This window comes from Comamonas granuli NBRC 101663, from assembly GCF_000739995.1.
In the GTDB taxonomy this organism is placed as follows: Bacteria; Pseudomonadota; Gammaproteobacteria; order Burkholderiales; family Burkholderiaceae_C; genus Simplicispira; species Simplicispira granuli.
On sequence record NZ_BBJX01000004.1, the window covers coordinates 392,457 to 446,102 of the forward strand.

At 68.6% G+C, this 53,646-nt stretch carries 55 protein-coding genes (2 of these 55 running past the window's edge); 29 read left to right on the forward strand and 26 right to left on the reverse strand.

Going from position 1 to position 53,646, the window contains the following annotated elements:
- Positions 1 to 302, reverse strand: partial view of a DEAD/DEAH box helicase gene (locus CGR01S_RS05165; RefSeq protein ID WP_042423184.1) — the 5' end (the start) only. 1,360 nt of this gene lie to the left of the window's left edge; 302 of the gene's 1,662 nt are visible here — the first part of the coding sequence; its start codon is at positions 300 to 302; its stop codon lies off the left edge, out of view.
- 245 nt (positions 303 to 547) lie between these two features.
- On the opposite strand from CGR01S_RS05165, the gene ettA reads away from it, so the two are divergent.
- A complete protein-coding gene (gene ettA / locus CGR01S_RS05170; protein WP_042423187.1) occupies positions 548 to 2,209 on the forward strand; it encodes an energy-dependent translational throttle protein EttA in 1,662 nt (553 codons plus the stop codon).
- A 44-nt stretch (positions 2,210 to 2,253) separates the two neighbouring features.
- Entirely contained in the window at positions 2,254 to 4,605 is a 2,352-nt protein-coding gene (locus CGR01S_RS05175; RefSeq protein ID WP_042423189.1) for a DUF1631 family protein, read from the forward strand.
- Positions 4,606 to 4,614: 9 nt separating this feature from the next.
- On the opposite strand, the gene CGR01S_RS05180 is transcribed toward CGR01S_RS05175, so the two are convergent.
- The 4 genes from CGR01S_RS05180 to CGR01S_RS05195 form a co-directional block, all read right to left on the reverse strand.
- Positions 4,615 to 5,628, reverse strand: a complete 1,014-nt coding sequence (locus CGR01S_RS05180; RefSeq protein WP_042423193.1) for a P1 family peptidase — start codon at positions 5,626 to 5,628, stop codon at positions 4,615 to 4,617.
- Positions 5,625 to 6,152 (reverse strand): DUF411 domain-containing protein, encoded by a 528-nt coding sequence (locus CGR01S_RS05185; protein ID WP_042423196.1) that lies wholly within the window; start codon positions 6,150 to 6,152, stop codon positions 5,625 to 5,627. Before CGR01S_RS05185 ends, CGR01S_RS05180 begins: the two co-directional genes overlap by 4 nt.
- Positions 6,153 to 6,266: 114 nt before the next feature.
- On the reverse strand, positions 6,267 to 6,884 hold the full coding sequence (locus tag CGR01S_RS05190; RefSeq protein ID WP_042423508.1) for a YitT family protein: 618 nt from the start codon (positions 6,882 to 6,884) through the stop codon (positions 6,267 to 6,269).
- A 47-nt stretch (positions 6,885 to 6,931) separates the two neighbouring features.
- Positions 6,932 to 7,552 carry a hypothetical protein gene (locus CGR01S_RS05195; protein ID WP_042423199.1) on the reverse strand — a complete coding sequence of 207 codons (621 nt, stop codon included), beginning with the start codon at positions 7,550 to 7,552 and terminating at the stop codon, positions 6,932 to 6,934.
- Positions 7,553 to 7,628: 76 nt separating this feature from the next.
- Between CGR01S_RS05195 and CGR01S_RS05200 the strand changes: the two genes are divergently transcribed.
- The 7 genes from CGR01S_RS05200 (at position 7,629) to CGR01S_RS05230 (ending at position 14,277) form a co-directional block, all read left to right on the forward strand.
- Positions 7,629 to 8,087: a MerR family transcriptional regulator gene (locus CGR01S_RS05200; protein WP_042423202.1), complete on the forward strand. Its 459-nt coding sequence runs from the start codon at positions 7,629 to 7,631 to the stop codon at positions 8,085 to 8,087.
- Positions 8,088 to 8,180: 93 nt separating this feature from the next.
- Positions 8,181 to 8,981, forward strand: coding sequence for an MlaE family ABC transporter permease (locus tag CGR01S_RS05205; protein ID WP_042423510.1), 801 nt, complete (start codon positions 8,181 to 8,183; stop codon positions 8,979 to 8,981).
- A gap of 5 nt (positions 8,982 to 8,986) precedes the next feature.
- Positions 8,987 to 9,970 carry an MlaD family protein gene (locus CGR01S_RS05210; RefSeq protein ID WP_042423204.1) on the forward strand — a complete coding sequence of 328 codons (984 nt, stop codon included), beginning with the start codon at positions 8,987 to 8,989 and terminating at the stop codon, positions 9,968 to 9,970.
- Entirely contained in the window at positions 9,967 to 10,668 is a 702-nt protein-coding gene (locus CGR01S_RS05215) for a hypothetical protein (protein ID WP_245616753.1), read from the forward strand. Before CGR01S_RS05210 ends, CGR01S_RS05215 begins: the two co-directional genes overlap by 4 nt.
- Positions 10,665 to 11,888: a GGDEF domain-containing protein gene (locus CGR01S_RS05220; protein WP_052382501.1), complete on the forward strand. Its 1,224-nt coding sequence runs from the start codon at positions 10,665 to 10,667 to the stop codon at positions 11,886 to 11,888. The genes CGR01S_RS05215 and CGR01S_RS05220 overlap by 4 nt, the downstream gene beginning before the upstream one ends.
- Before the next feature lie 223 nt (positions 11,889 to 12,111).
- Entirely contained in the window at positions 12,112 to 13,023 is a 912-nt protein-coding gene (locus CGR01S_RS05225; protein ID WP_156967499.1) for a hypothetical protein, read from the forward strand.
- Positions 13,024 to 13,047: 24 nt separating this feature from the next.
- Positions 13,048 to 14,277, forward strand: coding sequence for a choice-of-anchor X domain-containing protein (locus CGR01S_RS05230; protein ID WP_156967500.1), 1,230 nt, complete (start codon positions 13,048 to 13,050; stop codon positions 14,275 to 14,277).
- On the opposite strand, the gene gloA is transcribed toward CGR01S_RS05230, so the two are convergent.
- From gloA to CGR01S_RS05245, 4 genes are all read right to left on the reverse strand, one after another.
- The gene (gloA, locus tag CGR01S_RS05235; RefSeq protein ID WP_042423210.1) at positions 14,278 to 14,691 is read right to left on the reverse strand and encodes a lactoylglutathione lyase; all 414 of its coding nucleotides are present in this window, start codon (positions 14,689 to 14,691) and stop codon (positions 14,278 to 14,280) included. It abuts the gene before it with no gap.
- Between the two features lie 356 nt (positions 14,692 to 15,047).
- The gene (locus tag CGR01S_RS16610; RefSeq protein ID WP_156967501.1) at positions 15,048 to 15,302 is read right to left on the reverse strand and encodes a hypothetical protein; all 255 of its coding nucleotides are present in this window, start codon (positions 15,300 to 15,302) and stop codon (positions 15,048 to 15,050) included.
- Positions 15,303 to 15,745: 443 nt separating this feature from the next.
- On the reverse strand, positions 15,746 to 16,330 hold the full coding sequence (locus tag CGR01S_RS16370; protein ID WP_084690563.1) for a VC1465 family Xer recombination activation factor: 585 nt from the start codon (positions 16,328 to 16,330) through the stop codon (positions 15,746 to 15,748).
- Positions 16,331 to 16,475: 145 nt separating this feature from the next.
- A complete protein-coding gene (locus CGR01S_RS05245) occupies positions 16,476 to 16,814 on the reverse strand; it encodes an ArsR/SmtB family transcription factor (protein WP_042423212.1) in 339 nt (112 codons plus the stop codon).
- 145 nt (positions 16,815 to 16,959) lie between these two features.
- Here CGR01S_RS05245 and CGR01S_RS05250 point away from each other — a divergent pair, with 145 nt between their 5' ends.
- The 4 genes from CGR01S_RS05250 (at position 16,960) to CGR01S_RS05265 (ending at position 18,224) form a co-directional block, all read left to right on the forward strand.
- Positions 16,960 to 17,169, forward strand: coding sequence for a YgaP family membrane protein (locus CGR01S_RS05250; protein WP_042423215.1), 210 nt, complete (start codon positions 16,960 to 16,962; stop codon positions 17,167 to 17,169).
- An 18-nt stretch (positions 17,170 to 17,187) separates the two neighbouring features.
- On the forward strand, positions 17,188 to 17,490 hold the full coding sequence (locus tag CGR01S_RS05255; RefSeq protein WP_042423218.1) for a rhodanese-like domain-containing protein: 303 nt from the start codon (positions 17,188 to 17,190) through the stop codon (positions 17,488 to 17,490).
- An 18-nt stretch (positions 17,491 to 17,508) separates the two neighbouring features.
- Positions 17,509 to 17,955: an OsmC family protein gene (locus CGR01S_RS05260; RefSeq protein ID WP_042423221.1), complete on the forward strand. Its 447-nt coding sequence runs from the start codon at positions 17,509 to 17,511 to the stop codon at positions 17,953 to 17,955.
- A 77-nt stretch (positions 17,956 to 18,032) separates the two neighbouring features.
- Positions 18,033 to 18,224, forward strand: coding sequence for a YgaP family membrane protein (locus tag CGR01S_RS05265; RefSeq protein WP_042423224.1), 192 nt, complete (start codon positions 18,033 to 18,035; stop codon positions 18,222 to 18,224).
- A gap of 72 nt (positions 18,225 to 18,296) precedes the next feature.
- Here CGR01S_RS05265 and bioB read toward each other — a convergent pair whose 3' ends face one another.
- From bioB to scpA, 7 genes are all read right to left on the reverse strand, one after another.
- Positions 18,297 to 19,370 carry a biotin synthase BioB gene (bioB, locus tag CGR01S_RS05270; protein ID WP_084690564.1) on the reverse strand — a complete coding sequence of 358 codons (1,074 nt, stop codon included), beginning with the start codon at positions 19,368 to 19,370 and terminating at the stop codon, positions 18,297 to 18,299.
- 400 nt (positions 19,371 to 19,770) lie between these two features.
- Entirely contained in the window at positions 19,771 to 20,232 is a 462-nt protein-coding gene (locus tag CGR01S_RS05275) for a VOC family protein (protein ID WP_042423227.1), read from the reverse strand.
- 57 nt (positions 20,233 to 20,289) lie between these two features.
- A complete protein-coding gene (locus tag CGR01S_RS05280; protein WP_042423230.1) occupies positions 20,290 to 22,338 on the reverse strand; it encodes an acetyl-CoA carboxylase biotin carboxylase subunit in 2,049 nt (682 codons plus the stop codon).
- 40 nt (positions 22,339 to 22,378) lie between these two features.
- On the reverse strand, positions 22,379 to 22,999 hold the full coding sequence (locus tag CGR01S_RS05285; RefSeq protein WP_042423521.1) for a glutathione S-transferase family protein: 621 nt from the start codon (positions 22,997 to 22,999) through the stop codon (positions 22,379 to 22,381).
- A 38-nt stretch (positions 23,000 to 23,037) separates the two neighbouring features.
- Positions 23,038 to 24,570 carry an acyl-CoA carboxylase subunit beta gene (locus CGR01S_RS05290; protein WP_042423233.1) on the reverse strand — a complete coding sequence of 511 codons (1,533 nt, stop codon included), beginning with the start codon at positions 24,568 to 24,570 and terminating at the stop codon, positions 23,038 to 23,040.
- Between the two features lie 55 nt (positions 24,571 to 24,625).
- Positions 24,626 to 25,633 carry a methylmalonyl Co-A mutase-associated GTPase MeaB gene (gene meaB, locus CGR01S_RS05295; RefSeq protein WP_042423236.1) on the reverse strand — a complete coding sequence of 336 codons (1,008 nt, stop codon included), beginning with the start codon at positions 25,631 to 25,633 and terminating at the stop codon, positions 24,626 to 24,628.
- Entirely contained in the window at positions 25,630 to 27,801 is a 2,172-nt protein-coding gene (scpA, locus tag CGR01S_RS05300) for a methylmalonyl-CoA mutase (RefSeq protein WP_042423239.1), read from the reverse strand. The genes meaB and scpA overlap by 4 nt, the downstream gene beginning before the upstream one ends.
- Before the next feature lie 119 nt (positions 27,802 to 27,920).
- Between scpA and CGR01S_RS05305 the strand changes: the two genes are divergently transcribed.
- The 3 genes from CGR01S_RS05305 to CGR01S_RS05315 all read left to right on the forward strand — a co-directional run bounded on the left by CGR01S_RS05305 (position 27,921) and on the right by CGR01S_RS05315 (position 31,310).
- Positions 27,921 to 28,556 (forward strand): GntR family transcriptional regulator, encoded by a 636-nt coding sequence (locus CGR01S_RS05305; protein WP_042423243.1) that lies wholly within the window; start codon positions 27,921 to 27,923, stop codon positions 28,554 to 28,556.
- Positions 28,557 to 28,651: 95 nt separating this feature from the next.
- Positions 28,652 to 30,502: an AMP-dependent synthetase/ligase gene (locus tag CGR01S_RS05310; protein WP_042423523.1), complete on the forward strand. Its 1,851-nt coding sequence runs from the start codon at positions 28,652 to 28,654 to the stop codon at positions 30,500 to 30,502.
- Positions 30,503 to 30,617: 115 nt separating this feature from the next.
- A complete protein-coding gene (locus tag CGR01S_RS05315) occupies positions 30,618 to 31,310 on the forward strand; it encodes a DUF3334 family protein (protein ID WP_042423247.1) in 693 nt (230 codons plus the stop codon).
- 36 nt (positions 31,311 to 31,346) lie between these two features.
- On the opposite strand, the gene CGR01S_RS05320 is transcribed toward CGR01S_RS05315, so the two are convergent.
- Entirely contained in the window at positions 31,347 to 32,459 is a 1,113-nt protein-coding gene (locus CGR01S_RS05320; RefSeq protein ID WP_042423250.1) for a saccharopine dehydrogenase family protein, read from the reverse strand.
- Between the two features lie 139 nt (positions 32,460 to 32,598).
- Between CGR01S_RS05320 and CGR01S_RS05325 the strand changes: the two genes are divergently transcribed.
- On the forward strand, positions 32,599 to 33,048 hold the full coding sequence (locus tag CGR01S_RS05325) for an Lrp/AsnC family transcriptional regulator (protein ID WP_042423253.1): 450 nt from the start codon (positions 32,599 to 32,601) through the stop codon (positions 33,046 to 33,048).
- Between the two features lie 208 nt (positions 33,049 to 33,256).
- Here CGR01S_RS05325 and CGR01S_RS05330 read toward each other — a convergent pair whose 3' ends face one another.
- Together CGR01S_RS05330 and CGR01S_RS05335 are read right to left on the reverse strand one after the other, a co-directional pair.
- Entirely contained in the window at positions 33,257 to 33,850 is a 594-nt protein-coding gene (locus CGR01S_RS05330; protein WP_042423257.1) for a lysophospholipid acyltransferase family protein, read from the reverse strand.
- Between the two features lie 189 nt (positions 33,851 to 34,039).
- The gene (locus CGR01S_RS05335; protein WP_042423261.1) at positions 34,040 to 34,540 is read right to left on the reverse strand and encodes an OmpA family protein; all 501 of its coding nucleotides are present in this window, start codon (positions 34,538 to 34,540) and stop codon (positions 34,040 to 34,042) included.
- Between the two features lie 75 nt (positions 34,541 to 34,615).
- On the opposite strand from CGR01S_RS05335, the gene CGR01S_RS05340 reads away from it, so the two are divergent.
- From CGR01S_RS05340 to CGR01S_RS05355, 4 genes are all read left to right on the forward strand, one after another.
- Complete coding sequence (locus CGR01S_RS05340) at positions 34,616 to 35,218, forward strand: gamma-glutamylcyclotransferase (protein ID WP_042423266.1); 603 nt, start codon at positions 34,616 to 34,618, stop codon at positions 35,216 to 35,218.
- 94 nt (positions 35,219 to 35,312) lie between these two features.
- Entirely contained in the window at positions 35,313 to 35,831 is a 519-nt protein-coding gene (locus tag CGR01S_RS05345) for a superoxide dismutase family protein (RefSeq protein WP_042423270.1), read from the forward strand.
- A gap of 41 nt (positions 35,832 to 35,872) precedes the next feature.
- A complete protein-coding gene (gene pdxH, locus CGR01S_RS05350; RefSeq protein WP_042423274.1) occupies positions 35,873 to 36,520 on the forward strand; it encodes a pyridoxamine 5'-phosphate oxidase in 648 nt (215 codons plus the stop codon).
- A 32-nt stretch (positions 36,521 to 36,552) separates the two neighbouring features.
- Complete coding sequence (locus CGR01S_RS05355) at positions 36,553 to 36,954, forward strand: GFA family protein (protein WP_042423277.1); 402 nt, start codon at positions 36,553 to 36,555, stop codon at positions 36,952 to 36,954.
- Between the two features lie 20 nt (positions 36,955 to 36,974).
- Here the strand turns inward: CGR01S_RS05355 and CGR01S_RS05360 are convergent, their stop codons facing one another.
- Positions 36,975 to 38,009: a patatin-like phospholipase family protein gene (locus CGR01S_RS05360; RefSeq protein ID WP_042423525.1), complete on the reverse strand. Its 1,035-nt coding sequence runs from the start codon at positions 38,007 to 38,009 to the stop codon at positions 36,975 to 36,977.
- A 402-nt stretch (positions 38,010 to 38,411) separates the two neighbouring features.
- Here CGR01S_RS05360 and CGR01S_RS05365 point away from each other — a divergent pair, with 402 nt between their 5' ends.
- From CGR01S_RS05365 to CGR01S_RS05380, 4 genes are all read left to right on the forward strand, one after another.
- Positions 38,412 to 38,651, forward strand: coding sequence for a hypothetical protein (locus CGR01S_RS05365; RefSeq protein WP_439644729.1), 240 nt, complete (start codon positions 38,412 to 38,414; stop codon positions 38,649 to 38,651).
- Positions 38,652 to 38,767: 116 nt separating this feature from the next.
- Positions 38,768 to 39,118: an RNA-binding regulator gene (gene rbp, locus CGR01S_RS05370; RefSeq protein WP_042423283.1), complete on the forward strand. Its 351-nt coding sequence runs from the start codon at positions 38,768 to 38,770 to the stop codon at positions 39,116 to 39,118.
- Between the two features lie 276 nt (positions 39,119 to 39,394).
- Positions 39,395 to 39,769 (forward strand): antitoxin Xre/MbcA/ParS toxin-binding domain-containing protein, encoded by a 375-nt coding sequence (locus CGR01S_RS05375; protein WP_042423286.1) that lies wholly within the window; start codon positions 39,395 to 39,397, stop codon positions 39,767 to 39,769.
- A complete protein-coding gene (locus tag CGR01S_RS05380) occupies positions 39,769 to 40,467 on the forward strand; it encodes an RES family NAD+ phosphorylase (RefSeq protein ID WP_042423289.1) in 699 nt (232 codons plus the stop codon). The genes CGR01S_RS05375 and CGR01S_RS05380 overlap by 1 nt, the downstream gene beginning before the upstream one ends.
- Before the next feature lie 94 nt (positions 40,468 to 40,561).
- Here CGR01S_RS05380 and CGR01S_RS05385 read toward each other — a convergent pair whose 3' ends face one another.
- From CGR01S_RS05385 to chrA, 3 genes are all read right to left on the reverse strand, one after another.
- The gene (locus tag CGR01S_RS05385) at positions 40,562 to 40,837 is read right to left on the reverse strand and encodes a hypothetical protein (protein WP_042423294.1); all 276 of its coding nucleotides are present in this window, start codon (positions 40,835 to 40,837) and stop codon (positions 40,562 to 40,564) included.
- 102 nt (positions 40,838 to 40,939) lie between these two features.
- Positions 40,940 to 42,562 (reverse strand): sensor domain-containing diguanylate cyclase, encoded by a 1,623-nt coding sequence (locus CGR01S_RS05390; RefSeq protein WP_042423296.1) that lies wholly within the window; start codon positions 42,560 to 42,562, stop codon positions 40,940 to 40,942.
- A gap of 432 nt (positions 42,563 to 42,994) precedes the next feature.
- Entirely contained in the window at positions 42,995 to 44,224 is a 1,230-nt protein-coding gene (gene chrA / locus CGR01S_RS05395; RefSeq protein WP_042423299.1) for a chromate efflux transporter, read from the reverse strand.
- Between the two features lie 127 nt (positions 44,225 to 44,351).
- Between chrA and CGR01S_RS05400 the strand changes: the two genes are divergently transcribed.
- The 4 genes from CGR01S_RS05400 to CGR01S_RS05415 all read left to right on the forward strand — a co-directional run bounded on the left by CGR01S_RS05400 (position 44,352) and on the right by CGR01S_RS05415 (position 46,971).
- Positions 44,352 to 44,636, forward strand: coding sequence for a 7(1) septoil knot domain-containing protein (locus tag CGR01S_RS05400; RefSeq protein ID WP_042423302.1), 285 nt, complete (start codon positions 44,352 to 44,354; stop codon positions 44,634 to 44,636).
- A 127-nt stretch (positions 44,637 to 44,763) separates the two neighbouring features.
- The gene (locus CGR01S_RS05405; protein ID WP_042423305.1) at positions 44,764 to 45,360 is read left to right on the forward strand and encodes a chromate transporter; all 597 of its coding nucleotides are present in this window, start codon (positions 44,764 to 44,766) and stop codon (positions 45,358 to 45,360) included.
- Positions 45,357 to 45,950, forward strand: coding sequence for a chromate transporter (locus CGR01S_RS05410; protein ID WP_042423308.1), 594 nt, complete (start codon positions 45,357 to 45,359; stop codon positions 45,948 to 45,950). Before CGR01S_RS05405 ends, CGR01S_RS05410 begins: the two co-directional genes overlap by 4 nt.
- Positions 45,951 to 46,062: 112 nt before the next feature.
- The gene (locus tag CGR01S_RS05415) at positions 46,063 to 46,971 is read left to right on the forward strand and encodes a diguanylate cyclase domain-containing protein (protein WP_042423310.1); all 909 of its coding nucleotides are present in this window, start codon (positions 46,063 to 46,065) and stop codon (positions 46,969 to 46,971) included.
- Here the strand turns inward: CGR01S_RS05415 and CGR01S_RS16125 are convergent.
- From CGR01S_RS16125 to CGR01S_RS05430, 3 genes are all read right to left on the reverse strand, one after another.
- On the reverse strand, positions 46,958 to 51,310 hold the full coding sequence (locus CGR01S_RS16125; RefSeq protein WP_052382502.1) for a PAS domain S-box protein: 4,353 nt from the start codon (positions 51,308 to 51,310) through the stop codon (positions 46,958 to 46,960). The genes CGR01S_RS05415 and CGR01S_RS16125 overlap by 14 nt on opposite strands.
- Before the next feature lie 168 nt (positions 51,311 to 51,478).
- A complete protein-coding gene (locus CGR01S_RS16945) occupies positions 51,479 to 52,726 on the reverse strand; it encodes a Yip1 family protein (RefSeq protein WP_042423313.1) in 1,248 nt (415 codons plus the stop codon).
- 187 nt (positions 52,727 to 52,913) lie between these two features.
- On the reverse strand, positions 52,914 to 53,646 hold the 3' portion of the coding sequence (locus tag CGR01S_RS05430) for an SIR2 family NAD-dependent protein deacylase (protein WP_042423316.1). It continues 17 nt past the right edge of the window; 733 of the gene's 750 nt are visible here — the last part of the coding sequence; its start codon lies beyond the right edge, outside the window; it ends in the stop codon at positions 52,914 to 52,916.

Below are 53,646 nucleotides of genomic sequence, written 5' to 3' on the forward strand. Positions count from 1 at the left end.
CCGTAGGTGCGGATGGATTCCTCGACCTGGGCCGCCAGCTCGCGCGTGGGCGTCAGGACCAGGGCGCGCAGGCCTTTGCCGCCGCGCTTGCTCCGCGGTGCGGGCTGCTGGGCGAGGCGGTGCAGCAGCGGCAACGTGAACGCTGCCGTCTTGCCGGTGCCGGTCTGTGCGCCGGCCAGCAGATCCTGGCCCTGCAGCACGGCGGGGATGGCTTGCGCCTGGATCGGGGTGGGGTTTTCGTAGCCTTGCTCGCGCACGGCCTGCAGAATGGCCGGGGCCAGGTTCAGTTCGTCAAATGTCATGAATGGGTTTGCGCCTTCCGGGCGCCGGGGATCGGCCTGCCGAAGCAACCGCACAAGGGCTGCCGACCAGTATCAGGCTGAAGGGGTTTTCTCGGACAGGACGGCGCAAGCGGGTTGCTGCGTCCCCAGCACATGCTGCTGAAGCCGGACCCACTGGAAAGCCCGGCGCGGTCGCTATTGTCGCATGAGTCGATAATCGCGGTTTGCCCACGGCACAATTGCCGCTCTTTTGACAGAATCACTCCATGGCCCAATACGTTTTCTCGATGAACCATGTCAGCAAGACCGTGCCGCCCAAGCGGCAGATCTTGAAGGACATTTCGCTCTCCTTCTTCCCCGGTGCCAAGATCGGCGTGCTCGGCCTCAACGGCTCGGGCAAGTCCTCGCTGCTCAAGATCATGGCTGGCGTGGACAAGGAGATCGACGGCGAAGCCATCCCCATGCCGGGCATCAAGATCGGCTACCTGCCGCAGGAACCGCAGCTCAACCCCGAGCACACGGTGCGTGAGAGCGTGGAAGAGGCCATGGGCGAAGTGTTTGCCGCCCGCGCCAAGCTCGAGGAGGTGTACGCCGCCTATGCCGAGCCGGATGCCGACTTCGACGCCCTGGCCGCTGAACAGGCCCGCCTGGAGGCCATCATCGCCACGGCCGGCACCGACTCCGAGCACCAGTTGGAGATCGCCGCCGACGCGCTGCGCCTCCCCCCCTGGGACGCCAAGGTCGGCGTGCTCTCGGGTGGCGAGAAGCGCCGCATCGCGCTGTGCCGCCTGCTGCTGTCCAAGCCCGACATGCTGCTGCTCGACGAGCCCACCAACCACCTGGACGCCGAGTCCGTGGACTGGCTGGAGCAGTTCCTGTCGCGCTTCCCCGGCACCGTGGTGGCCATCACCCACGACCGCTACTTTCTCGACAACGCCGCCGAGTGGATTCTCGAACTCGACCGCGGCCACGGCATTCCCTACAAGGGCAACTACTCCGAGTGGCTGTCGCAAAAGCAGAGCCGCCTGGAGGCCGAGCAGAAGGGCGAGGAGGCCCGCGCCAAGGCCCTGAAGAAGGAACTGGAGTGGGTGCGCCAGAACGCCAAGGGCCGCCAGGCCAAGAGCAAGGCGCGTATCGCCCGCTTCGAGGAGCTGAGCGATTACGAATACCAGAAGCGCAACGAGACGCAGGAAATTTTCATTCCTGTGGCCGACCGCCTGGGCAGCCAGGTCATCGAGTTCAAGAATGTCAGCAAGTCCTTCGGCGACCGCCTGCTGATCGACAACCTGAGCTTCAACATCCCGGCGGGCGCCATCGTCGGCATCATCGGCCCGAACGGCGCCGGTAAATCAACGCTGTTCAAGCTGATCGCCGGCAAGGAGCAGCCCGACAGCGGCGAGGTGGTGATCGGCCAGACCGTCAAGATGGCCTTCGTGGACCAGCACCGCGATGCGCTGGCCAACGACAAGACCGTCTGGGAAGACGTCTCGGGCGGCCTGGACATGCTCACCATCGGCAAGTTCCAGATGGCCAGCCGCGCCTACTGCGGCCGCTTCAACTTCAACGGCCAGGACCAGCAGAAGAAGGTCGGCATGCTCTCGGGCGGTGAGCGCGGGCGCCTGCACCTGGCCAAGACGCTGATCCAGGGCGGCAACGTGCTGCTGCTCGACGAGCCCTCCAACGACCTGGACGTGGAAACCCTGCGGGCGCTGGAAGACGCGCTGCTCGAATACGCGGGCACGGTGCTGGTCATCAGCCACGACCGCTGGTTCCTGGACCGCATCGCCACGCACATCCTGGCGGCCGAGGGCGACAGCCAGTGGACCTTCTTCGACGGCAACTATCAGGAATACGAAGCCGACAAGAAAAAACGCCTGGGCGAAGAGGGTGCGCGGCCGCACCGCATGCGCTTCAAGGCGCTCAAGTAGAAGTAGGATAGGAGGCCGTGTAGCAACCTCCCGCGCGCAACAAAATGCAACAAACCTCCCCCCGTTCCCGGACGGTGTTTCGAGCCTGCGTCGTCAACGCTGTGCGCGAGGGCGAGGCGTTGATGCAGCAGCTGGTGCAGATCACGCGCGGAGCGCTCACCAGCCAGGAATCCGAGCTGCGCGACCTCGCGCGGCGCGACCTGGCGAGCGATGCGCTGCGCCTGCTCAACCAGCACGAAGCGGCCATGCTCAAGGGCTATCCCATGGCCCTGCTGGAGATTTTTGCCGACGGTCCCGAGCCTGCCAAAACCAGCAAGGCCGATGCCACAGGGCTGGATTTTGGCGAGCTGTCGCTGCTGGACGAGGACGAGGTGCAGGCCCAGGTCGAGCTCTCGCGCGCCCAGCAACTGGCCGTGCATACCACCGAGGCCCAGCTCGCCGAACTCAATGGCCTGGTCAGTGCCGCCCAGGGGCTGCGCCGTGTACACCCGGAACGCAACCCGCTGCGGCCCGAGAACTACATCCGCGCCTTGCAGCAGGTGATTGCCGATACCGGCGTGGCGGCCCCCATCCGCGAGGCCTGGATGCAGCCCATGCGCACGCAATTGGGCAGCTTGCTCGTGGACGTGTACAAGCGTGCGGCGCAAAGCCTGCGCGACCAGGGCATTCAGCCCGTGGGCTATGGCGCTGCACCGGCCGGGGCCGGCCGCAGCGGTGCGGCCAGCCTGCATGGCGGCGGCTACGGCGCTGCCCCGTCCAGCCAGTGGGCCGGGACGGGGCACAGCGGCTATGCTGCGGCGGGAACAGGCTATGGACCGCCCGCCGGCTACGCGGGCTCGGGCTGGGCGGGTGACCCCGGCATGAGCGGCCTGGCCCCCGAAGCCGAGGAGGCGCTGCTCACCGTGGGCATACTGCGCCAGATGCTTGCAGGCGCAGGGGACCCTTACCCGCCGGTGTCCCTCCAGCCCTCGCTCGCCATGCCCGCAGCGCCCAGCCAGCGTGGGCCTGTGTACGGCGCGCCCGTGCCACCGGGCGGCGCCCACTACACCGACGTGAACGCCGCGGCCGCCGAGGCCATGGATGACATTGCCGAGCTCGAACGCCTCGTGGGGCGTCTGGCGGGCAGCACCCAGCCCACGGGGGGTTACCTCCACAGCGGCCACAGCGCCCCGCGCAGCCTGTATGGCGTGGTCTACGGACCTGCCGAGGCGGCGTCGCCCGCGCTTGCTGCCGAGGTCGTGGCCCGCATGGTGGACAACATCGCCCGCGATGCGCGCCTGCTGCCGCCGGTGCAGCGCGCCGTGCAGGGCATGGAGCCCGCCATTCGCAAGCTGGTGCGCCACGATACGCGCTTCTTCGGCGACGCCCGCCACCCCGCACGCCGCCTGCTCGATGAAGTCACGCAGCGCAGCCTGGCGTTCGCGGAGGAGGGCGCACCAGGGTTTCGCAGCTTCATGCGCCTGGTGGAACAGGCGGTGGACCACCTGGCGCAAAAGCAGGACATCACCAGCCCGGCCCCCTTCGAGGCCGTGCTCAAGGCCCTGGAAAACGCCTGGGAGAAGCAGGAAAAAAAGCGCCAGGCCCACCGCGAGGCCGAGAAGCAGGCGCTGGTGCAGGCCGAGCAGCGCGAGCTGCTCGCCGAAAAAATCGCCGGCAATATCCGCAAGCTCACGGGCGTGGAGTCTGTGCCGGTCGATATCCTGGAATTCGCCACCGGCCCCTGGGCCCAGGTGGTGGCCCAGGCGCAATCGGGCGCGGCGGCGGGCGGCGAGGCCGACCCGGGCGGCTACCTGGCGCTGATCCCGGAGCTTTTCTGGAGCGTGCAGCCTGCCCTGGTCGGAGCCGACAAGGACCGCCTGGTGCACTGCATTCCGGGCATGCTCAGCAAGCTGCGCGAGGGGCTGCGCTCCATCGATCACCCCGCGGCACTCAGCAGTGCCTTCATCGAGCGTCTGGTGCTGCTGCACCAGCAGGTGCTCGAAGCCGTGCAGTCCCAGCAGGCGGCGCCCGATTCCGTGGCGCCGCCCATCACCCACGAGGCCGATCTGGAGCCGCCGGCATCGGCTGACGCGGCGCTCGACGTGAACCTGGAAGAGCCCGGGCCGGCGACGCCTGCGGCGCCGGAGGAAGACCCGTTCTACATCGGCGCCTGGGTCGATCTGGTGAGCAATGGCAAGGTCGTGCGCACCCAACTCACCTGGGTCAGCCCGCACAACACCCTGTTCCTGTTCACCGGGGCCGATGGCAGCACCCAGTCGATGACACGGCGCATGCGCGACAAGCTCACCGCCGAGGGCCTGCTGCGCATTCTGCCGCGCCAGCATGTGGTGGACAGCGCCATTGATGCCATGGCCTCTGCCAGCCGCCGCAAGCGCTCCTCCTCGCGCGGCAAGTAAAAAGGCGCTTCAGGCGCTGCGCTGGCCCCAGGTGGCATCGCCCAGCCCGGGCAGATGCAGGCCCTGCGGCGTGGTCACACTGCGTGCGGCCTGCACGGCGCGCAGGGTGGCGCGGGCCACGGCTTCGGCGGCCATGGTGGCGAGCAGCAGCATGCCGGGGTGGCGCCCCGCACGGCCGGTGCCCAGGGCAAACAGGGTGTCGCCATCCAACTGCGTGTGCACCGGGTTGATGCTGCGCGCCAGCCCGTCGTGCCCGGCCACGGCCAGGCGCTGCGCCTGCGCCTTGGTGAGCACCGCGTCGGTGGCGATGACGCCGATGGTGGTGTTCGTGCCCGCCAGCAGGGACTGCGCCAGCGCGCCGCGCAGCAGCGCGCGCCGGGTGTCGGCCAGGTGCAGGCCGTCGGCCGTGCGCGCGCCGGCCACGGGGCGTGCGGTATCGGGGTCGAGCACGTCGCCCACGGCGTTGCAGGCGATCAGGGCGCCCACGGTGACGCCATCGACGCTCACCGAGGCGCTGCCTATGCCGCCCTTCATGGCCCGCTGCATGCCGAACATCTTGCCCACGCTGGCGCCGGCCCCGGCACCCACGTTGCCCTCCGGCGGGTCGGCCGTGCCCGCCGCGGCGCAGGCGGCATAGCCGGCAGCGGCGTCGGGACGCACGCGCATGTCGCCCACCATCAGGTCGAACAGCACAGCCGCCGGCACCAGCGGCAGACGGCCGACGCCCACGTCCAGGCCCACGCCTTGCTCCTCAAGCCAGCGCACGGCGCCGGTGGCGGCCTCCAGGCCCCAGGCGCTGCCGCCCGCGAGCACTACGGCGTGCACCCGGTCCACCAGATGGCAGGGGTCGAGCAGATCGGTTTCGCGCGTGCCGGGCGCCGCACCGCGCACATCGACACCGGCCACGGCGCCCTCGCGCACCACGACCACGCTGCAGCCCGTGGGTCGGCGTGCATCGGTGAAATGGCCCACCTCGATGCCCGCCACGCGGGTGATGCTGCCCGGGTCGGTGTGCGGATTCATGCGCGCGGCTTGCCGTGGTAGCTGCTGAAAACGCGCGTGCTGCCGTCGCGCGCCACGAGCAGCACATCGTAGGGGTCGCGCCGGTTGCCGTAGACGGGCCCGTCCATGCCCGGCGAGCCCACGGGCATGCCCGGCACGGCCAGGCCCAGGGCCTGGGGTTTTTGCTGCAGCAGGCGGCGCACATCGGCAGCCGGCACATGGCCCTCGATCAGGTAGCCCCCCACCAGCGCCGTGTGGCAGGAGCCGAGCTGCGACGGCAGGCCCAGGCGCGCGCGCACCGCCGCATTGCCCGTGGGGTGCACGGTGAAGACGAAACCCTGCGCCTGCATGTGCTCGACCCAGTCCTGGCAGCAGCCGCACTGCGGGTCTTTCCACAGTTCCACGGGCGTGGACTGGGGTGCGGCGGCCAGCGCTACCGGGCCCAGGGCGGCCAGGGCCATGCCCGCTCCCACAGCAGGAAGGGCGGCGGCCAGCCATTGGCGGCGGCCTGGAATGTGGGGGGAAAGCGTGTGCAAGGGGCTCATGTCAAGGACTCTGGTGTGCAGGCGCAGCCTGCGGGGGTGGGGCAGGGCAGGGCCCTGCGCGGCAGGGGCCCGTCCGTCTCTTGCGAGGCGGCGGGGGCGGAAATGGTTCCCTTCTCAGGTGCCCGTGTAGCGCCCGGGCCGGTGGTTGAGAGCCAGGATGAGGTTCAAGGCCACGGCGCCAAGCACCGACCAGGCGACGCGCGCAGGCTCCACCACCGCCAGGGCCAGCAGCACGATACCGCAGTCCACGGCCATCTGCACCTTGCCCGCACGCCAGCCGTAGCGGTCCTGCAGATACAGCGCGGCGATGCCTATGCCGCCCAGGCTGCAGCGGTGGCGAAACAGGGCCAGAAAGCCCGTGCCCATGGTCAAGCCACCGGCCAGGGCAGCGTACAGGGGGTCGATGTGCGCGACCTGCAGGAAACGGGCCTGCACCTCGGTCACCAGCGACAGCAGCAGCACGGCCGCAAAGGTCTTGAGCGTGAACTCGCGCCCGAGCTTGCGCAGCGCCAGCCAGTAGAACGGCAGGTTGAGCACGAAGAAGACCTTGCCGAAGCCTATGCCCGTGGCGTAGTGCAGCAGAAAGGCCAGCCCCGCCGTACCGCCCGTGAGCAGGCCTGCGCTGGAGAAAAAGGCCACGCCGACGGAGATCATCAACACGCCCGTGAAGATGGCCACGGTGTCTTCGGTAGCGCTGTGGGGGGCGGCGGCGGGTGGGGCTGGGGCAGTCATCGGCAGGGTGTTCGGGTGAGCCAGGGATTGGAACACGGGCGGCGTGCTCATTCCACCCAGGCCGCTTCCACATAGACGAGCTCGCAGGCTCCGGCGCCGCTGTCGGTGCGTGACAGCGAGCTGTTCCAGCGCCAGCCGCTGGGGTGCGTGATGTTCACCAGCTTGCCCTGTAGCCGGATGTAGCGCCCCGCGCGCGCCTGCTCCAGGGCCTGGCGCACGGCGGGGTTGGCCGGGATCATGTGCATATTGGACGAGGTGGCGATGATCTCGTCCGGCGGAATGGGTGGCCGGTCGGGCCAGGAATAGCGGTACCAGCGCCCGCCCTGGGTGATGTGCAAGGCCTGGTAGACCGCGGGCTCGGTCATGCGCTTCCAGCCCAGGGCCAGGTCCATGGGCGAGAGCTCCGCCTCGCGGCCCAGGCGGTAATCCTCCCGCCCCAGGATGCGCGCGCGCACGGCGAACTCGGCCACGGGGTGCACCTGGTAGGCACCCAGCGGAAAAGGGCGGGCGCTCGTGGGCTCCTGCACCGGCTCGGCGGCAAAGCTCTGCTGCGCCAGCGCAAGGCCCGAACCGATCCTCTGGGGCGCGGTGCGCGCGCGCCAGGTGTCGGCCGCGAAGAACAGTCCGGTCAGCAGTGCACCGATCACCAGCATGGAGCGCAATGTCATGGCGGCGATTGGACCACGATGCTGGCATGATGGCCGGGCCTTTGCCGCCAGTCCACCCCGCCATTCCACCGTGAGCATGTCCCTTTCTGCCCCCAGCCTGCGCATCGGCGACGCCGCCCGCCTCTCGGGCGTGACGGCCGCCAACATCCGCTACTACGAGCGCGAAGGGCTGCTGCCGCCCGGCGCACGCAGCAGCAACCGCTACCGGCTCTACAGCCAGGCCGACGTGCACCGGCTGCGCCTGATCCGGCTGTGCCGGGCCATGGACATGTCGCTGGACGAGGTGCGCACGCTGCTCGCCCTGGACCTGCGCTCCCAGGCCGATTGCGACGCGGCCTGCGCCGCCATCGACGGGCATCTGGAGCATGTGCGCGAACGGCTGGCGGAGCTGCAGGCCCTGGAGCGCAGCCTGCTCGCGCTGCGCAACTCCTGCGACGGCACTGGCACCCACTGCGGCATCATCGAAGCGCTGCACGCCCAGGCGGATGCGCAGGACGCCCCGGCACGCCCCGGCCAGCACCTGCGGCATGTGTGATGCTATTTATTTGCTAGCTGCCAGCGCTTACCAGTCAAGCGCTTGAGTCGTATTTTTGCCTTGAAACTCCATGCTGCCGCTATGATGCGCCCCATGCCCTCTCGCCGCGCATCGCCCGACCTGCCTACCCGCCTGTGGCGGTCCGTGCAGCGCTGGGTGCGGGCCTGGGGCCGCATCGTGTACCTGGGCGCGGTGGTCCTGGTGCTGGCGCTCTCGCCGTCGAGCTACGCGGGTGCGGCGCGCAGGCCGCTGCTGCGCCACCTCTACTTGGAGACCGCGCCCATCCTCCCCGGGTTCACCGTGCTGGCGGCGCTGCTGAGCCTGGTGCTCACGCGCATCGTCGTGGTCACGGCGCTGAGCTATGGGCTCACGGCCTATGCGCTCGAGATGGTGATCCGCGTGCTGGTGCTCGAGCTCATCCCGCTCACGGCGGCGCTGTTCGTCGCCCTGCGCTGCACCATCCCGGCCGGCGCGCAGCTCGCGGCGCTGCGCCGGGCGGGCCGCTTCGACGCCCTGCGCCGCGCCGGGGCCGACCCCGTGCGTGTGGAGCTGCTGCCGCGCGTGGCAGCGGGCATGTTCGCGTGCATCACGCTCGCCGCGCTGTCGTGCGTGGTGGCCCTGGCCATGGCCTACCTGGGGGTGTATGGCTTCAACCTGGCCGGACTGCCCAGCTACACGCGCATGTTCGGCCATGTGTTCTCCCCCGCGGTGACGCTGGTCTTCGGCATCAAGACCCTGCTGTCGAGCCTGGCGGTGGCGCTCATCCCCACGGCGTCGCGCATGGACGGCGACGCGAGCGTACCGGAACAGGAGAGCGAGCTCGGCGGCCTGGCGCGCATGTTCGCCGTGCTGCTGCTGATCGAGGTCGCCTCGCTCGTGGGCAACTACTATTGACGGCGATGACGAACCGCTCCGACACCCCGGCGCCCGACACCGATGCCGCCCTGCTGCGGCCCGTGGCGCACCTGGAACTCAAGGCCGCGGCGCTGCTGCTGTTCACGCTGGCGCTGATCGTGGGCTCGGCCCTGTACCTGCTGTATGCGCGCGGCGCCTTCGAGCCCACCCAGACCCTGGTGCTCGTGGCCGACGACTCCGAGGGCGTGGTGGTCGGCATGGACATGACGTTTTCCGGCTTCCCCATCGGGCGGGTGCGGCGCATCGAGCTGGCCGACGAGGGCAATGCGCGCATTGTCATCGACGTGGCGCGCAAGGATGCGCACTGGCTGCGCGTCTCCAGCGTGTTCACACTCGTGCGCGGCATCGTGGGCGGTACGGCCATCCGCGCCTACTCCGGCGTGCTCGACGACCCGGCGCTGCCCGATGGCGCCGTGCGGCCGGTGCTGCGCGGTGATGCCACGGCCGAGATCCCGCAGCTCATGGCCACGGCACGCGAACTGCTGGCCAACCTCCAGGCCTTGACGGCCCAGGACGCGGCCCTGGCCTCCAGCCTGGGGCAGGTGCGCCAGCTCACCGAGCGCCTCAACGGCCCGGGCGGCGCGCTGCAGGTGCTCATGGGCAACGCGCAGGATGCCCGCAAGATCGTGCTCGCCCTCGAGCGCGCCAATGCCGTGCTGGCCCGCCTGGACGGCCTGGCCGCCAAGGCCGACACCCAGGTGTTCGGCGCCACAGGCCTGCTGCCCGAAATGCAGGCCACCGTGGCGCAGCTCGGCAGCCTGCTGGGCGACACGCGCGCCAGTCTCAAAAAGGTCGATGCCGTGCTGGCCGAAGCCCAGGCCGTGGGCGCGAATGTGCGCGAGGGCACGGCCGACCTGGGCGCCCTGCGCGCCGAGGTGGAGGCCAACCTGCGCAAGATCGACCAGTTGGTGGGCGACATCCAGCGCAAGTGGCCGTTTGCCAGCGATACGGAGCTGCGACTGCCATGAGACACGACCCGCCCGCCACGGCATGGGGCCGGCGCCTGGCACGCGCTGCCGGGCTGGCGGGCTGCGCGCTGCTCGCCGCCTGTGCCAGCCGGCCTGCTGTGCCGGACTGGCAAACCCAGGCCCATGGTGCGGCGCAGCGCGCGGTGCAGGCCTACCTCGATGGCTCCGAGCGCGTGGCCCGGCAGGAGTGGAGCCGCGCCCGGGAACAGGTGGCCCGCACCGGCGATCCCGGCCTCATGGCGCGGCTCGAACTGCTGCACTGCGCCGCCCAGGCCGCCAGCGTGGTACCCGAGGCCTGCAGCCGCTTCGAGGCGCTGCGGGCCGACGCCGCGGCGCCCGAAAAGGCCTATGCCGCCTATCTGGCAGGGCAGCCGCTGGGCGCCGGGGCGGTGGCGCTGCTGCCGCCCGCGCAGCAGGCCGTGGCCCGCGCCGCTCCCGGACAGGCGGATGCCCAGGTGGCCGCCCTGGAGGACCCGCTGGCGCAACTGGTGGCCGCGGGCGTGCTGCTGCGCCGCGGGCAGCTCACCCCGCATCTGGCGCAGATAGCCGTGGATACCGCCTCGCGCCAGGGCTGGCGTCGCCCCCTGCTGGCCTGGCTGGGGGTGCAACTGCGGCTGGCAGAGCAGGGCGGCGCGGCAGAGCAGGCCGCGCGCGTGCGCCGCCGCATGGATGTCGTGGAGCAGGGGGGACACCCGTGAAGGCCCGGCAAGACCCGCCGCCGCATCCACCCCTGCCGGGCGCACGCGCCGACGCCAGCGCGTACGCCTACGTCCCGCCGCAGCGGGCCGGCTGGCTGCGGCTGCGCTTTGCCGACCGCGCGCTGGAGACCGATTTCCGCCACTACCACCAGCAGCAGTTCCTGTCGCGCATGCGCCGCTCGGTGGCGGTGGCGCTGGTGCTGTTCGTGCTGTTTGCCGTGCTGGACGCGGCCAGCCTGCCGCCCGGGGTGCGCGAGGGCGTGCTGGGCCTGCGCCTCGGGGTGATCGTGCCGGCCCTGGCCCTGACCTGGATGGCCTCACGGGTTCCCCGGGTGCATGCCTACCTGCAATGGATCGTGGGCGCTGCCGCCCTGGTGTGCGGGCTGGGTATCGTGGGCATCATCTGGGTGGCACGGGCCCACACCTTCGCCTTGCCGTACGAGGGCATCATCCTGGGGACGTTCTTCTCGTACTTTCTGACCGGCCTGCGCTGCGTGCCCGCCGCGGTGTGCGGCTGGCTGACCTTTGTGGCCTATGTGGCCATGGAGCTGCACATGGGCCTGCCCGGCGATGTGCTGCTGTACAACGCCTTTTTTCTCGGAACCGCCAACGTCATCGGCAGCTTCGGCGCCCACTTCCTCGAACAGGCCACGCGCCAGAATTTCGTTGCCTTCCTGCAGTTGCAGCAGCGCGCGGACAGGGACTTCATCACCGGCCTGCTCAACCGCCGGGCATTCAGCGACCGCGCGCAGCACATCTGGCGCCATGCCGTGCGCGAGCGCCAGCACCTGGCCGTGGCCATGATGGATGTGGACCACTTCAAGCGCTACAACGACCACTACGGCCACGCCGCCGGCGACGAGAGCCTGCGCGCGGTGGCGCAAGTCATCGCCCACCACGCACGCCGTCCGCTGGACGTGTGCGCGCGCTACGGGGGAGAGGAGTTCATCGTCGTCTGGTACGGGGTGGACGCCTGCCAGGCGCAGGCGCTGGCCGAGAAGGTGCGCGCCGCCGTGTCGCACCGGGCACTGCCGCACGCAGCGTCGCCCACGTCTTCCTGCGTCAGCATCAGCATCGGCCTGGCCAGCCTGCTCCCGGAACGCGACTGTGGCCTGGACGAGGCCCTGCGCCAGGCGGACATGGCCCTGTACCAGGCCAAGGCGCAGGGCCGCGACCGCGTGCACCTGTTCGCTCCGGCGGCGTGCACACAGCAGTCCTGACACGCCCGGCGCGGGCCATGGCAGAGCAGGGCGGCCGCCTCCGGCGGTCGCTCGGGCGGACCTGTGCACCGGTGCGCTGACAGGGTTTCCTCCAGTGGCGGGAAGAGAGACGGCCCCGGATACTGCGAATGGCACGGTCGTTCGTTTTTTGTGCCCACGCCATGGGCGCGCCGTTCTGGCGCAGCCGTATTCCAATACCAGCCAACGAAGAGAGGGGATTTTGATGCGCGCTGTCCGTTCGATTCTTCACGCAAAAGCCGGCCCCCGCTGGGCGGCAGCGGCCCTGGCCCTGCTGGGCGCGCTGGCCACCGGTGTGTATGCCACGAATTATTCCTTGTGGATCAATGGGCGCACCGGCGGCGGCAAGCCCGGCAACCACGCCGATTTCACGTACTGGGGGCCTGCGACCGCCGATGCCGGCGTGAACAAGAAATCCGTCAACTGGGATGGCTACAACCGCATTGCCGACCAGAACTTCCGCATCCGCGACGCGCTCGATTGCTACTGCACCGGCACCAACTGGTGCTATGTGGCGGCGCACAGCGCGGGCAACCTGCAGATTGGCTACGCCCTGTCTCTGTACGGCGGCACGGCGCGCTACAAGAAGAACGCAACGCCCAATTCCGCGGGCGTGTGCGGCAATACCGATGGCAGCACCCAGACCGGCTGGAACATCAAATGGGTGGACGTGGCCGCCGGGGCAGGGGGCGGCAGCGAGCTGGCGGACGTGGGCAGCTGGGCGGTATCCGACCCCTTGACCTCCGACCTCAAGACCACCACGGCGCGTGCGATGTACGACCACAACCAGACGCGCGCCAAATGGTTCTACATGTACGCGGGCGCCAAGGGCACCCTGTATTCCGGCATTCTTCCCGGCCAGGACGATGAAGCCGTGGCCTACCACTCGGCCGGCGGCGTCTCGGGCAGTGGCGGGGCGGGCTTTTGCAACCCTTCGGACTGGCTGTGCAACGACCTGACCCTGGGCACGGCCGCCAATGAAGGCGGGCGCACCAAATGGAGCTACCACAGCGTGCAGTTCCGCGACGACAAAGAAGCCTTCAACCATTACACCAATGGCAACTGGGGCGGGGTGGTCTCCAAAGTCCGGGCCGACATGGCCGCCAATGCCCGGTAACGGCTTGCCCCTGCAGGAATCGGCGTGAGGCCTGGGGCATGGATGGCGGCGGCCGCCGCCGCTGTGGGCGTGGCTGCCATGGTGTGGTGGACGGGCGCGCTCGATCCCTCCGGCGCCCGTGCGGGTGAGTCCGCCGCGGCTGGCGCACCAATTGCCGGCGCGGCCTCCCACGAGGCACCGGAGCAGGCCGCCGAGGCCGCGTCCCCCGGCCCCGGCCGCGCCCCTCTGAGCGCCCAGGGGCTGCGCGCGCAGGCGGAGAAGCTGCGCCTCTGGCAGGCCCGCTACGAGCGGGCCGAGCAGGTATATGCCAGCTACCGCGACGCCACCCGCTATCCGCATGAGTCACGGCCCTTGAGCGAGCACCCGGACCAGATCCATCCGTTCGATCCCATCACGGAAGAGAAAACCCTGCGCGATGCCCGCGGTGAGGCCATACAGGGCATACGGCTGCGCACCACGCAGGACCGCGTCTTCCTCAGCGCGGCCGATACCGTGCGCTTCTCCATCGAAGCCCTGGACGAGCAGGGCCAGCGCACCGCCCTGATCGTGCGCTCGGCCGCGGCGCAATCGATCGCCGATACGCGCACCCCCGTGCCGGTGATTGCCACCAACCTGGCATTTGCGGACAACGGCACGGGCGGCGACCCGCAAGCCGGTGACGGCATCCACACGGCGCTGCTGGCGCCTGCCCAGCAGGGTTTTGCGCACTACGACGGCACCATCCGGGTGCTGGCACAGGTGGCGGTCAAGGGCTTGCAGGGCGTGGTGCACTTCGATGTCATCTATGCACCGGGCGTGCCTGCCACCTGGCTGGGCGTGCGCGAGGCGGTTGAAGGCGGTTCGCTGAATTTCTACCTGAAGGCGCAGGTGAACGCCCCGGGCCGCTACGTGGTCAGCGGCCGGGTCGACGATGCCCAGGGACAGCCTTTTGCGCTGGTGCAATTCAACCAGGAACTGCCCCCCGGCGAGCAGGAGATGCGCCTGCAGGTTTTTGGCGCCCTGATCCGGGACAAGGCGCCCGCGTTTCCGCTGCGCCTGCGCGATGTGGAGGGCTTCATCCTGTACCCGGACCGTTTTCCGGACCGTGCGCTCATGCCACGCTGGAGCGGCGTGGTGCACCAGAGCGCCCGCTATTCCACCGAACGGTTTTCCAGCGACGAGTGGAGCAGTGAAGAGCGCGAACGCTACCTGGCCGAATACGCGCGCGACGCGGACGAGGCGCGCCGCCAGGTGGAAGAACTCCTGCCGCGCTGATCAGCGCAGCCCGGTGCCCTGGCTGGCGTCGTTGCGCTGGATGAGCTCGATCTTGTAGCCGTCCGGGTCCGTCACAAAGGCGATGACGGTGCTGCCGCCCTTGACGGGGCCCGGCTCGCGGGTGATGGCACCGCCAGCGGTGCGGATGCGCTCACAGGCAGCATAGGCATCGGGAACACCGATGGCGATGTGCCCGTAGGCACTGCCCAGGTCGTAGCTCTCCACGCCCCAGTTGTAGGTCAGCTCGATCTCGGCCTGACCAGGGTTGCCGCCGTCGAAACCGAGAAAGGCCAGCGAGTACTTGTACTCGGGATTGTCCGAGGTGCGCAGCAATTGCATGCCCAGCACCTGGGTGTAGAAGTCGATGGAGCGCTGGAGGTTGCCCACGCGCAGCATGGTGTGCAGGATTCTCATGCGCCGTATTGTGCCCGCAGTGAGCTCCGGGCGTGTGGCGCGCACAGGCACATTGACTAGATGCGATGTATAGGTCATTATCTTTCCGCCTCCAGATAATAATCTTCATTCGCTCTTAAAAAAAGAGGGCGAGGGGTTTTCGATAATGTTGTCCACATAATCAACGTCCTGTTTGACAGGGCGCGAATACGCATCATCGTTTGCAGCGGGAGCGCCACGCGAACGTCCGAGCGCGGGCGCAGGCGTCCTGGTCCCCATGGGGGGCACACCCCCCATACCCCGATTTGGGGAGCGACGGGGGACATAGCTGCCGTTGCGGGCGAGCCAGCTGCGGTAGAGGTCATCGGTGAAGCGGCTCATCGCACCACCTCCCCAAGGCCATCGCGCACGCGCAAGGCAGCGACATGGGCCACATCCGCCGCAAGGCAAGCCCGGTTGGCCATGCGCTGCAAGGGAAAGATCAGGGGAGAAGCCGGTGCGGAGTCGTCTTTGGCACCAGACAGGGCATCCAGCAAGGTTTGAAGCTCGAGCGCCAACTCATACGCCGCTTCAGCTTGTGTGACCGCTTGCCGTGCAAGATCAAGCGGAGTGAGAGAATTCGAATCAGCCATTTTCAGTTCCTTGTTAACTGGTTTTGGTCAGGGGCGCCAGCTGCTAGTGACAGCGAAGCGCCCCGATTTATTTGCGCCATCTGGCCCAGGCGGCCCGCAGATCGAAGGCAGGGCGGTCGAGCCCTGGCAAGCCAGCCAGGCGGCCAGCAGCGGAAGCGAGAGAGCGAAGGCCCGCAGCATCACGCACCCCTTTTCCCCGGCATGGGGATGACAGGCCGACGTTCATAGAAGCGGGCAGTAGAAGGGCGTGAACCTGGACCACGTTGACCAGGCGAGATGTCGGGCAGCACAGGCACGCTCCAACGGCCATCCGGCCCCTTGATGGCACCCAGGATGCGGCCATCGTTGAGCAGCCTGGAAGCCCGCTGACGAGACACGCCGAGCTGCTTGGCCAGGTAGCTCACCGGGTGCGATACGAGAGGTGCAACAGTTTTAACCATTGCTCAAGCCTCCCGAATCGCCCGGTAGCCCGCGCCAGCATTGGCTTTGCCGTCCCCCGTGCTGCCGTGGTTTTTCCCGAATCCGGGACTGTCAGGCGGTGCTACCACGCCCGCCTGACGAAGCCGGGGCGCGGAGAAAACGGGCGAATTTGAGGGGAGTTGCTGCGCCGAATACAAGGCCGTGGAGGCAGGCGCAGCGGCACTGTAGCGCGCATTCATCGACACGTCTAGAGCACTAGGCGCTCGGCCTGCCGCAGGGCCGCGCTCCGCTTGCGTCCCAGCGGCTGTCCGAGCGCCACGGCGCCCGTAGAGTTCATCGAACATTGCGGCGCGACGTACCAGCAGCGACCACCAGGAACTGTCCGTTCCGGCGATCGAGCGGCCCTCAGGGGTCCACAGTTTGCCACCGTGAAAGCACCAGCCAGCCCAGGCCTCGCCAGGCAGCTCCATGCGGTTGAGCAGGCGCAGAAGCCGATAGGCCGAGTACGGGATGTCGTGCTTGCCGGACTGCCAGTTATGCAAAGTCCGTTCAGTCACGTGAAGAAGCTTCGCGCAGCCGGGCAGATCGAGGCCCAGGTTGCGGTACATGGCCCGGAACCGAAACGCAAGCTGGGCGCGGGTTTCCGGGTCATGGCGGCGCAGCTTGCCGCTCCTTTTAACTAGATACGATGTATATTATGTTAAATAACTGATGCGCAGATGGCGCCAGCGACGTGGATGCATCCCCTTGCGCTCATTCCTGGGAAAAGATGGCCTGCTGGCTGCGTGCGGTGCGCTCGTACTGGCGCACGATGTTGCCGCACACCAGGTCGCACAGGGCGTAGACCGATTCGTCGGCGATGCTGTAGTACACGCTGGTGCCCCGGCTTTCGCGCTTGACCAGGCCCTGCTGGGTCATCAGCGACAGATGGCGGGAGATGTTGGCGGCGGTGTAGCCGCACAGCTGGGCCAGCTCGCCCACGTTGTGCTCGCCGTCGCGCAGGTAGTTGAGGATGCGCAGCCGCGTGGGCTCGGCCAGGGTCTGAAAGTAAGAGGCTACCTGTTGCAGCGCTTCGGGCGGGAGGTTTTTCATGGCAGTCGCAGGGCAATGAAGCGCTGGGGCACCAACACTTCCGGTGGCTGGAACGGGTCTTGATGATACATCATTTGACTAATTAGCTGTTTGGCTAAATAATTCATCAATCAATGGCTTTGCACCCCGTACAAAGGAGAAACACATGACCTCTTGGCAAGTCGTCCGCCTGCTGGCGGGCACCTTTATTCTGCTGTCGCTGGCCCTGGGCATTCCGGGCAGCCCGCTGTTCGTGAGCCAGTGGTTTCTGGCCTTCACCGCATTCGTCGGGGCCAACCTGCTGCAAAGCGGCCTGACCAAATGGTGCATGCTGGAGAACATTCTGCGCAAGCTGGGCATCCAGCCCGGTTGCTGAACACGGAGCAGGCACGCCATGGACAACACTGCCAGCGCTCCGGGCACACCCACCCTGGTCGATGTGCGCTCGCTGGGGGAATACCAGTCGGGCCATGTGGATGGCGCGGTGCATTTGCCGCTGGAGCGCCTGCTGGACGACGCCCCTGCCCTGCTGCCGGACCGCTCGGCCGAGCTGCTGCTCTACTGCCTCTCGGGCGCGCGCTCCCAGATGGCGGTGCAATGGCTGCAGCAGATGGGTTATGCCCGGGCGCGCAATGGCGGCTCGGTGGGCATGGTGGCCCTGCAGACTGGGCGTACCATTTGCCGCAACGTCCGATGAACCCTTGAAAGGATTGGCATGAGCGAGAGCAATGAGCGCATCACCCTGCGGCAGCGGCAGGACTACAGCTTCGATGTGGATTTCGGGCCCGGCATTCCGGTGCTGCTCGCTGACGAGCCGGCACCGCTGGGCACCGGCCAGGGGCCCTCGCCCGTGCAGTTGCTGGCCGCGGCCGTGGGCAATTGCCTGTCGGATTCGCTGCTGTTTGCACTGCGCAAGTTCAAGCAGGCCCCCGAGCCCCTGCAGTGCAGCGTGGAGGCCGAGGTTGGCCGCAACGAGCAAAAGCGCCTGCGGGTCCTCAAGATGACGGCGGCGCTGCACCTCGGGGTGCCCGCAGCCGCCCTGGAGCACCTGGACCGTGTGCTCGAGACCTTCGAGGCCTACTGCACCGTGACGCAGAGCGTGGGCCAGGGCATACCCATCGAACTGCAGGTTTACGACAGCACGGGCCAGCGCCTCAAGTAGGCACGGCACACCCGCTTTACCACCCCGGTCCGCTCCCCGCGGGGACGGCCGCCACGCCCTAGGGCAAAGGAGTCACCATGAAATTCAACGTAGGTTCCATCGATCGCGTGCTGCGCATCGTCGTCGGTCTGGTGCTGGTAGGCCTCGCGGCCACGGGCACGGTGGGGGTATGGGGCTGGATCGGCGTGGTGCCGCTGGCCACCGGGCTGTTCGGCTTCTGCCCCGCCTACACGCTGCTGGGCATCAATACCTGCCCAATGAAAAAATAGGCATGTAAAGCAAAAATAGCTTCCAGCGCCCTTTTCACGGGCGCTGGAAGCTATTGTTTTTATAGCAATCGCCTACCCGCACTGGCAGCCACCGCCGCAGCCTTGCACCGCGCTGGGCGCGGGGGCGGCGCCCTCTTCCTGCGTCTGGCGGCTGCGCAGGCCCAGCTTGCGCAGCAATTGCAGGTCGGCCCCGGCGTCGGGATTGCCGGTGACCAGCAGTTTGTCACCGTAGAAAATGGAATTGGCCCCCGCCAGGAAGCACAGCGCCTGCACGGCCTCGCCCAGTTGCTCGCGCCCGGCCGAGAGGCGCACGCGCGCCTTGGGCATGGTGATGCGGGCCACGGCAATCATGCGCACGAAGTCCAGCGGGTCTATGGGCGCGCTGTCGGCCAGCGGCGTGCCGGGCACGCGCACCAGTTGGTTGATGGGCACCGAGTCCGGGTAGGGGTCGAGATTGGCCAACTGCGCGATCAGCCCGGCGCGGTGCACCGGCGCTTCGCCCATGCCCACGATGCCGCCGCAGCACACGCGCAGGCCGGCGTCGCGCACATGCTGCAAGGTGTCGAGCCGCTCCTGGTAGTGGCGTGTGCTGACCACGTCCCGGTAGTACTCGGGGGCGGTGTCCAGGTTGTGGTTGTAGTAGTCCAGCCCGGCCGCCTTGAGCGCCTGGGCCTGCTCGGGCTGCAGCATGCCCAGGGTGGCGCAGGTCTCCAGGCCCAGGCCTTTGACGGCGGAGATCAGGCCCGCCACCTTCTCGATGTCGCGGTCCTTGGGTGCGCGCCAGGCAGCGCCCATGCAAAAGCGCGTGGCGCCCGCCTGCTTGGCAGCCTGCGCGGCCTGCAGCACCTCGTCCACCTCCAGCATTTTTTGGGCTTTGACGCCGGTGTCGAACTCGGCGGACTGCGGGCAGTAGCCGCAGTTTTCGGGGCAGCCGCCGGTCTTGACGGACAAGAGCGTGGCCAGCTCGATGTCGCCGTCCGGCCAGTGCTGGCGGTGCACGGTCTGGGCCTCGAAGACCAGGTCGAGCAAGGGGCGCTCCAGCAAGGCCTGGACGGCCGCCACGGACCAGCGCTGCGGCGCAGGCGCGGGCGGCGCGGGGGGCGGGACATGCACATGCACCGGGTGGGTGCCAAGGGCCTGGGTCATGCAAAAACCTCCATGGAGTGGGCGCCCGCCCGGGCGGGGCCCCGGCAGGCATTCAGGTAACAAATTGCGCCACGCAATGCTGCGTGGCACAGAACGCTCTCTGAAGATTCTGCCTCACAAAAATGCGCCGCATCCCGTCTTGCGACTCACATTTTGCGCCAATTCATAGCCAGTTCAAAAACCGGCATCTGCAGGTAAAAATACGCGCGGATGCAGTGTTTTGCCTGGCACTTGGCGGCCTTTGCCGCAACAGACCGCTTTCCCGGCCCCAAAGGCGGGCAAATGCGCAATCTGCTGGCAACGCGGCCCCGCATGGGCGCGCCGGATCGCAGTGCCGGCATGCGGGCGCCGGTGCAATCGACGCTGCGGAGCGCCCTGCCGGGCGCTTGGCGCCGCCGGCTCAGCCCAGCGCGGCGATCACCTCGGGCGGCGCCTGCACCAGCTCGATCAGCACGCCTTCTCCGGCAATGGGGAATTCCTCGTTGCTCTTGGGGTGCAGAAAGCAGATGTCGTAGCCCGCTGCGCCCTTGCGGATGCCGCCGGGCGCAAAGCGCACGCCCTGGGCGGTGAGCCATTCGACGGCGGCGGCCAGGTCGTCGATCCACAGGCCGATGTGGTTGAGCGGCGTGGTGTGCACGGCGGGTTTCTTGTCGATGTCGAGCGGCTGCATGATGTCCACCTCGACCTTGTGCGCACCCTGGCCCAGGGCCAGGATGTCCTCGTCGACGTTCTCGCGCTCGCTCTGGAAGCTGCCGGTCTGCGTGAGGCCGAGCATGTCCACCCACAGGCGTTTCATGCGTGCCTTGTCGGTGCCGCCTATGGCCACCTGTTGCACACCCAGGACTTTGAAGGGCCGGTTCATTTTTGCTCCTACGTTGATAGCTGCCAGCGATTGCTCCACAAGCGCTGGAGGCCCATTTCACTCAAATTCCAGGATGACTTCGTCCACGGCCAGGGAGTCGCCCTTGGCGGCGACGATGCGGCTGACCACGCCGTCCTGCGCGGCAAAGAGGATGTTCTCCATCTTCATGGCCTCGATCACGGCGAGCTTCTCGCCCGCCTGCACCTTCTGGCCCGGCTGCACCGCCACGTCCACCAGCAGGCCGGGCATGGGCGAGAGCAGGAAGCGCGAGAGGTCCGGCGGCGCTTTGTAGGGCATGAGCTGGTAGAGCGCGGCGCGCTGCGGCGTGAGGACGATGGCCTCGATCTGCGTGCCGTTGTGCGCGATGCGCAGCGCCAGCGGGTTCTTGGCCGTGCCGCGCTCGACCTGGGCCGTGAAGCCCTGGCCGTTGCAGGAGCCCTGCACGCGGATGCTGCCCAGGTGCGCGCTGCTGCTGATGCGGTAGTTCTTGCCGTGGATTTGCACGGTGCTGGAGCCCGACTGGTTCTCGAAGTCGGTGACCGAGACCTCGTGGTACTGGTTGTGGCCCTCGGCGCCCAGGGTGACGACCACGAACTGTTCGCCTTCCTTGACCTCATGCCCGGCGAGCTGGCCGCTGATGCCCGAGGCGCGCGCCCGGTAGCGGCGGTACATGAACGCGGCCAGGGCCACGAGGAAGTCGGGGTCGTCGTGCGGCACATCCTCGGCGCGGAAGCCCTGGCCGTAGTGCTCGGCGATGAAGCCGGTGTTGAACTGGCCCGAGACGAATTTGGGGTGCGCCAGCAGCGCCGCCTGGAACGGGATGTTGCTGTTGATGCCGCGGATCAGGAAGCCGTTGAGCGCGGCGCGCATCTTGGCAATGGCGTCGTTGCGGTCCTGGCCGTGCACGATGAGCTTGGCGATCATGGAGTCGTAGTACATGGGGATCTCGCCCCCCTCGTACACGCCCGTGTCCACGCGCACGCCCAGCTTCTTGCTGGTGTCGGACTGGAACATGCTCTCTTCCGGCGGCTGGAAGCGCACCAGCCGGCCCGTGGACGGCAGGAAGTTGCGGAACGGGTCTTCGGCGTTGATGCGGCACTCGATGGCCCAGCCGTCGCGCTTGACGTCGGCTTGCGTGAGCGGCAGCTTCTCGCCCGCGGCGACGCGGATCATCAGCTCCACCAGGTCCAGGCCGGTGATGCATTCCGTCACCGGGTGCTCCACCTGCAGGCGGGTGTTCATCTCCAGGAAGTAGAAGTCCTGGTCCTTGCCGACCACGAACTCCACCGTGCCCGCGCTCTGGTACTTCACGGCCTTGGCCAGCGCCACGGCCTGCTCGCCCATGGCCTTGCGCGTGGCGTCGCTGATGAAGGGCGACGGCGCCTCCTCGATCACCTTCTGGTGGCGGCGCTGGATGGAGCACTCGCGCTCGTTCAGGTAGATCACGTTGCCGTGGCTGTCGCCCAGGATCTGGATCTCGATGTGGCGCGGCTCCTGCACGAACTTTTCGATGAAGATGCGGTCGTCGCCGAAGCTGTTGCGTGCCTCGTTCTGGCAACTGGCAAAGCCCTCGAACGCTTCCTTGTCGTTGTAGGCCACGCGCAGGCCCTTGCCGCCGCCGCCGGCGCTGGCCTTGATCATCACGGGGTAGCCGATGCCCTTGGCAATCTCCACGGCCTGCTCGGGGCCGGAGATGGCGTCGTTGTAGCCGGGGATGGTGTTGACCTGGGCCTCATTGGCGAGCTTCTTGGAGGCGATCTTGTCGCCCATGGCCGCGATGGAATGCGCCTTGGGGCCGATGAAGGCAATGCCCTCGTCCTCGCAGCGCTGGGCAAAGGCCTCGTTCTCGCTCAAGAAGCCGTAGCCGGGGTGGATGGCCTGCGCGCCGGTCTGCTTGGCGGCGGCGATGATCTTGTCGGCCAGCAGGTAGGACTCGCGGCTGGGCGCCGCGCCGATGTGCACGGCCTCGTCGGCCAGCTTCACGTGGCGCGCCTCCTTGTCGGCGTCGGAATAGACGGCGACGGTGGCAATGCCCATCTTGCGCGCCGTGGCAATCACTCGGCAGGCGATCTCGCCGCGGTTGGCGATCAGAATTTTGGTAAACATTTTTTCTCCGTTGTCTTGTGCGCAATGGACCGGGTCGGGCTCACTGCAATCCCAGTTCCTTGCGCATGGCAAGGTTGCGTGCCATGGCGCGCTGGTAGGCCGGCCGTGCATTCAGGCGGTCGACATAGGCCTGGAAGTCGGGCGTGGGTTCGAGCAGCTTGAATTCCAGCATGTAGCGCAGCGTGCCGCCGAACACCACGTCGGCCATGGAAAACGCCTCGCCCAGCACGAAACTCCTGCCGGCAATGGCGCTGTGCGCCGCGGCCAGCATCGAGGCGTGGTTGCCCCAGCCGGCGGAGACCTCGCGCACCTCCCAGTGGCCGGCCTTGGCCATCACGGCGGGCTCGATCACGCCGGGCGCGAAGAAGGACCAGCGCAGGTAGGCGCCGCGCCGCGGGTCGTCCAGCGCAGGCGCCAGGCGAGCCGGGGCGTAGCGATCGGCCAGGTAGAGCGCGATGGCGGCGGCCTCGGTGACGACGACCTCGCCATCGACCAGCGTGGGCAGCTTGCCCATGGGATTGAGGGCCAGCAGCTCGGGGCCCTTTTGCTCGCCCTGCAGGAGGTCGAGCACCTTGAGCGTGTAGGCCACGCCCGCCTCCTCCAGCGCCCACAGCGTTCCCGCGGCGCGGGAATAGGGGTGGTAGTACAAAGTGATGGACATGGCCATGCTCCTTTCTCAGTACCCGTGGGTGGACCCCATCACAGCGGAATGTTGCCGTGCTTGCGCCAGGGGTTCTCCAGCTTTTTCTCGCGCAGCATGACCAGCGAGCGGCAGATGCGCCTGCGCGTCTCGTGCGGCAGGATCACGTCGTCGATGAAGCCGCGCGCGCCGGCCACGAAGGGGTTGGCAAAGCGCTCCTTGTACTCGGCCTCGCGCGCGGCGAGCTTGACGGGGTCGTTCTTGTCCTCGCGGAAGATGATCTCCACCGCGCCCTTGGCGCCCATGACGGCGATCTCGGCGTTGGGCCAGGCGAAGTTGACGTCGCCGCGCAGGTGCTTGGAGCTCATCACGTCGTAGGCGCCGCCATAGGCCTTGCGCGTGATGACGGTGATCTTGGGCACCGTGCATTCGGCGTAGGCGAACAGCAGCTTGGCGCCGTGCTTGATGATGCCGCCGTACTCCTGGCTGGTGCCGGGCATGAAGCCGGGCACGTCCACGAAGGTGACCACGGGGATGTTGAACGCATCGCAGAAGCGCACGAAGCGCGCCGCCTTGATGGAGCTCTTGATGTCCAGGCAGCCGGCCAGCACCAGCGGCTGGTTGGCCACGATGCCCACGGTCTGGCCCTCCATGCGTGCAAAACCGATGAGGATGTTCTTGGCGTAGTCGGGCTGCAGCTCGAAGAAGTCGCCGTCGTCCACGGTCTTGACGATCAGCTCCTTCATGTCATAGGGCTTGTTGGGGTTGTCGGGCACCAGGGTGTCCAGGCTCAGGTCCATGCGGTCGGCCGGGTCCTTGCTGGGGCGCACGGGCGGCTTTTCGCGGTTGTTGAGCGGCAGGTAGTTGTACAGGCGGCGCAGCATGAGCAGCGCCTCCACGTCGTTCTCGAAGGCCATGTCGGCCACGCCGCTCTTGGTGGTGTGGGTGATGGCGCCGCCCAGCTCCTCGGCCGTCACTTCCTCGTGCGTCACGGTCTTGACCACCTCGGGGCCGGTCACGAACATGTAGCTCGAGTCCTTGACCATGAAGATGAAGTCCGTCATGGCGGGCGAGTACACCGCGCCGCCCGCGCAGGGGCCCATGATCATGCTGATCTGCGGGATCACGCCCGAAGCCAGCACGTTCTTCTGGAACACGTCGGCATAGCCGCCGAGCGAGGCCACGCCCTCCTGGATGCGCGCGCCGCCCGAGTCGTTGAGGCCGATCACGGGGGCGCCGACCTTCATCGCCTGGTCCATGATCTTGCAGATCTTCTCGGCGTGCGCCTCGGAGAGCGCGCCGCCGAACACCGTGAAGTCCTGGCTGAAGACGAACACCAGGCGGCCGTTGATCATGCCGTAGCCGGTGACCACGCCGTCGCCCGGGATCTTGTTGCCGGCCATGCCGAAGTCGGTGCAGCGGTGCTCCACGAACATGTCCCACTCTTCAAAGGTGCCTTCGTCGAGCAGCAGCTCGATGCGCTCGCGCGCCGTCAGCTTGCCTTTCTTGTGCTGCGCGTCGATGCGCTTCTGGCCACCGCCCAGGCGCGCGAGTTCGCGCTTTTTCTCCAGTTGGTCGAGGATGGTTTGCATGGCTATCGTCCTTGGTGTGAATCGTTTTTGCTATGTATTTGAGAGCTTCTAGCGCTTACCCAGATTGGGCTGCAAGCAAATTTCTTGCTGCAGTGCTGGCGGCGATGCGGCCCGCGGCCACGTCGCTTTGCATCTGCGGCAGCAGCGCCCGCACCGCCGGGTGCTGGCGAAAAGCCTGCTTGAGGCCGTAGTCGATGCGCTCCCACATCCAGGCCAGGGCCTGGCGTTCGCGCCGCGCGGCCAGGCGGCCGTTGGCGGTCTGCAGGCGGCGGAACTCGCACACCGCCTCCCAGAAGGCGTCCATGCCCTGGTGCTGCAGCGCGCTGATCTGCAGCACGCGCGGATGCCATTGGCGCGCGTCGTGCGGGTTGTGCTCGGGGTTGCCGTGCAGGCCCAGCAGGCGCAGGCTGGAGGTGATTTGCGCCTGCGCGCGCGTGGCGGCGGCCGGGTCGATGTCGGCCTTGTTGATGACCACCAGGTCGGCCAGCTCCATCACGCCCTTCTTGATGGCCTGCAGGTCGTCGCCCGCATTGGGCAGTTGCAGCACGCAGAACATGTCGGTCATGCCGTGCACGGCCGTCTCGCTCTGGCCCACGCCCACGGTCTCGACGATGACCACGTCGTAGCCCGCCGCCTCGCAGACGAGCAGGCTCTCGCGCGTCTTCTCCGCCACGCCGCCCAGCGTGCCGCCGCTGGGGCTGGGGCGGATGTAGGCGCGCTCGTGCATGGAGAGCTGCTCCATGCGCGTCTTGTCGCCCAGGATGGAGCCGCCCGAGACGGAGGAGGATGGGTCTATGGCCAGCACCGCCACCTTGAGCCCCTGCCCCACCAGGTACAGGCCCAGCGCCTCGATGAAGGTGCTCTTGCCCACGCCGGGCACGCCGCTGATGCCCAGGCGCAGGGCCTTGCCGGTGTGGGGCAGCAAGGCGGTCAGCAGCGCATCGGCCTGCGCGCGGTGGTCGGCGCGGGTCGACTCCAGCAGGGTGATGGCCTTGGCCATGGCGCGGCGCCGCGCTGCGGGCGCGCCCTGCAGGATGCCTTGCAGCCACTGCGCCGGGATCACTGGGCCACAGCCTTCTTGATCTGCTCCAGCACATCCTTGGCGCTGGCCGGTATCGGCGTGCCGGGGCCGTAAATGCCCTTGACGCCTGCGTTGTAGAGGTATTCGTAGTCCTGCTGCGGGATCACGCCGCCCACGAAGACGATGATGTCGTCCGCGCCCTGCGCCTTGAGCGCCTCGATGATGGCCGGCACCAGCGTCTTGTGGCCCGCCGCCAGGGTGGAGACGCCCACGGCGTGTACGTCGTTCTCTATGGCCTGGCGCGCGCATTCCTCGGGGGTCTGGAACAGCGGGCCGATGTCCACGTCGAAGCCCAGGTCGGCAAAGGCGGTGGAGACGACCTTGGCGCCGCGGTCGTGGCCGTCCTGGCCGAGCTTGGCGATCATCACGCGCGGGCGGCGGCCCTGCTGGGCGGCGAAGGCCTCGATCTCGGACTTGAGTTTTTCCCAGCCTTCGGCCGAGTCGTAAGCGGCAGCGTACACACCGGTCACCTTTTGCGTATCGGCGCGGTGGCGCCCAAAGACTTTTTCCAGCGCGTCGGACACCTCGCCCACCGTGGCGCGCAGGCGGATCGCGCGGATCGACAGGTCGAGCAGGTTGCCCTGGCCGGATTCTGCTGCGAAAGTAAGAGCAGCCAGCGCTTGCTCCACGGCGCTTTGGTCGCGTTTTGCCTTGATGGCGCCCAGGCGCGCGATCTGGTTCTCGCGCACCTTGACGTTGTCCACCTCCAGGATGTCCACCGGGTCTTCCTTGGCGAGCTTGTACTTGTTCACGCCGACGATGACTTCGCGCCCCGAGTCGATGCGCGCCTGCTTCTCGGCGGCGGCGGCCTCGATCTTGAGCTTGGCCCAGCCGCTGTCCACGGCCGCCGTCATGCCGCCCATGGCCTCGACTTCCTCGATGATCTTCCAGGCGGCATCCGCCATGTCCTGGGTGAGCTTTTCCATCATGTAGGAGCCGGCCCAGGGGTCGATCACGTTGGTGATGTGGGTCTCCTCCTGGATGATGAGCTGGGTGTTGCGCGCAATGCGGGCGCTGAACTCCGTGGGCAGCGCAATGGCTTCATCCAGCGCATTGGTGTGCAGCGACTGCGTGCCGCCGAACACCGCCGCCATGGCCTCGATGGTGGTGCGCACCACGTTGTTGTACGGGTCCTGCTCGGTCAGCGACCAGCCGGAGGTCTGGCAGTGCGTGCGCAGCATCAGGCTCTTGGGGTTCTTGGCGTGGAAGCCCTTCATGATGCGGCACCACAAGAGGCGCGCGGCGCGCATCTTGGCGATTTCCAGGTAGAAGTTCATGCCGATCGCCCAGAAGAAGGACAGGCGGCCGGCGAAATCGTCCACGTCCATGCCCTTGGCAATGGCGGTCTTCACGTATTCCTTGCCGTCGGCCAGGGTGAAGGCCAATTCCAGGGCCTGGTTGGCACCCGCCTCCTGCATGTGGTAGCCCGAGATCGAAATCGAGTTGAACCTGGGCATGTTCTGGCTCGTGTACTCGATGATGTCGCCGATGATGCGCATCGACGGCTTGGGCGGGTAGATGTAGGTGTTGCGGACCATGAACTCCTTGAGGATGTCGTTCTGGATGGTCCCGGACAGCTTGTCCTGCGGCACGCCCTGCTCCTCGGCCGCCACCACGTAGCCCGCGAGCACCGGCAGCACGGCGCCGTTCATGGTCATGGAGACCGACACCTTGTCCAGCGGAATGCCGTCGAACAGGATCTTCATGTCCTCCACGCTGTCGATGGCCACGCCGGCCTTGCCCACGTCGCCCGTCACGCGCGGATGGTCGCTGTCATAGCCGCGGTGCGTGGCCAGGTCAAAGGCCACCGACACGCCCTGCCCGCCCGCGGCCAGGGCCTTGCGGTAGAAGGCGTTGGACTCTTCGGCCGTGGAAAAACCGGCGTACTGGCGGATGGTCCAGGGGCGCACGGCGTACATGGTGGCCTGCGGGCCGCGCAGGTAGGGCTCGAAGCCCGGCAGCGTGTTGGCGTAGGGCAGGCCCTGCGTGTCTTCGGCCGTGTACAGCGGCTTGACGGTGATGCCGTCGGGCGTGCGCCAGTTCAGGGCGCTCACGTCGCCGCCCGGGGCCGATTTGGCGGCGGCCTTGGCCCAGTCTGCCAAGGTGGCGGGCGCGAACAAGGGCTCGGTGGAGGGGTGCTGGTCGCTCATGTCGGGGATTCTCCGGGGGGATGCGGGGGACGGTGGCAGGGCAATCCCTGTTGTTACCGCAAGTTTACATCATTCATAATTATTCATTCAAAATATTCTCTGCAGCTTACAATCACTCCATGTCTGCCGTCACCCTCACCCCCCGCGCCCTGTACGAAGACGTGGCCGAGCTGCTGCGCCAGCGCATCTTCCGGCGCGAGCTCGAGCCGGGCAGTTGGATTGACGAGCTCAAGATCGCCGAGGAACTGGGCATCAGCCGCACGCCCCTGCGCGAGGCGCTCAAGGTGCTCGCCGCCGAAGGCCTGGTCACCATGAAGGTGCGCCGCGGCGCCTACGTCACGGAGATGTCGGAAAAGGACTTGCGCGACGTCTACCACCTGCTCAGCCTGCTCGAGAGCGACGCCGCCGCCGTGGTCGCGGCCCAGGGCAGCGACGCGGATTTGCAGTCCCTGCAGGCGCTGCACGAGGAACTCGAAGCCGCCGCTGGCGAGCGCGACCGCTTCTTTGCCATCAACGAGCGCTTCCACATGCGCCTGCTGGAGCTGGCCGACAACCGCTGGCGCAGCCAGATGGTGACGGACCTGCGCAAGGTCATGAAGCTCAACCGCCACCACTCCCTGCTCAAGCAGGGGCGCATCGTCGACTCGCTGGCCGAGCACCGCCGCCTGATGCAGGCGCTGCACGCGCGCGATGCCCAGGCCACGCGCCTGGCCATGCAGGAGCACTTCCGCCAGGGGCTGGAAGCCGCCACCTGAGCGGCGCGGCGCTGCCGCGGGCCTGCGGCGCTATGATTTCAGGGTTTTCCCTGATGTGCACCCCCTCGGCGCGCATCACTCCGGAGCCCGCCACCATGATCTCTGCCCCTTCCAGCCTGGCAGCAGTGCAGACCCTGCCCGAACTGCTGGCCCTGCGCGCTGCACACACCCCCGCCGGCGAGGCCTACCGCGCCTTCGACCCCGCCAGCCAGACCTGGCGCAGCCTGAACTGGGCGCAGACGGCCGAGCGCGTGGAGCGCTGGCGCAGTGCCCTGGCCGCCATGGAGCTGCCGCGCGGCGCGCGCATCGCCATCCTGCTGCCCAACGGGCTCGACGCCATGAGCATGGACCAGGCCACGCTGGCCTGCGGCCATGTGCCCGTGCCGCTGCACGCCATCGACAACCCGGGCAGCATCGCCTACATCCTGGCCGATTGCGAGGCCGCGCTGCTGGTGCTGGAGACCGCGGAGCAATGGGAGCGCATCCAGGCCGTGGGCACCGCCCTGCCCCATCTGCGCGGCGTGCTGCTCACCCAGCCCGCGCAGGCCGGCCCTGCCCGCAGCCGCGCGCCCGCCGGGGTGCCCTGCTGGGCGCTGGCGGACTGGCTGGCGCATGCCGACGGCGCAGCCGCGCCGGCCACGCCGCCCACGGCCGACGACCTGGCCGCCATCGTCTACACCTCGGGCACCACGGGCAAACCCAAGGGCGTGATGCTGACGCACCGCAACGTGGTCTCCGACGTCCAGGCCGTGCTGCAGCGCATCACCCCCACGCCCGAAGACGTGTTCCTCTCTTTTCTGCCGCTGTCGCACACCTTCGAGCGCACCGCGGGCTACTACCTGCCCCTGGCCGCGGGCTGCTGCGTGGCCTACGCCCGCTCGGTGGCGCTGTTGTCCGAGGACCTGCGCAGCGTGCGCCCCACGGTACTGATCTCGGTGCCGCGCATCTACGAGCGCGTGCACGCCAAGGTGCTGGAGTCGCTGGCCCCCTCACGCCTGCGCACCCGCCTGTTCGAGGCCGCCGTGGCCGTGGGCTGGCGGCGCTTTTGCGCGGCGCAGGGCCTGCCCGCCCCCAGGCCGCAGGATGCCCAAGCCGCGGGGGCCTGGGCCGCCCTGCCCTGGCCGCTGCTGCAGCGCCTGGTGGCGCGCCCGCTGCTGGCGCAGTTCGGCGGGCGCGTGCGCGTGGCCGTGAGCGGCGGCGCGCCGCTGTCGGCGAGCATCGCGCGCTGCTTCCTGGGGCTGGGGCTGCCGGTGCTGCAGGGCTACGGCATGACGGAGACCTCGCCCGTGGTGTCCGTCAATGCGCTGGACGACAACCACCCCGCCAGCGTGGGCCGGGCGCTGCCGGGCGTGGAGGTGCGCATCGGCGACAACCGCGAGCTGCAGGTGCGCGGCCCCATCGTGATGCAGGGCTACTGGAAGCGGCCCGAGGACACGGCGCGCACCCTCTCGCCCGAGGGCTGGCTGGGCACGGGCGACCAGGCCGAGATCATCGACGGGCGCATCCATATTCGGGGTCGCATCAAGGAAATCATCGTCACCTCCGCCGGCGAGAAGGTGCCGCCGGCCGACCTGGAGCTGGCTGTAACCGCCGACCCGCTGTTCGAGCAGGCCTTCGTGGTGGGCGAGAACCTGCCCTTCATCGCCTGCGTGGCGGTGGTGCACCCCGAGGAATGGCAGCGCGTGGCGCGCCACCTGGGGCTGGACCCCAAGGACCCGGCCAGCCTCGACCACCCGGCCGCGCGCCAGGAGGCGCTGGCACGCATCGCCCGCCACACGGCAGGCTTTGCGCGCTACGCCGTGCCGCGCGCCGTGCACCTGGTGCAGGAGCCCTGGACCATAGAGAACGGGCTCATGACCCCCACGCTCAAGCTCAAGCGCAGCAACCTCATGGCGCGCTACGCCGCCCCCATCGAGGCCCTGTACCAGCGAGCCACAGGCCGCTGAACCAGCTGCGGCCGTGGCGCGCGGACCGCAAGGCGGCGGAAACAAGCGGAAACATCTGGCCGGATACCTGCGCCTGCCCTATGCTATGGGCAGGTCAGCCATCGAACGCACCCGCATGAAAACCACCGACAAGCCCGTCGTGTACGGCATCGAAGACATCCTCACCAGCCTGTGCAACTCGGTCACCCGGGTGCTGAACAAGGCCACGCAGAGCGACATCCGCTACTCGGGCATGGTGCAGCGCATCACGCGCACCTGCCTCAAGCCCGACATCGGCTGCTTCGTGCTCTTCGATGGCGGGTTCTCGGGCCTGGTCATCATCAACTTCTCGGCCCAGGCGGCCATGGAGCTGTATTCCAAGTACATGCTGCACATGGGCATGGCGCGCGAAGACCTGGCGGGCTCGTTCACCGCCGACGAGGTGGGCAACGTCATGGGCGAGCTGATGAACCAGGTGCTGGGCGACTTCACCAGCAAGGTGCACCGCGAGCTGCAAACCCACATCACCCAGAGCCAGCCCAAGATGATGGCGCTGAACAAGCAGGTGCTGCTGAGCGTGGACGCCAACCTCGACCAGCCCGAGGCGCGGCGCGTGACCTTCTACACCGCGGCCAACCACCTGTTCTACCTGGAGATGGCGATCGACCGCACGGAGTTCATCCAGCTCTACGACTTCGCGCCGCAGGAGGCGCCGGACCCCGACGCCCTGATCGCCCAGGCGCACGCCCAGGGGGCAGCGCCCCGGGCCGAAGCCGCCGCGTCGGCCTCCAGCGACACCGACGACCTGCTCAAATCCCTGGGCATGTAGGGCGCCCGCCCGCAGCGCCCAGCAGCGCCCAGCGGCTCAGGCGGCACAGGCTTCGGCGCGCGCCTCGGGCTGCGTGGCGTACACGGCGCCGAAGCGGTTGGCCAGGAAGTCCGCGAGCCGCACCTGCTCCTGCCCCACAAAGCCCTGCTGCGGCAGGGCCCCCTGGGCCACCAGGTCCAGGGCGGCGCAAATGCCGGCGGCCGTGGTGCGCTGGATGGCGCTCAGGCGGTGGCCTTGCACCTCGCAACCCAGGATGCGCGCCGAGTGCGACTCCTGCACCAGCCGGCCGCCCTGCAGGCCCGTGCTGCTGGCGAAGACGACGATCACGTCCTGCTCGGTGGTGGGAATGGCGGCCTCGAAAATCTCCTTGAGCAGATCGCGCCGGTCGCGCAGGCGCAGGTCGTTGAGCAGGAGCTTGAGGATGGCGCAGTGGCCGGGGTAGCGGATGGACTTGTAGTCCACCTGGCGCGCGCGGCCTGCCAGGGTCTCGGTCAGCGTGCCCAGGCCGCCCGAGGTGTTGAAGGCCTCGTACTCCACACCGTCCAGCGCAAAGGTCTCCAGCCCATCGAGCGCGGCCACGGTGGTCTTCACCCCGTCCACGATGGCCTCGCAGGGGTTGCAGTACTCGTTGATCAGGCCTTCCGTGCTCCAGGTCAGGTTGTAGCGCAGCGCGCCCTGCGGGTAGCGCGGCAGCGCGCCCACACGCATGTGCAGCCGGTGCAGCTCGTCAAAGCGCCGCGCCAGGTCGTGCCCCACGATGCCGATGAAGCCCGGCGCCAGCCCGCACTGGGGCATGAGCACGCTGCGCGCATCGCGCGCCAGCGCGCGGATCGCCTGGGTGCTTTGCACGTCCTCGGTCAGGTCGAAATAGTGCACCCCGGCGCGGGCGCACTGCGTGGCCACGCCCACGGCGCAGTGGAAGGGCAGCGCGTTGAGCACGGCGTAGCGCCCGGCGATGGCGCGCGCCAGCGCTGCGTCGTCGCCCGCGGTGCAGGTGGCGACGCCCAGCGCGGCCACGGCCTGGAGGCGCAGCGGGTCGCGGTCGGCAACGAGCACGTCGTAGTCGCCGCTGCGCGAAAGCAGCAGCGCCATGGCAAAGCCGATGTGGCCGGCGCCCAGGATGGTGATGGAACGGCGGGGGGTGGTCATGGCAGGTCTCCTCGGTTCTTGGATGGGGCTGTCGGGCAGCACCCTTGCATGCTAGGCGCGGGTGCTGTCAATGTGTAGCGTGCAATGCGACGAATACCGCTTTAATATTCGTCATTCCGTCGAAAAGCACCGACACAGCATGCACCCCACCCTGGACGAGACCGACCGCCAGCTCCTGAGCCTGCTGCAGGCCAATGCCCGCGAGAGCACCGCCACCCTGGCGCGGCGCCTGGGCCTGGCGCGCACCACCGTGGTCGCGCGCATCGCCCGGCTGGAGCGTGCGGGCGTGGTGGCGGGCTATGGCGTGCGCCTGGGCACGCGCATGGACCAGGCCACCGTGCGCGCCTGGTGCAGCCTGAGCGTGCTGCCGCAGTCCGCGCCGCAGGTGCTGCGCGCCCTGGCCGCCATGCCCGAGGTGGAGGAGGTGTCGGCCGTGAGCGGGCCGTTTGACTACCTGGCCTTTGTGCGCTGCCCCAGCCACGAGCGCCTGGACGCCCTGCTCGACCAGATCGGCCAGACCGACGGCGTGCACCGCACGCAGACCAGCATCGTGCTCAGCCGCAAGATCGACCGGCGGGGGATTGGGTAACACACCCCCCTGTGGCGCTGCGCGCCTTCCCCCCGCTCTCGCAGCGCTGCGCGCTGCGGGCAGGGGGACACCCCCGGCGCGGCGGAGCGGCCCTTGCGCGGGGGCCGCTGGGCTGGGATGCGCCCATTTCAGACGCCGTGCATCGCCCGGTGATCGCTCTATTTTTTATAGCTACTGACGCTTTCTCAATAAGCGCTGGAAGCCAATTTCATTCAACATCAAACTGGTCCGCATTCTTGCCCTGGATGGGGGCATAAAACGCCTTGATGCGGGCCATGTCGGCCTCCACGTCGCCCGTGGGCTGGAACAGCGGGCCCAGGCCGCCGACCTTGCGCCCGAAGTCCACGAACGCCAGCACGATGGGCACGCCCGCCTGCTGGGCGATGAAGTAAAAGCCCGTTTTCCAGTGCCGCGTGCGCCCGCGCGTGCCTTCGGGCGGGATGATGAGCTGCATGGGGCCCTCGGCCGCGCGCATGGCCTGGGCTGAGCTCGCGACCAGGTTGCTGCTCTGGCTGCGGTTGACCGGAATCCCCCCCAGCCAGCGCATCAACCCGCCGAACGGCGCCCGGAAGATGCTCTGCTTGCCCATCCAGTACACGCGCAGGCGCAGGGCAAAGGCCAGCATCAGGGTGTAGGGCAAGTCCCAGTTGCTGGTGTGCGGCGCAGCAATCAGCACGCTCTTGGCCGCCTGCGGAGGCAGCGCGCCCTCCACCTTCCAGCCGCCGAGCTTGAGCAAGGCCAGCGACAGGCCGCGCAGCAGGGTGTTGACGATGGGCGTATCAAAAATGGTGCGGTGGCGCATGGAGACTCAGGCTGTGCATGCACCAAGGGCGGTCTTGATACTTCTTGCAACAAACGGGCGCGAGTGTAGCAGCGCCACCCCGCCCGGCTGGGACTGCGCCTGCCCCAAAGCAAAGCGCCGCAGGGCAAGCCCTTGCGGCGCTGTGGGCGGTGGGTGCTCCGCCAGCCAGTTGCTGGGAGCGCCTGGGGCTCAGACGCCTGCGAGCACCACCTCGACGCGGCGCGCCTCGGCGTTGCTGCCGCTGCCCTGGGTGGCTTCGGGCTTCTTCAGTTCGATGCGGTCTTCGGCCACGCCCAGGGCCTGGAGGGCGTCGCGCACGGCCAGCGCGCGGTTCTTGGCCAACTCGGCGTTCAGCGCGGCGTCGCCCGTGGCGTCGTGAAAGCCCGAGACCACGGCCTTCTGCCCTGCGGCCACGCCCTGGACGATGTCGGCCAGGGCCTCGTTGGCGCCCGCGGCCAGGTCGGCCTTGCCGGTGGCGAAATAGAACTTGACCACGCCGTTTTCCACGCGCACGCTGGCGCCATCGTCCGTTGCGGCCGCTGTGGCCGCCGCAGGCGCCTTGGCGCCGCCCATGCCGCGCTGGACCACCACCGTGCCCACCACGCTGGCCACCACCAGCGCAATCAAGGCGAACACCAGGCCCAGGGCAAAGCGCTGCTGGCTGTCATCATCGGAACTGCTGAACGACATCTTGGAAACTCCGTGAAAAAATGAGGGGGAGAGCGCACTTGAACCGCCCATTGTAAATTGCCCCGTCACGCCGCCATGCCCGCCTTTTCCCCCTCCACCCGCGACCCTGCCCCGCTCCTGGAACGCACCCTGCAGCACTGGGGCGGGCGCGGCGACGTATGGATTTTTGGCTACGCCTCGCTCATCTGGCGGCCCGACTTCGAGCACGCCGAGCGCCGGCCGGCCCGCGTGCATGGCTGGCACCGCGCGCTCAAGATGTGGAGCCACGTCAACCGCGGCACGACCGAGCGGCCCGGCCTGGTGTTTGCCATGCTCTCGGGCGGCAGTTGCCAGGGCATGGTGTTTCGCGTGCGCGAGCGCCAGGCCCATGCCGTGCTGCAGACGCTGTGGCTGCGCGAGATGCCGGTGGCCGTGTACGACCCGCGCTGGCTCACCTGCCAGACACCGCAAGGCCCGGTGCAGGCCCTGGCGTTCACGCTCTCGCGCCGCAGCCCGCATTTCACGGGCACGCTGGCCGACGAGGAGTACCGCCGCATCTTCGCCCAGGCCCGCGGCCGCTATGGCAGCACGCACGACTACGCGCAGGACACCTACCACGGCCTGCGCCAGGTCGGCATCGACGACCGCGCGCTGGGGCGGCTGCTCCAGCGCACCGCGCCTGAAGCGGCCCGGGCGTGACTTAGTACCGCGTCCGCCATTCCGTATCGGGCCCGCGGGGGCGGGCGGCCCTTAGAGTGCGGTGCTTCTTAACCCGCATCAAGGAATTTCTGCCATGAAACTGCACTACCCCCTGTTCGCCGTCGCCGCTCTCGCCCTGGCGGGCTGCTCGGCCTTCTCGTCCGGCCCCTCGGCGCGCGCCGCACTGGAGCCCACGCGCGGCAATGCCGTGGCGGGCACGGTGCGCTTTGTCCAGACGGGCGAGGTAGTGCAGGTCAGCGGCCAGATCAGCGGCCTCAAGCCCGGCGCCGAGCACGGCTTCCACATCCATGAAAAAGGTGACTGCTCCAGCGGCGACGGCATGAGCACGGGCGGCCACTTCAACCCCGGCGGCCATGCGCACGGCCGCCATGGTGCAGGCATGCACCACACGGGCGACCTGCCGCCCCTCCGGGCCGATGCCCAGGGCGTGGCGCAGTTCAGCTTCACGTCGCGCAGCATCCGCCTGGACAGCGGCAGCAACGACATCGTGGGCCGGGGCCTGATCGTGCACCGCGACCCCGACGACTACACCACCCAGCCCACCGGCAATGCCGGCCCGCGCCTGGCCTGCGCCGTCATCCGCAAGGATTGACGCCACCGCCTGCCCGGTGGCCGCCGGGCAGAATAGAGGGCATGAGCAGCCCTTCCACTTCCATCGCCGACCTGCGCAAGAGCTACGAGCGCGCCGAACTCAACGAAGACGCCTCGCATGCCGACCCCATGCAGCAATTCGACCAGTGGCTCAAGGAGGCCCTGGCCGCCCAGGTGCCCGAGCCCAACGCCATGACCGTGGCCACCGTGGGCAGCGACCTGCGCCCGAGCACGCGCGTGGTGCTCATCAAGGGCTACGACGCGCGCGGCATCGTCTGGTACACCAATTACGAGAGCCGCAAGGGTCGCCAACTGGCGGGCAACCCCTATGCGGCGCTGCAGTTCCACTGGGTGGAGCTCGAGCGCGTGGTGCGCATCGAGGGCCTGGTGGAGAAGGTCAGCGACGCCGAGAGCGACGAGTACTTCCACAGCCGCCCGCTGGACTCGCGCATCGGCGCCTGGGCCAGCCCGCAAAGCCAGGTGATCGCCGGGCGCAGCGTGCTGGTGGCCAACGCCGCCCGGTACGGCGCGCAGTTCATGCTCAAGCCGCCGCGCCCGCCGCACTGGGGCGGCTACCGCCTGGTGCCCGACCAGTGGGAGTTCTGGCAAGGCCGCAAGAGCCGCCTGCACGACCGCCTGCGCTACCGGCAGGAAGGCGGCGCCTGGGTGCGCGAGCGCCTGGCGCCTTGAGCCCCTTCCCCCGCCACGCTTGAGGCCCGGCCATGCTGCAAACCTACCAAGGCTCCTGCCATTGCGGCGCAGTGCGCTTCGAGGCCGACCCCGACCTTGCCCAACCCACCTACCGCTGCAACTGCTCCATCTGCCGGCGCACACGCTTCTGGCCCGCCGTAGCGCGCGCAGGCGGCTTGCGGCTGCTGGCGGGCGAGCAGGAGCTGACCCAGTACCTGTTCAACAGCCGCAAGAACCAGCATTACTTCTGTCGCCACTGCGGCGTGCGCCCCTTCGGCATCGGCACCGAGACGCCCATCGGCATGATGTACGGCGTCAACATCGGCTGCCTGGAAGGACTGTCGGAAGAGGACCTCTCAAAGCTGGCCGTCGTGCATGTGGACGGCATGCACGACCGCTGGGACAGCGCCCCGGCCTTCTGCAGCCACCTCTGACCGTGTTCTGACCGGCGCGCTCAGGGCCGTTCGCAGGAGCTATCCAGCCCCACCGTGCCCGCCAGCTTCTGCAGGCGCGAGCGGCTTTCCAGGCAGGCCTGGTGCTCGGCCTCGGCCGCCTTCTGCTGCGCCAGGCGCGTGGCCTGGGCGCGCTCGGCCTGCAGCCGGGCCACGCGCTCGCGCAGTTGCGGCATCGCGGCCAGGGCGGCTTTTTCACCCTCGACGATGGCGCTGGCACGCTGGGTGAAGTCCGCCGGGCCCATGTCCAGCACCTGCGGGCGGATGATGACGTCGGCCCGCGCCAGTTCGGCCTGCCCCAGCTTCTGGCCCATGATGGCGATGGACTGGTTCAGCGCGCCCAGCATGTGGCTGGGCGCCTGGCCGCGCGCCTTGCTGGAGATGTCCACCGCCACCACCACGTCGGCGCCCAGTTGCCGCGCCGCGTCCACCGGCACCGGGCTCACGATGCCGCCGTCCACGAAGTGGTACTTGCCGATGGTGACCGGCTGGAACACGCCGGGCACGCTGCTCGACGCCCGCACCGCCTGCCCCGTGTTGCCGCGCGCGAACACGGTGCGCTCGCCGTCCTCCAGCCGCGTGGCCACCGCCACGAAGGGCTTGGCGAGCTGCTCCAGCGGCTTGCGGTGCACCTGCTCGTTCACGTAGTCCTCCAGCTTCTGGCCCAGCACCAGCCCACCGGAAGAAAACTGCAGGTCGCGGATCCTGGCTTCGTCCAGCGCCACGGCCTTTTCCTGCAGCTCGAACGCATTCATGCCGCTGGCATACAGCGCCCCCACCACACTGCCCGCGCTGGTGCCCGCCACCACGGCGGGCGCAAAGCCATTGGCCTCCAGCATCTTGATGACGCCAATGTGCGCAAACCCCTTGGCCGCGCCGCCGCCGAGGGCGACGCCGATCTTGATGGGGGGTGCAGAGGTGGTGCCGGCCGCCGGCTCCGGGGCAGCAGCGGGCGCGCTCGGCGGTGTGCTGCCGCAGGCGGCCAGGGTGGCGACCCAAAGGCAGGCCAGAGTGCGCGGCAGGACGCCAAGGCGAATGCAGGGGGATGGAACAGTCATGGGGGCCTGAAGTTTAGCGGCGGGTAACGGCCTGTTGGTGTCGGTGCACAGCGCAAGATTCCACGACCTGCGCGCTGTCCCCCGGTTTTCTGCTGCACCGGCGGCCCGGCGAACCCGCGGCGGCCCCGCCCGCAGGGCCCACGGCGCCGTTCACGGGGTCGGTCACGCCTTTTTAAAACTTGCAAGAATATTAAATTGCACTCAAATCAAATTGAGTTATAATTTGCGCTGTTGCAGTCATTGCAACTGCCTGCCCAGGGGCGCCAGCCTCTCCCCGCAGGACGCCTTTTGCGATCTTTGTCGCCCAGTGGATCTGTAGAGCTGCAGCCCACTGCGTCCCTTGATGCTCCCGCAGGCCGATCTCAAAGCCCGCGATCCTGAATGTCCCCCATTTCACAGACCGCCATATCCATGGGCCGCTACGTCGTTTCGCCCGCGACACACCCGACCGACTGCGGCCGCTTTCGCGCCTCCTTCTCGGTCCATCGCTCCCAGGGCAACGGCAGCTACTGCCGCGTGTTCCGCTTCGACAAAGCCTTTGCCTCGCGCGAAGCCGCCCGGCTCTTTGCCATCACCCAGGGCTGGCTGCAGACGAGCATGACGCACCCTCCCGTGTGCTGACCCGGTCAGCCCGGCTCCCCTTCATCCCATCCCCTCGCGGCGGCCCCCCCGACCCGCACGCCCGGACCCCAACGGTGCACCCTTCATTGCGCACCATATTTCAGAAAGGCTCTTTCATGAGCAGCAAAATCTACGTGGGCAACCTGCCCTACTCCGTGACCGATTCCAGCCTGGAAAGCAACTTCGCCGAATTTGGCGGCGTGGCCTCCGCCAAGGTCATGATGGACCGCGACACCGGCCGCTCCAAAGGCTTTGGCTTTGTGGAAATGAGCAGCGCCGCAGAAGCCCAGGCTGCCATCAGCGGCCTGAACGGCGTGTCGGTCGATGGCCGCGCCATCGTCGTGAACCTGGCCCGTCCCCGTGAAGACAACCGTGGCTCGGGTGGCTACAGCGCCAACGGCTATGGCGGCAACAAGCGCTCGGATGTGGGCTACGGCTCCGGCGGCTTCGGCGGCGGCCGTTACTGAATCCAGTAGCGTCCATGAAGAACCGGCTCTGAGGAGCCGGTTTTTTTTCGCTCCGCATCCATGGGTTGGCAAAGCCTTATTGCTATCAATACGATAGCTGTTTGCGCTTATTGGTAAAGCGCTGGAGGCCAAAAATAGCCTCAAATATTGGCCGACGAGGGCGCCACCAGCGCCCACAGCCCGCGCCGCAGGCTTGCCCGCATCTCCAGCGAAAAACATCATGCAATTATTAAGCGTTGATGCTATATTCTTTCTGAAGAAGCACAGGAGCCCCTCATGCAACCCCATGTGGCCCCCGCCCCGGACAAAGCCATGGTGCTGGGCAAGGCAACCATCCGTGCCGCCCAGGAGCTGCGCCTCTCCAACGCCGCCCTGGCGCGTGTGATTGGCCTGAGCGAGCCCACCATCAGCCGCATTGCCGGCGGTGCGCGCGGCATCGCCCCGGAATCGAAGGAAGGCCAACTGGCCCTGCTGGTGGTGCGCCTGTTCCGCTCGCTCGATCCGCTGGTCGGCTCCGACGCACAAAAGCGGCACGACTGGCTGCGCAGCCACAACAAGGCGCTCAACGGCACACCCGCCGCACTCATCGAAAACCCCACCGGCCTGGTCAACGCCCTGGCCTACCTGGACGGCATGCGGGCTGCCGCCTGATGGCCGCCACGGTGTGGAACCCCGGCTGGGTGCAAGAGCACACCCAGCCCCTGGCCATGCACGCGTTTCGCATGGTCGAAACACAGCACATCGCCGCCACCATGCGCCTGGTGGACACCGCCGCCGAGCAAGACCTGCTGGAGCAAATGCTGGACGCCAGCAAGCCGCCCCTGCCCCCCGAGGCGCAGGGTATCCACTACCTGCTGGCGGCGCCCTTTCGCTACCTGCCGCCCACGGGCTCGCGCTTTCGCAGCGCGCACATGCCCGGCATCTGGTACGGCGCAGACGACCCCTACTGCGCCTGTGCCGAAATCGCCTACTGGCGCCAGCGCTTTCTGCTCGACAGCGCAGGCCTCATCACCCAGCACCTGCTTACCGACCACTCCCTGTACGAAGCCGCCGTGCAAGGCCGCGCCATCGACCTGCAATCCCCCCCCTGGTCCCAGGCCGAAGCACACTGGCAGCACCCCAGCGACTACACCGAAACCCAGAAACTTGGCGCCCTGGTACGCGAGGCGGGCGACGTGGCGTGGATCCGCTACGCCTCGGTCCGCGCCCCAGGGTATGCGTGTGCCGCCGTCTTCGACCCCCACAGCCTGACCATGCTGACCCCGGAAGGGCGGTACGAGCAATGGCATTGCCACACGACACGCGACCGGGTCACGTTGTCGAACGGGCGGGTGCGGTTTGATTTTTGATGGGTGGGATGCAGACAAGCGCCCACTGGGCACGCGCGGAGCCCGCAAGCGGGGCCTGACCATGCCGACGCCAACCGGCACCAACAACCAAGGCTCAACGATCCTTGTCAGAGTCGAGTACGAACACCATGCCCAAAAAGCCGACGGAGACGGTCTTGTCTTGGACTCTGGTGTAAGACGCCACCCCCAGCGAGTGGTAGTTGCTGACAAAAGCGGTCAATGCCCCGACACCCAAAAGCCCCGCCAATGGACTGCGCTCCGCAATCGATTCCTTGATCTGGCTGCGGTGCCGTTCTGCCGATGGATTGAGGGCGATGGCTGCGACAAAGATGGCGCTCGTTATCACGGCCGCTTTTACTGCTGGTTTCATGAATGCTCCCAAAGCCTGGGTTTCAAAGGGGCCTGGCGAACCGGTGATGGCGATGGAATCGCACCGGGAATCGTGAAGGCCGGTGGGTCGGAGTTGCGCTGCTTACTGAAACACGCACACGCCCAATGACTGACTTTTGGCCCGGTACATGGCGGCGTCTGCGGCGCGCAGGTAATCGTCCACCGTCGCCAGCCGGGATGCGCTGCTGACCAATCCAATACTCGCGCCGCTGATCACGGTGTGTTCGCCGATCACATAAGGCGCTGCGAGGGCGGCGCCAATCTGCTGGGCGCGTTGGCGGGCTTCCGCGGGATCAATGGACTCCAACAGCACATTGAACTCGTCGCCACTCATGCGGGCGACCAGATCCACCGCCCGCACGCAGGATTCGAGCCGCCGCGCCACCAGCTGCAACAGCAGGTCGCCCACATGGTGCCCGTAGCTGTCATTGACGGCCTTGAACCCGTTGAGATCCAGCAGCAGCACGGCGAACATCGTGGCTCCAGCGCGCGCAGGCACGCCATCATCGTTCGCCGCCTCGTTCTGCTGCAGCGCGATGAGTTGCGCCAGGCGATCGCGGAACAACGGCCGGCCCGGCAAGTTGGTCAGCGCATCGTAGGAACTGCCACGCTCTGCCAGATCGCTGAGCGACCCCGCCATGCGCACGGGAACGCCGTCCTCGAACTCGGCGAGCCCGCGCCAATTGACCCACACCAGCCGCCCTGCTCCGTGGAGCGCGCGGAAATCCACCGAAAAGTTCGGGCTGAGCCCCGCCAGGTGCCTGCGGTAGGCCGCCTGCACGCGAGCGCGATCCTCGGGATCGATGAGCCGCTCCAGAAAGCGCCAGCCTCCGTCATGCACAAGATCGGAGCTGCCCAGCCCGACGATCTGGTGAAAACGCCCGGACACATGCAGGGCGTCGGTGCGCAAGTCCCAACACCAGATGCCGTCGTTGGATCCGCGCGTGGCCAGCGAATAACGGTTTTCGGAGCGCAACAGCTCCAGTTCGGTGTTCTTCTGCTGGGTGACGTCGATCATCAGGCCGATCATGCGGTTCGGCCGCCCCGGCTCGACCACCGCGCGGCACAGGTCACGCACCCACACCACCTTGCCGGACTTGGCAATCAGCCTGTAACTCATCTCGTAGGCATGGCTGTGCGTGGCGTTGTAGGCGGCATCGTCGATCAGCAGGGCCTGCTCCAGATCATCGGGATGCACATGCGCCCGCCAAAAGCCCGGGTCAGCCCGCCACTCTTCCACGGAGTAACCGAACAAGCGTTCCACCTGCGGGCTCAGGAAGGTATTGCCCACGCCGATTTCGGCTTCCCACACCACGCCATCGATGGTCTCCAGCAAGCGCAGAAAGCGCTGGCGAATCTCCACCAGCACCTGCTCGGTGACCTCGGTGATCTCGATCAGCACACCCTGGCGGCTGATCACCCGCTCCGCTGCATCCGTCTCTGGGTGAAGCTCCAGCCGCACCCAGCGGTAGTCCGCATCGGCAAACTGCATCCGAAACACCGGCATGCCCGAGCGCATGGTGCCGATGTCGTCGGGATGCACGAATTCAAGCAGGGACCTGCCGAGCGCCGCCTCCACCGAATGGCCGGTGAGCTTCTGCCACGCCGGATTCAGATAAGTGATCTGCCACAGCGCATCGGTTTGCACCACCGCCTCGGGCAGCAGTTGCAGCAGTTTTGCGGACGGCGTCGGGGTGGTGGGCATGCAGGGCTGTCGCAAAAAAGGGGGGGCAGATATATCCAAAGGAAAGGAAAACCAACCACACAAATTAAGTATGGCACGGGTTTCGGGCATATGAGCCCCCCGGCATCGGTGGTTTGGGGCAGCGAAGATGTACAAGCCAGCAGCCCCTCCCTCGCCGCTGACTCACTCACACCACAGCATCGCCCCTCAGAGCGCCACCCTTACCCCCAACCGTCACGATGAGCCCATCAAAGGCTCGGCAGTCTTGATGAGCGAGGCGCGCGCACAAACCAGCTGGTCCGTCAGCTTATGGGCCTTCAGGTACACCTGCCGGGGCCACGCCCATGCCGTGATCACGAATAAAATCCGCCTCCAGCGCTTTCCAGTAAAGCGCTACCAGCTATCAATTTAGGAGTGATTGCGTCGCGGCGCCGCGAACGGGAGCCGCCCGAGTCAGCCCCACCATGCCCCGGCGGCCCCGCAGGCCAGCACCACCGCCCAGGGCGGCACGCGCCCCCACACCAGCGCCGCAAACGCGGCCAGGGCGAGGGCCGCGTCGGCGGGGCTGTGCAGGGCGCTGCGGCCCACCGGGTCGATGAGTGCGGCCAGCAGCAGGCCGACGACGGCGGCGTTCACCCCCGCCAGCACGCCGCGCGCCCCGGGCCGCTGGCGCAGGCGCGCCCACAGCGGCAAGGCGCCCGCCACCAGCAGGGCGGCCGGCAGGAAGATGGCCAGCAGGCACACCAGGGCCAGGCCGGCGCCCGCCCAGCCCGGCGCCATGGCCGCGCCCAGAAAGGCCGCAAAGGTGAACAGCGGCCCCGGCACCGCCTGCGCCGCGCCGTACCCGGCGAGAAAGGCGTCGGCCGGGACCCAGCCCGGCGCCACCACGGCCGATTGCAGCAGCGGCAGCACCACATGCCCGCCGCCGAACACCAGCGCGCCCGCGCGGTAGAAGGCGTCGAACGCCGCCAGCACCCTGCCCGGCCAGGCCAGCAGCACCAGGGGCAGCACGGCCAGCAAGGCGGCGCACAGCCCCAGCAGCACGCCGCCGGTGCGTGCCGTGAGCCCCGGGGGCAGGTGCCAGTCCTCGGGCGGGCTGCTGGCCGCGCCGGGGCCGCGCCGCCCCCAGGCCCACTTGCCGAGCAGGGCTGCGCCGCCCATGGCGGCCAACTGCCCGGCCACGCCGGGCTGCCACAGCGTGAGCGCGCAGGCCGCCGCCATCAGCGCCGCACGGCCGGGCGTGGCGCACAGGCTGCGCGCCATGCCCCACACCGCCTGGGCCACCACGGCCACCGCCACGATCTTCAGGCCCCGGGCCAGGCCGGCGTCGAACCAGCCGCCTGCCGCCGCCGACGAAAACCCCAGCCCCAGCAAGGCCAGGGCCAGCGCCGAGGGCAACGTGAAGCCCAGCCACGCGGCCAGCGCGCCGCCCCAGCCCGCGCGCATCAGCCCCAGTGCCAGGCCCACCTGGCTGCTGGCCGGGCCGGGCAGGAACTGGCACAGCGCCACCAGGTCGGCATAGCTGTGCTCGCTGAGCCAGCGGCGCCGCTGCACGAATTCCGCACGGAAGTAGCCCAGGTGCGCCACCGGCCCGCCGAACGAGGTCAGGCCCAGGCGCAGGAAGACCGCCAGCACCTGGCACCAGGGGGTGGCGGAGCGGGGGGCGGCGGACACAGGGTGCATGGGGGCGGCAGGCAAACCCGTGCACTGTGCCATAGCGGCGCACGCCGCGCAGGCAGCGCCTTCTACAATCGCCGCTGCCACTGCTGCCGCAGCAGGCGCCCGTTCACCACCCCCAGGAATTGCAGTCATGGCCAGAATCCTCGAAACCCGCTACGAAAGCCAGGCCGACGCCAAGGTGTTCGAGGTGCCCTACGAGAGCCAGGCCGACCTGTGCTGGCACGAGGTGCCCTACGCCTCCCAGGCCCAGGGCGATGCGCTCTGGCACTTCGTGCAGTACGAGCAGCAGGCGAGCTTCAAGCTGCAGTGGGTGAAGTACGAGTCGCAGGCCGACCTCAAGGTCCACAAGGTCAAGTACGCCGAGCAGGCCGGCTGGCGCACGGCAAACCACAAGCTGCGCGGCCAGTTGGGGTGAGCGCAGCCGCCTTGCGCGCGCCCCGGCGGGCCGGGCCGCAGCGCGCTGCGGCCACCCGCATTTGCTATATTTTCAGGAGCTTCTTGCGCTTTCTCCATAAGCCCTAGAGGCCTTTTTCTTTCAAAAAATGTCCACCCCCACCCCCCTTCCCTGCCCCGATCCTGCGGACGGCCCGCCCCGCCCCCAGGGGCCGGCCGATCTGTTCTGGTCCTTCACCTGGTTGGCGCTGCAGGGCTTTGGCGGCGTGGTGGCCATCGTGCAGCGTGAGCTGGTCGAGAAAAAGCGCTGGATGACGAATGCGGAGTTCCTGGAGGACTGGGCCGTGGCGCAGGTGATGCCGGGGCCCAACGTGGTCAACCTCTCGCTCATGATCGGCGACCGCTATTTCGGCCTGCGCGGCGCCCTGGCGGCGCTGGCGGGCATGCTGGCGCTGCCCATGCTGCTGGCGCTGGCGGCAACGCTGGCCTACACGCACTGGGCCGCGCACCCGGCCATGGCAGGCGCCTTGCGCGGCATGGGCGCCGTGGCTGCGGGGCTGATCGGCGGCATGGCGCTCAAGCTGGCGGCGGCGCTGCGCACCCATGTGCTGGGGCCCTGGTGGTGCACCGTGCTGGCCCTGGCCACGCTGGCGGCCGTGGCCTGGTGGCGCGCGCCTCTGTACGCCGTGCTGCTGGTGCTGGGCGGCGCGGCCTGCGTATTCACCTGGCGCAGGCTGGCGCCATGACGCACGCCATCGCGCTGCAGCCGCTGGACTGGCTGCACCTGTTCCTGTACTACCTGTCGATCTCGCTGCTGGCCGTGGGCGGCGCCATTGCCACCGCGCCGGACATGCACCGCTACCTCGTGGACCAGCAGGGCTGGCTCACCGACCCGCAGTTCAACGCCAGCATTGCCATCGCCCAGGCGGCCCCCGGGCCGAATGTGCTGTTCATCGCGCTGCTGGGCTGGCATGTGGGCACCAATGCGGGCGGCCCGGGCCCGGCGGGCTGGGCCTGGGGCCTGCTGGGCGCGCTGGTGTGCATGGTGGGCATCATGCTGCCCAGCACCACGCTGACCTGGCTGGCCACGCGCTGGGCGCACCGCAACCGCGAGCGCCGTGCGGTGCGCGCCTTCAAGCAGGGCATGGCGCCGGTGGTCATCGGCCTGCTGCTGGCGGCCACCTGGGTGCTGGGCCGCGCCCAGGGCAACCCCGCCACCGACGCCCGCCTGTGGCTGCTCTCCGCCGCCGTGGCCGTGCTGGTGTGGCGCACGCGCCTGCACCTGCTGTGGCTGCTGGGCCTGGGCGCCGTGCTGGGCATGCTCGGCTGGGTGTGACGGCGCGCTTGATCTAGCGCAGAAAACCGCGCATTTGGCACCCAGGGCCGGGTGCGGGCCGTATGCTGCGCTCCACACGCCATCAGTCACCAATGGCGCGGGAGACAAGCCGATGGATGGACAGGCAACGATTCTCGCGGTGGACGACTGTGCCGAAAACCTGCACATTCTCTCCGCCGCCCTGAAAGCGCAGTACAAGGTCAAGGTGGCCTTGAACGGCAAGCGGGCCCTGGAACTGGCCCTGGCCGCGCCGCAGCCCGACCTGATCCTGCTGGACGTGATGATGCCGGACATGGACGGCTACGAGGTGTGCACCGCGCTCAAGCGCGACCCGCAGACCGCGGCCATCCCGGTGCTGTTCCTGTCCTCGCGCGACGAGGAGCAGGACGAGGCCATGGGCCTCTCGCTGGGGGCGATCGACTACATCGTCAAGCCCATCCGCCCCTCCATCGTGCAGGCGCGGGTGCGCAACCACATCGAGCTCAAGCGCACGCGCGACATGCTCGAGCGGCTGACCACGCAGGACCACCTCACCGGCATCAGCAACCGGCGGCGGCTGGACGACTATCTCGGCGTCGAATGGAGCCGCGCCCAGCGCGAGCAGCAGCCCATTTCGCTGATCGCCATCGACATCGACCACTTCAAGGCCTACAACGACCACTACGGCCACCCCGGCGGGGACCAGTGCCTGGCCGAGGTGGCCCGCACCCTGGCGGCCTGCGTGACACGGCCCTCGGACCTCGTTGCGCGCTGCGGCGGCGAGGAGTTCGCCTGCGTGCTGCCCGCCACCCCGAGCGCCGGTGCGACCACCCTGGCCGAGCAGATGCGCCAGGGCGTGCTCGAGCGCATGCTGGAGCACGCGCGCTCGGACACGCACCCCCTCGTCACCATCAGCCTGGGCGTGGCCACCGTGGTACCCCGGTGCGGCGAGGCGCCGCAGGCGCTGGTCGACCTGGCCGACGCCGCGCTCTACGAGGCCAAGAGCGGCGGGCGCAACCGCTTCATGCTCAAGACCCGCTGAGCGCCGCGCTCTGGCGCACCAGGCCGAGCGCGGCCTCGAAGTCAAACCCCTCCATGGCCGCGGCAATGGCCGTGTGGTGTTCCGGGCAGGCCTGGCCCAGCAGGCCGGGGTGCGCCGCCAGCAGGTCCAGGCAGCCGCTGTCACCGTCGGCCAGCAAGGCCTGGAGCTGCGCGGCGAAGGCCGCCACGTCCGCCGGCGGCGCCGCCCCCGGTACGGGCTGGGCGGGTGCCTGCGCCTCGTGGCCCTGCCATGCGCTCAGGGATTCGATCACCGGCGCCAGCGCCGCCTGCACCTGCTGTAGCGCCGCGTCGATCTGCGCCGCGGGGGCCTGCTCGCGGCAGGCGCGCTCCAGCCCGGCCGCGGCGGCCTGCACGGCGCGCGCGCCTATGCTCCCTGCCACGGACTTGAGGGTGTGCGCGAGCCGCTCGGGCGCTGTGGCGTCGGCCGCGCCCTGGCTCGCGCGGAAGGCGGCGGCAAAGTCCCGCTGCCCCGCCAGGAAGCGCCCCAGCAGGGAGCGGTAGAGCCCGGCGTCGTGCATGGCCGTGGCCAGGCCTGCGTCCAGGTCGATTCCGGGCGCCTGCGGCCATTCCTGCACTGCTGCGGGCGGGGCGCTGCCCGCGCCGGCAGCGGGCGCGTTTGCCGCCCCACGGCCCGCGCCCACCCAGCGGGCGATGGTGCTGAACATCAAGCCCACGTCCAGCGGCTTGACGATGTAGTCGTTCATGCCCATGGCCAGGGCGCGCTCGCGGTCCCCCGCCATGGCGTTGGCCGACATGGCGATGATGGGCAGGGCCCCCAGCCCGGGATGCGCGCGGATGCGGCGCGTGGCCTCGTAGCCATCCATCACGGGCATCTGGCAGTCCATGAGCACGGCGTCGAAGTCCTGCGGCCGCTCTTGCAGCAGGGTCAAGGCCTGCAGGCCGTTGGTGGCCAGGTGCACCTGCGCGCCGGCGCGGCGCAGCAGCTCCATGGCCAGCTCCTGGTTGAGTTCGTTGTCCTCGACCAGCAGCAAGCGCACGCCCTCGAGCCGGGGCATGGCCTGCCGGCCTTCCTGCGTGCCGGTGGCGGGGCCATGGGCCGGGCTGTGGGCGCCGCCGGGGCCGTTCATGGCCGCGGCAATGGCGCCGAGCAACTGGCTCGACAGGATCGGCTTGGTGAGCACGGATTGCAGGACCACGCCCTGGCGCCCGGCCGCATCCAGCGCCTCCTCCCGGCCGAAGGCGGTGACCATGATGCTCGCGGGCGCCTTCAGCAGATTGCGCGCATGCAGCAGGCGCAGGGTCTCTATGCCGTCCAGCCCGGGCATCTTCCAGTCGATGAGCACCAGGTCATAGGGCTGGCGGGACTCCTCGGCCTGGGCCACGCATGCCAGGGCCGCATGCCCCGTGGCGGCGGTATCGGCCTGCAGGCCCAGGCTGCGGGCCAGGTCCGCGGTGATTTCGCGCGCGCTGTCGTTGTCGTCCACGACCAGCACGCGCATGCCCCGCAGGCGCTCGGGCGGGAACGGACGCGCGCCCTCTTCCTGGGCTTGCAGGCCCAGGCGCACGGTGAAATGGAACTCCGAGCCCACGCCGGCCTCGCTTTGCACCCAGATCTGGCCCCCCATGCGCTCGACCAGGGCGGCCGAGATCGCCAGGCCCAGTCCGGTGCCGCCATAGCGGCGCGTGGTCGAGCTGTCGGCCTGGGTGAAAGGCTCGAACAGGCGTGCGCACTGCGACGCGGTCATGCCGATGCCGGTGTCGCGCACCCAGAAATGCAGCTCGACGTGCGAGGCGCTGCGCGCGCTCTCCTCCACGCCGATGACGATTTCTCCGCGCTCGGTGAACTTGACCGCGTTGTTCCCCAGGTTCACCAGCACCTGGCCCAGGCGCAGCGGGTCGCCCAGCAGCGCGGTGGGAATGCCCTCCGGCACGCAGAACAGCAGCTCCAGGTTCTTGTCCTCGCAGCGCAGGCCGATCAGGCTGGAGAGGTTCTCCAGCACCTCGCCGAGCTGGAAGGGGGTCTGCTCGATCACCAGCTTGCCCGCCTCGATCTTGGAGAAGTCGAGGATGTCGTTGATGATGCCCAGCAGCCCCACGGCCGAGCGGTGCACCTTCTCCACGTAGTTGCGCTGGCGCGCGTCCAGCGCGGTCTGCAGCGCCAGGTGCGCCATGCCGATGATGGCGTTCATCGGCGTGCGGATCTCGTGGCTCATGTTGGCCAGGAAGTCGCTCTTGGCCTGGGCGGCTTCCTCGGCCGCGCGCCGGGCCTGCGCCATGGCGCGTTCGGCGGCCTTGCGCTCGGCAATGTCCTCGAACACCCAGATGGTCACGTGCTGGTGCTGCGTGGAGTGGATGGCCCGGCCCGATACCTGGGCGACGAAGGTGCCGCCGTCCTTGCGGGCAAAGTCCCATTCCACGTTCACATCGCGGCCCGCGGCCAGCATCGGCCCCACCAGGGCGCCGAAGCGCGCGTAGTGCTCGGGCGAGGGGTAGATGACGCTGCCCGGCTGGCCGATGAGCTCGTCGGCGCGGTAGCCCAGGTACTCGACGATGCGCTGGTTGACCCGCAGGATGACGCCGTCGGCGGTGTAGATGATGCCGTTGGGCGCGTTGTCGAAAATCATCTGCTGCTCGGCCAGCAGGTGGCGGTTGTGGGTTTCGCTGGCACGCAGGCTGGCCTCGGCCGCCTTTTGCTCGGTGATGTCCTGGTTGATGCCCACCAGGCGGCGCGGGCAGCCGTCGCTGCCGCGCAGGGCGGCGTGGCCGATGTCCAGGATCCAGCGCCAGCTGCCGTCGGCGCAGCGCATGCGGAAGGTGGCGGTGTAGTCCGGCGCCTCGTTGCGCAGGAAGCGCTGCAGGCGCGCGAAGACCTGCGGAGCATCGTCGGGGTGGAGCAAGGACTCCCAGCACGCCATGTGGCTCGGATGGCCCGCCAGCAGGCTTTGCTTGTCGTAGCCCAGCATCGCGGCCCAGATGTCGTTGACCGCCACGTCCACGATCTCGTGCCGGTCGTCGATGGTGCAGTCGTACATGCCCAGATTGGCGCCGCGCAGCGCCAGGGCCAGGCGCTCCTCGCTGCGCGCGACGAGTTGCTCGGCCTGCTGGCGTTCGGTGATGTCGTACAGCCAGGACACCAGGTAGCGGCCATCGGAAAAGTCCAGCAGGATGGAGGACAGCAGCAAGGTGACCGGCGTGCCGTCGGTGCGCACGAAGTCGGCCTGGTAGCCCTTGACGGCGCCTTCGCGGCGCAGGCGCTCCATGAAGGCCTCCCGGTCCGCCGGGTTGCGCCAGGACTTGCTGGCCGGGTGCGTGGCAATGTCCTCGGGGTGCACGCCGAGAATCTCGCCGTGCTGGCGGTTGGCGAAGACGATCTGCCCGTCCTCGGTGCCGATGATCACCCCCACGGGGCTGTTCTCCAGGATGCGGCGCAGCCGGGCCTCGTTCTCCTGGCGCTCGCGCTCGAGCTTCTTGCGCTCGGCAATGTCCTCGTACACCCAGACCGCCGAGCGCTCGAAACCCGGGATGTTGATGCCCTGGCCCGACACCATGGCCTCGAACACCGAGCCGTCGGCGCGCGCGAAGTCCCACTCGATGTGCACCTGCCGGCCCGCGCTCAGCAAAGGGGCCACGGTGGCCGCGAAGGCCTGGTAGCTGGCGCCGTCGCGGAACATGCGCTGCGCCACGGGCTGGCCGACCAGGTCGGCGGCGGCCAGGCCCATGCTGTGGCACAGGCGCCGGTTGACCCGCAGGATGATGCCGTCCGCCGTGAAGCACATGCCGTTGGGCGCGTTGTCGAAGATGACCTGCTGCTCCTCCAGGAGCTTGCGGATCTCCGCCTGCTGGCGCTCGATCTCCAGGCGCGCGCGGCGCTTGTCCGAGACATCGTCCACCGTGAAGCGCAGCAGGATGCGACCGCCGCAGTCGAAGGCCATGAGGTTGACCTCGGCGTCGAAGATCTCGCCATTGGCCCGGCGCGCGCGCCACAGGAAGTTGGCGATGCCGTGCTCGACGATGGAGCGCGTGATCTCCTCGCCCGCCGTCTGCGTGTCGGTGCCGTCGTACTGCGTGGGGGCGGAAAAATCCAGCGGCATGCGGCCCAGCACCTGGGCGCGGCTCTCGAAGCCGTAGATGCGCACGGCCGCCTGGTTGCAATCGACGATGCCTATGGCCGGGTCGATGATGACGATGGGCACGGGCGAGTCCTGGTACACCCGCTTGTTGTAGGCCGCGCTGTGTTCGAGCGTGGCCTGGGCCTGCTGCAGGGCTTGGTCCTTGGCGGCCAGTACGCTGCGCAGGGTGGCGTTCTCCTGCTGCAGTTGCTGCAGGGCCCGCTCCAGCGTTGCGTGCGATCGCTCCATGGCACCTCCATTGGCGCCCTGCGGCTGCGCCACAAGGGGGGCGCGATGCAGCGTGCGGCGTCATGCTGCGCACGAGTATTGGCAGCCGCCGCCGGGGGCGTCAACCGGCAAAAGGCCCGCAGCCGGGGCGATGCAGCGCCTGTTTGAGCTAGCGCAAGGGCCCGGTGCTCAGGACGCGCGGCGCAGCCCGGCCACCTGCTGGCCCAGGGCGTGCAGGTGGCGCTTGAGCGCCTCGATGCCCAGCGTGCCGTGCGCCTGCACCATCACGCCGTTGGGCAGCAGCAGGGCGAGCTCGGCGCTGCTGCCGTCCTTGCGGTAGGTCTCCTTGACGGCGACATCGCCTTGCCGGTAGATGCGCTCGACCTCGTCGGCGTTTTCGCTTTCCGCCGTGGATTGCGCCCAGGCGGCCATGGTCAGGCGCAGGGCGGGGGCGGCACCGATGTCCTGGATCTGGATCTCCACTTCCTTGCCGTCCTGCTCATACTGCGCGCTGGCGTGGGTGAACTGCATGCCCATGGCACTGTCGGAACGCGCCTCCACGCTGGTGCGCGGCAAGCCCGCAAAGCGCTCGGGAATGGCGCCGCGCAATTGCTGCGGTGTCAGGGCAGCGCCGCCCTGGCCGCCCAGCGCCGTGCCCAGGGCCTCGGTGGCCGCCTGCAGGGCCGCCTGGCTGTCATCCTGGGCCTGGGCCTGCTCCATCTTGCGCGTGGCCTGCTCCAGACGGCTGGTGTCGATCTGGATGTCGGTGCCCGGCAGCTTGACGCTCACCGCGTCCGCGCCGCCCAGGCCGGCGACGCCGCCGCCCAGGCCGCGCGCACCCGGCGTGACCAGCGAAGTGGCCAGGCCCACCAGCAGGCCCGCCAGAATGCCGCAGACCACCAGGGCCGCCGTGTAGCCCACGGCCTTCTCCTGCGGGGCCTTCATCAGCACGGGAATGCCGGTGTAAATCAGATACACCGAGTACAGGGCGGCGACCAGGCCCAGCATGGCCAGCGAGGGCAGCAGGCTGAACACCCCGCCCAGCATGCCCGCCGTGCTGGCGTAGGCCACGAGCTTGAAGGCGCTGCCCATGTCCGCATGGCCGGCAAAGCGCGGGGCCAGCATGTTGGCGATCAGGGCCAGCACGTACACCATGGCCAGCGACAGCACATAGCCCACCACCATGCTGACCAGGCCTTGCACCACCGGCACGCGCACGGAAATGCCAAAGGCCCCGACACCGATCAGGCTGTAGCCGATGAAGCCGGCCACGGCCGGAATGGCGGCGAGGAACACCAGGTAGTCCCTGTAGATGGACGCCGGACTGCCGTCTTCCGCGTCGATCTGCATCCAGGTCTCGCGCGGGCGCAGCAGTATGTCGGTCAAGCGCTGCACGAGGGCCTTGCGCTGGCGTGCATCAAGCGATGGGGTTTGCATGAACCATGACTCCTTTTTTCGTAGGGGGTTGGGGGGCGCTCAATGCGCAGGCGCCGAGTGGAGCACGGATGGTGCCCCACAGCACCCGCGTGCCGCAGGCCTGGCGCGGCGTTCTGCCGCAAAAGTCACGCTTTCGCGCGTTGATTGTGCCGCCGCGGGGCCGTCCCCGCCGCTTTGCCGGCCCCGTTCAGGCTGCCGGGGCGAGCAGCAGCGGCAGCACGGCGGCGGCCGTGCCGCGCAGTACGGCATGGGCCACGCCGTCGAGTTCGCTCGCCTGGGGGTTGACGATGGCCACCCGCGCCCCGCCGGCGCGCGCCAGGTGCGCCAGGCCGGCCGCCGGGTAGACCGCCCCCGCCGTGCCCACCACCAGCATCAGTTGGCAGGTGCGTGCGGCCTGCTGCGCCGCATCGAGCACGGGCAGAGGCAGGGCCTCGCCAAACCACACCACGCCAGGCCGCAGCAGGTTGCCGCAGCGCGGGCAATGGGGCGGCTCGCCCGCCTCCACGGTGTCGGGGTGGCAGCAGGGCCGCGGCGGGTCGAGGAAGCGGTCGGCCATCAGGTCGCCGTGCAGGCACAGCACGCCGGGGCTGCCGGCGCGCTGGTGCAGGCCATCGACGTTCTGGGTGATGAGCGTGAGGCGCCCCGGGTGCTGCCGTGCATAGGCGGCCAGGGCGTGGTGGCCGGCGTTGGGCTGCACGCCCTGCAGCATCGCGCGCCGGTGCTGGTACCAGCGCCAGACCAGCGCGGGCTGGGCGCGAAAGCCCTGCTCCGTGGCCATGTCCTCGGGGCGGTAGCGCGCCCAGAACCCGGTCTGCGCATCGCGGAAGGTGGGCACGCCCGATTCGGCGCTCACGCCCGCGCCCGTGAGCACGGCCACCTGGCGGGCGGCGGCCAGCCACTGGCGCACCGTCTCCAGCAGC

What these genes read in the sequence shown, in the direction of transcription:
- CGR01S_RS05410 (WP_042423308.1), top strand. Translation starts at nt 45,357, where the DNA reads ATGACGCACGCCATCGCGCTGCAGCCGCTGGACTGGCTGCACCTGTTC.
- CGR01S_RS16370 (WP_084690563.1), bottom strand. Translation starts at nt 16,330, where the DNA reads ATGTACCGCAACCTGGGCCTCGATCTGCCCGGCTGCGCGAAGCTTCTT.
- scpA (WP_042423239.1), bottom strand. Translation starts at nt 27,801, where the DNA reads ATGAGCGACCAGCACCCCTCCACCGAGCCCTTGTTCGCGCCCGCCACC.
- CGR01S_RS05275 (WP_042423227.1), bottom strand. Translation starts at nt 20,232, where the DNA reads ATGAACCGGCCCTTCAAAGTCCTGGGTGTGCAACAGGTGGCCATAGGC.
- chrA (WP_042423299.1), bottom strand. Translation starts at nt 44,224, where the DNA reads ATGCACCCTGTGTCCGCCGCCCCCCGCTCCGCCACCCCCTGGTGCCAG.
- ettA (WP_042423187.1), top strand. Translation starts at nt 548, where the DNA reads ATGGCCCAATACGTTTTCTCGATGAACCATGTCAGCAAGACCGTGCCG.
- CGR01S_RS05305 (WP_042423243.1), top strand. Translation starts at nt 27,921, where the DNA reads ATGTCTGCCGTCACCCTCACCCCCCGCGCCCTGTACGAAGACGTGGCC.
- rbp (WP_042423283.1), top strand. Translation starts at nt 38,768, where the DNA reads ATGAGCAGCAAAATCTACGTGGGCAACCTGCCCTACTCCGTGACCGAT.
- CGR01S_RS05400 (WP_042423302.1), top strand. Translation starts at nt 44,352, where the DNA reads ATGGCCAGAATCCTCGAAACCCGCTACGAAAGCCAGGCCGACGCCAAG.
- CGR01S_RS05225 (WP_156967499.1), top strand. Translation starts at nt 12,112, where the DNA reads ATGCGCGCTGTCCGTTCGATTCTTCACGCAAAAGCCGGCCCCCGCTGG.
- CGR01S_RS05245 (WP_042423212.1), bottom strand. Translation starts at nt 16,814, where the DNA reads ATGAAAAACCTCCCGCCCGAAGCGCTGCAACAGGTAGCCTCTTACTTT.
- CGR01S_RS05175 (WP_042423189.1), top strand. Translation starts at nt 2,254, where the DNA reads ATGCAACAAACCTCCCCCCGTTCCCGGACGGTGTTTCGAGCCTGCGTC.
- CGR01S_RS05405 (WP_042423305.1), top strand. Translation starts at nt 44,764, where the DNA reads ATGTCCACCCCCACCCCCCTTCCCTGCCCCGATCCTGCGGACGGCCCG.
- CGR01S_RS16945 (WP_042423313.1), bottom strand. Translation starts at nt 52,726, where the DNA reads ATGCAAACCCCATCGCTTGATGCACGCCAGCGCAAGGCCCTCGTGCAG.
- CGR01S_RS16125 (WP_052382502.1), bottom strand. Translation starts at nt 51,310, where the DNA reads ATGGAGCGATCGCACGCAACGCTGGAGCGGGCCCTGCAGCAACTGCAG.
- CGR01S_RS05335 (WP_042423261.1), bottom strand. Translation starts at nt 34,540, where the DNA reads ATGTCGTTCAGCAGTTCCGATGATGACAGCCAGCAGCGCTTTGCCCTG.
- CGR01S_RS05265 (WP_042423224.1), top strand. Translation starts at nt 18,033, where the DNA reads ATGAAATTCAACGTAGGTTCCATCGATCGCGTGCTGCGCATCGTCGTC.
- CGR01S_RS05330 (WP_042423257.1), bottom strand. Translation starts at nt 33,850, where the DNA reads ATGCGCCACCGCACCATTTTTGATACGCCCATCGTCAACACCCTGCTG.
- CGR01S_RS05325 (WP_042423253.1), top strand. Translation starts at nt 32,599, where the DNA reads ATGCACCCCACCCTGGACGAGACCGACCGCCAGCTCCTGAGCCTGCTG.
- CGR01S_RS05260 (WP_042423221.1), top strand. Translation starts at nt 17,509, where the DNA reads ATGAGCGAGAGCAATGAGCGCATCACCCTGCGGCAGCGGCAGGACTAC.
- CGR01S_RS05185 (WP_042423196.1), bottom strand. Translation starts at nt 6,152, where the DNA reads ATGAGCCCCTTGCACACGCTTTCCCCCCACATTCCAGGCCGCCGCCAA.
- CGR01S_RS05380 (WP_042423289.1), top strand. Translation starts at nt 39,769, where the DNA reads ATGGCCGCCACGGTGTGGAACCCCGGCTGGGTGCAAGAGCACACCCAG.
- CGR01S_RS05375 (WP_042423286.1), top strand. Translation starts at nt 39,395, where the DNA reads ATGCAACCCCATGTGGCCCCCGCCCCGGACAAAGCCATGGTGCTGGGC.
- CGR01S_RS05255 (WP_042423218.1), top strand. Translation starts at nt 17,188, where the DNA reads ATGGACAACACTGCCAGCGCTCCGGGCACACCCACCCTGGTCGATGTG.
- gloA (WP_042423210.1), bottom strand. Translation starts at nt 14,691, where the DNA reads ATGAGAATCCTGCACACCATGCTGCGCGTGGGCAACCTCCAGCGCTCC.
- CGR01S_RS05365 (WP_439644729.1), top strand. Translation starts at nt 38,412, where the DNA reads ATGTCCCCCATTTCACAGACCGCCATATCCATGGGCCGCTACGTCGTT.
- CGR01S_RS05205 (WP_042423510.1), top strand. Translation starts at nt 8,181, where the DNA reads ATGCCCTCTCGCCGCGCATCGCCCGACCTGCCTACCCGCCTGTGGCGG.
- CGR01S_RS05210 (WP_042423204.1), top strand. Translation starts at nt 8,987, where the DNA reads ATGACGAACCGCTCCGACACCCCGGCGCCCGACACCGATGCCGCCCTG.
- CGR01S_RS05345 (WP_042423270.1), top strand. Translation starts at nt 35,313, where the DNA reads ATGAAACTGCACTACCCCCTGTTCGCCGTCGCCGCTCTCGCCCTGGCG.
- CGR01S_RS05340 (WP_042423266.1), top strand. Translation starts at nt 34,616, where the DNA reads ATGCCCGCCTTTTCCCCCTCCACCCGCGACCCTGCCCCGCTCCTGGAA.
- CGR01S_RS05190 (WP_042423508.1), bottom strand. Translation starts at nt 6,884, where the DNA reads ATGACTGCCCCAGCCCCACCCGCCGCCGCCCCCCACAGCGCTACCGAA.
- CGR01S_RS05250 (WP_042423215.1), top strand. Translation starts at nt 16,960, where the DNA reads ATGACCTCTTGGCAAGTCGTCCGCCTGCTGGCGGGCACCTTTATTCTG.
- CGR01S_RS05310 (WP_042423523.1), top strand. Translation starts at nt 28,652, where the DNA reads ATGATCTCTGCCCCTTCCAGCCTGGCAGCAGTGCAGACCCTGCCCGAA.
- CGR01S_RS05320 (WP_042423250.1), bottom strand. Translation starts at nt 32,459, where the DNA reads ATGACCACCCCCCGCCGTTCCATCACCATCCTGGGCGCCGGCCACATC.
- bioB (WP_084690564.1), bottom strand. Translation starts at nt 19,370, where the DNA reads ATGACCCAGGCCCTTGGCACCCACCCGGTGCATGTGCATGTCCCGCCC.
- CGR01S_RS05200 (WP_042423202.1), top strand. Translation starts at nt 7,629, where the DNA reads ATGTCCCTTTCTGCCCCCAGCCTGCGCATCGGCGACGCCGCCCGCCTC.
- CGR01S_RS05355 (WP_042423277.1), top strand. Translation starts at nt 36,553, where the DNA reads ATGCTGCAAACCTACCAAGGCTCCTGCCATTGCGGCGCAGTGCGCTTC.
- CGR01S_RS05180 (WP_042423193.1), bottom strand. Translation starts at nt 5,628, where the DNA reads ATGAATCCGCACACCGACCCGGGCAGCATCACCCGCGTGGCGGGCATC.
- CGR01S_RS16610 (WP_156967501.1), bottom strand. Translation starts at nt 15,302, where the DNA reads ATGGCTGATTCGAATTCTCTCACTCCGCTTGATCTTGCACGGCAAGCG.
- CGR01S_RS05285 (WP_042423521.1), bottom strand. Translation starts at nt 22,999, where the DNA reads ATGTCCATCACTTTGTACTACCACCCCTATTCCCGCGCCGCGGGAACG.
- CGR01S_RS05290 (WP_042423233.1), bottom strand. Translation starts at nt 24,570, where the DNA reads ATGCAAACCATCCTCGACCAACTGGAGAAAAAGCGCGAACTCGCGCGC.
- CGR01S_RS05415 (WP_042423310.1), top strand. Translation starts at nt 46,063, where the DNA reads ATGGATGGACAGGCAACGATTCTCGCGGTGGACGACTGTGCCGAAAAC.
- CGR01S_RS05215 (WP_245616753.1), top strand. Translation starts at nt 9,967, where the DNA reads ATGAGACACGACCCGCCCGCCACGGCATGGGGCCGGCGCCTGGCACGC.
- CGR01S_RS05390 (WP_042423296.1), bottom strand. Translation starts at nt 42,562, where the DNA reads ATGCCCACCACCCCGACGCCGTCCGCAAAACTGCTGCAACTGCTGCCC.
- pdxH (WP_042423274.1), top strand. Translation starts at nt 35,873, where the DNA reads ATGAGCAGCCCTTCCACTTCCATCGCCGACCTGCGCAAGAGCTACGAG.
- CGR01S_RS05315 (WP_042423247.1), top strand. Translation starts at nt 30,618, where the DNA reads ATGAAAACCACCGACAAGCCCGTCGTGTACGGCATCGAAGACATCCTC.
- CGR01S_RS05280 (WP_042423230.1), bottom strand. Translation starts at nt 22,338, where the DNA reads ATGTTTACCAAAATTCTGATCGCCAACCGCGGCGAGATCGCCTGCCGA.
- CGR01S_RS05385 (WP_042423294.1), bottom strand. Translation starts at nt 40,837, where the DNA reads ATGAAACCAGCAGTAAAAGCGGCCGTGATAACGAGCGCCATCTTTGTC.
- CGR01S_RS05195 (WP_042423199.1), bottom strand. Translation starts at nt 7,552, where the DNA reads ATGACATTGCGCTCCATGCTGGTGATCGGTGCACTGCTGACCGGACTG.